The sequence below is a fragment of the Mesorhizobium sp. M4B.F.Ca.ET.214.01.1.1 genome, assembly GCF_004791545.1.
Lineage (GTDB): Bacteria > Pseudomonadota > Alphaproteobacteria > Rhizobiales > Rhizobiaceae > Mesorhizobium > Mesorhizobium abyssinicae.
In genome coordinates this window covers 1-56,750 of the sequence record NZ_SRUX01000022.1, presented here as the reverse complement: position 1 = coordinate 56,750, position 56,750 = coordinate 1, and the positions used below count along the sequence as shown (strand labels likewise).

51 protein-coding genes and 7 pseudogenes (1 of these 58 running past the window's edge) are annotated in these 56,750 nt (G+C 59.6%); 25 read left to right on the top strand and 33 right to left on the bottom strand.

The features are described 5' to 3' along the window. A pseudogene (locus EN857_RS31060) lies at nt 1-597 on the bottom strand (IS1 family transposase); its annotated part reaches 49 nt to the left of the window's first position; the annotation flags it as partial. A 333-nt stretch (nt 598-930) separates the two neighbouring features. Between EN857_RS31060 and EN857_RS31055 the strand changes: the two are divergent. Next, nucleotides 931-2,259, top strand: coding sequence for a (Fe-S)-binding protein (locus EN857_RS31055; protein WP_127394068.1), 1,329 nt, complete (start codon nt 931-933; stop codon nt 2,257-2,259). Between the two features lie 263 nt (nt 2,260-2,522). Here EN857_RS31055 and EN857_RS31050 read toward each other — a convergent pair whose 3' ends face one another. Continuing rightward, entirely contained in the window at nt 2,523-3,437 is a 915-nt protein-coding gene (locus EN857_RS31050) for an NAD(P)-binding domain-containing protein (protein ID WP_187331508.1), read from the bottom strand. A gap of 37 nt (nt 3,438-3,474) precedes the next feature. Between EN857_RS31050 and EN857_RS31045 the strand changes: the two are divergent. Beyond that, nucleotides 3,475-3,702: pseudogene (locus EN857_RS31045) on the top strand (NAD(P)-dependent oxidoreductase); the annotation flags it as partial. A gap of 287 nt (nt 3,703-3,989) precedes the next feature. Here the strand turns inward: EN857_RS31045 and EN857_RS31040 are convergent. Next, a complete protein-coding gene (locus tag EN857_RS31040; protein ID WP_127391441.1) occupies nt 3,990-4,898 on the bottom strand; it encodes a LysR family transcriptional regulator in 909 nt (302 codons plus the stop codon). 681 nt (nt 4,899-5,579) lie between these two features. On the opposite strand from EN857_RS31040, the gene EN857_RS31035 reads away from it, so the two are divergent. Both EN857_RS31035 and EN857_RS31030 read left to right on the top strand, forming a co-directional pair. Beyond that, nucleotides 5,580-5,822 carry a hypothetical protein gene (locus EN857_RS31035; RefSeq protein ID WP_127391442.1) on the top strand — a complete coding sequence of 81 codons (243 nt, stop codon included), beginning with the start codon at nt 5,580-5,582 and terminating at the stop codon, nt 5,820-5,822. 41 nt (nt 5,823-5,863) lie between these two features. After that, nucleotides 5,864-6,076 carry a hypothetical protein gene (locus EN857_RS31030; RefSeq protein WP_127391443.1) on the top strand — a complete coding sequence of 71 codons (213 nt, stop codon included), beginning with the start codon at nt 5,864-5,866 and terminating at the stop codon, nt 6,074-6,076. Between the two features lie 343 nt (nt 6,077-6,419). On the opposite strand, the pseudogene EN857_RS31025 reads toward EN857_RS31030, so the two are convergent. Further along, nucleotides 6,420-6,874 (bottom strand): annotated as a pseudogene (locus EN857_RS31025) (MucR family transcriptional regulator). Nucleotides 6,875-7,255: 381 nt separating this feature from the next. Next, nucleotides 7,256-9,001 carry an adenylate/guanylate cyclase domain-containing protein gene (locus EN857_RS31020; protein WP_127391444.1) on the bottom strand — a complete coding sequence of 582 codons (1,746 nt, stop codon included), beginning with the start codon at nt 8,999-9,001 and terminating at the stop codon, nt 7,256-7,258. 467 nt (nt 9,002-9,468) lie between these two features. Between EN857_RS31020 and EN857_RS36380 the strand changes: the two genes are divergently transcribed. The 3 genes from EN857_RS36380 to EN857_RS31010 are packed head-to-tail and all read left to right on the top strand — an operon-like array spanning nt 9,469 to nt 10,996. Continuing rightward, entirely contained in the window at nt 9,469-9,885 is a 417-nt protein-coding gene (locus EN857_RS36380; RefSeq protein ID WP_187331507.1) for a hypothetical protein, read from the top strand. Next, nucleotides 9,858-10,445, top strand: a complete 588-nt coding sequence (locus EN857_RS36375; protein ID WP_187331506.1) for a hypothetical protein — start codon at nt 9,858-9,860, stop codon at nt 10,443-10,445. The genes EN857_RS36380 and EN857_RS36375 overlap by 28 nt, the downstream gene beginning before the upstream one ends. Continuing rightward, nucleotides 10,385-10,996, top strand: a complete 612-nt coding sequence (locus EN857_RS31010; RefSeq protein WP_187331505.1) for a class I SAM-dependent methyltransferase — start codon at nt 10,385-10,387, stop codon at nt 10,994-10,996. The genes EN857_RS36375 and EN857_RS31010 overlap by 61 nt, the downstream gene beginning before the upstream one ends. Nucleotides 10,997-11,453: 457 nt before the next feature. Here the strand turns inward: EN857_RS31010 and EN857_RS31005 are convergent, their stop codons facing one another. The 3 genes from EN857_RS31005 to EN857_RS30995 all read right to left on the bottom strand — a co-directional run bounded on the left by EN857_RS31005 (nt 11,454) and on the right by EN857_RS30995 (nt 16,876). Next, nucleotides 11,454-14,849, bottom strand: coding sequence for an adenylate/guanylate cyclase domain-containing protein (locus EN857_RS31005; RefSeq protein WP_135859564.1), 3,396 nt, complete (start codon nt 14,847-14,849; stop codon nt 11,454-11,456). A 345-nt stretch (nt 14,850-15,194) separates the two neighbouring features. After that, nucleotides 15,195-15,491 carry a hypothetical protein gene (locus EN857_RS31000; protein ID WP_127391447.1) on the bottom strand — a complete coding sequence of 99 codons (297 nt, stop codon included), beginning with the start codon at nt 15,489-15,491 and terminating at the stop codon, nt 15,195-15,197. Nucleotides 15,492-15,565: 74 nt separating this feature from the next. Next, nucleotides 15,566-16,876 (bottom strand): hypothetical protein, encoded by a 1,311-nt coding sequence (locus tag EN857_RS30995; protein WP_187331504.1) that lies wholly within the window; start codon nt 16,874-16,876, stop codon nt 15,566-15,568. Nucleotides 16,877-16,984: 108 nt separating this feature from the next. On the opposite strand from EN857_RS30995, the pseudogene EN857_RS35915 reads away from it, so the two are divergent. Then, a pseudogene (locus EN857_RS35915) lies at nt 16,985-17,291 on the top strand (hypothetical protein); the annotation flags it as partial. A gap of 267 nt (nt 17,292-17,558) precedes the next feature. On the opposite strand, the gene EN857_RS34955 reads toward EN857_RS35915, so the two are convergent. Further along, nucleotides 17,559-17,711, bottom strand: a complete 153-nt coding sequence (locus EN857_RS34955; RefSeq protein WP_187331503.1) for a hypothetical protein — start codon at nt 17,709-17,711, stop codon at nt 17,559-17,561. Nucleotides 17,712-17,791: 80 nt separating this feature from the next. On the opposite strand from EN857_RS34955, the gene EN857_RS30985 reads away from it, so the two are divergent. From EN857_RS30985 to EN857_RS30955, 7 genes are all read left to right on the top strand, one after another. Next, on the top strand, nt 17,792-18,097 hold the full coding sequence (locus EN857_RS30985; protein ID WP_127391449.1) for a DUF982 domain-containing protein: 306 nt from the start codon (nt 17,792-17,794) through the stop codon (nt 18,095-18,097). A gap of 18 nt (nt 18,098-18,115) precedes the next feature. Next, on the top strand, nt 18,116-18,403 hold the full coding sequence (locus EN857_RS30980) for a DUF982 domain-containing protein (protein WP_245493252.1): 288 nt from the start codon (nt 18,116-18,118) through the stop codon (nt 18,401-18,403). Nucleotides 18,404-18,705: 302 nt separating this feature from the next. After that, nucleotides 18,706-19,182 carry an Hsp20 family protein gene (locus EN857_RS30975; RefSeq protein ID WP_127310912.1) on the top strand — a complete coding sequence of 159 codons (477 nt, stop codon included), beginning with the start codon at nt 18,706-18,708 and terminating at the stop codon, nt 19,180-19,182. 95 nt (nt 19,183-19,277) lie between these two features. Then, on the top strand, nt 19,278-19,784 hold the full coding sequence (locus EN857_RS30970; RefSeq protein ID WP_127391450.1) for an Hsp20/alpha crystallin family protein: 507 nt from the start codon (nt 19,278-19,280) through the stop codon (nt 19,782-19,784). Between the two features lie 437 nt (nt 19,785-20,221). After that, nucleotides 20,222-20,533: a DUF982 domain-containing protein gene (locus EN857_RS30965; protein ID WP_127391455.1), complete on the top strand. Its 312-nt coding sequence runs from the start codon at nt 20,222-20,224 to the stop codon at nt 20,531-20,533. Between the two features lie 335 nt (nt 20,534-20,868). Further along, nucleotides 20,869-21,048, top strand: a complete 180-nt coding sequence (locus tag EN857_RS30960; RefSeq protein ID WP_127391451.1) for a hypothetical protein — start codon at nt 20,869-20,871, stop codon at nt 21,046-21,048. An 85-nt stretch (nt 21,049-21,133) separates the two neighbouring features. Next, nucleotides 21,134-21,457, top strand: a complete 324-nt coding sequence (locus tag EN857_RS30955; protein WP_127391452.1) for a DUF982 domain-containing protein — start codon at nt 21,134-21,136, stop codon at nt 21,455-21,457. Here the strand turns inward: EN857_RS30955 and EN857_RS30950 are convergent. After that, nucleotides 21,441-21,719 (bottom strand): usg protein, encoded by a 279-nt coding sequence (locus EN857_RS30950; protein WP_127391453.1) that lies wholly within the window; start codon nt 21,717-21,719, stop codon nt 21,441-21,443. The two genes, EN857_RS30955 and EN857_RS30950, sit on opposite strands and share 17 nt — an antisense overlap. 23 nt (nt 21,720-21,742) lie before the next feature. Further along, the gene (locus tag EN857_RS30945; RefSeq protein ID WP_187331502.1) at nt 21,743-22,084 is read right to left on the bottom strand and encodes a hypothetical protein; all 342 of its coding nucleotides are present in this window, start codon (nt 22,082-22,084) and stop codon (nt 21,743-21,745) included. A 336-nt stretch (nt 22,085-22,420) separates the two neighbouring features. Between EN857_RS30945 and EN857_RS30940 the strand changes: the two genes are divergently transcribed. The 3 genes from EN857_RS30940 to EN857_RS30930 all read left to right on the top strand — a co-directional run bounded on the left by EN857_RS30940 (nt 22,421) and on the right by EN857_RS30930 (nt 24,700). Further along, nucleotides 22,421-22,735, top strand: coding sequence for a co-chaperone GroES (locus EN857_RS30940; RefSeq protein WP_127283145.1), 315 nt, complete (start codon nt 22,421-22,423; stop codon nt 22,733-22,735). 62 nt (nt 22,736-22,797) lie between these two features. After that, nucleotides 22,798-24,426 carry a chaperonin GroEL gene (groL, locus tag EN857_RS30935; protein WP_127283144.1) on the top strand — a complete coding sequence of 543 codons (1,629 nt, stop codon included), beginning with the start codon at nt 22,798-22,800 and terminating at the stop codon, nt 24,424-24,426. 58 nt (nt 24,427-24,484) lie between these two features. Next, nucleotides 24,485-24,700 carry a hypothetical protein gene (locus EN857_RS30930; protein WP_127391102.1) on the top strand — a complete coding sequence of 72 codons (216 nt, stop codon included), beginning with the start codon at nt 24,485-24,487 and terminating at the stop codon, nt 24,698-24,700. Between the two features lie 37 nt (nt 24,701-24,737). Here the strand turns inward: EN857_RS30930 and EN857_RS30925 are convergent, their stop codons facing one another. From EN857_RS30925 to EN857_RS30865, 13 genes and pseudogenes are all read right to left on the bottom strand, one after another. Next, complete coding sequence (locus tag EN857_RS30925; protein WP_127391101.1) at nt 24,738-25,679, bottom strand: DUF72 domain-containing protein; 942 nt, start codon at nt 25,677-25,679, stop codon at nt 24,738-24,740. 121 nt (nt 25,680-25,800) lie between these two features. After that, nucleotides 25,801-26,406, bottom strand: a complete 606-nt coding sequence (locus EN857_RS30920; protein ID WP_135859566.1) for a cupin — start codon at nt 26,404-26,406, stop codon at nt 25,801-25,803. Beyond that, entirely contained in the window at nt 26,406-27,959 is a 1,554-nt protein-coding gene (locus tag EN857_RS30915) for an FAD-dependent oxidoreductase (protein WP_127391100.1), read from the bottom strand. Before EN857_RS30915 ends, EN857_RS30920 begins: the two co-directional genes overlap by 1 nt. Nucleotides 27,960-27,982: 23 nt before the next feature. Next, a complete protein-coding gene (locus EN857_RS30910) occupies nt 27,983-28,489 on the bottom strand; it encodes a ferritin-like domain-containing protein (protein WP_127391099.1) in 507 nt (168 codons plus the stop codon). A 154-nt stretch (nt 28,490-28,643) separates the two neighbouring features. Further along, a pseudogene (locus tag EN857_RS30905) lies at nt 28,644-29,138 on the bottom strand (divalent metal cation transporter); the annotation flags it as partial. A 433-nt stretch (nt 29,139-29,571) separates the two neighbouring features. Beyond that, on the bottom strand, nt 29,572-29,877 hold the full coding sequence (locus tag EN857_RS30900; protein ID WP_127391097.1) for a hypothetical protein: 306 nt from the start codon (nt 29,875-29,877) through the stop codon (nt 29,572-29,574). A gap of 220 nt (nt 29,878-30,097) precedes the next feature. Next, entirely contained in the window at nt 30,098-30,952 is an 855-nt protein-coding gene (locus EN857_RS30895) for a PRC-barrel domain-containing protein (protein WP_127391096.1), read from the bottom strand. 235 nt (nt 30,953-31,187) lie between these two features. Beyond that, nucleotides 31,188-32,894, bottom strand: a complete 1,707-nt coding sequence (locus EN857_RS30890) for a DNA polymerase/3'-5' exonuclease PolX (RefSeq protein WP_135859563.1) — start codon at nt 32,892-32,894, stop codon at nt 31,188-31,190. Nucleotides 32,895-32,988: 94 nt separating this feature from the next. Further along, nucleotides 32,989-34,902: a DNA ligase D gene (gene ligD / locus EN857_RS30885; RefSeq protein ID WP_127391105.1), complete on the bottom strand. Its 1,914-nt coding sequence runs from the start codon at nt 34,900-34,902 to the stop codon at nt 32,989-32,991. Between the two features lie 525 nt (nt 34,903-35,427). Further along, entirely contained in the window at nt 35,428-35,751 is a 324-nt protein-coding gene (locus EN857_RS30880; RefSeq protein WP_135859562.1) for a YciI family protein, read from the bottom strand. An 89-nt stretch (nt 35,752-35,840) separates the two neighbouring features. Next, nucleotides 35,841-36,611, bottom strand: a complete 771-nt coding sequence (gene xth / locus EN857_RS30875) for an exodeoxyribonuclease III (protein ID WP_127391093.1) — start codon at nt 36,609-36,611, stop codon at nt 35,841-35,843. Between the two features lie 120 nt (nt 36,612-36,731). Next, the gene (locus EN857_RS30870) at nt 36,732-37,337 is read right to left on the bottom strand and encodes a general stress protein (protein ID WP_127391092.1); all 606 of its coding nucleotides are present in this window, start codon (nt 37,335-37,337) and stop codon (nt 36,732-36,734) included. 25 nt (nt 37,338-37,362) lie between these two features. After that, nucleotides 37,363-38,112 (bottom strand): DUF4142 domain-containing protein, encoded by a 750-nt coding sequence (locus EN857_RS30865; protein ID WP_127391091.1) that lies wholly within the window; start codon nt 38,110-38,112, stop codon nt 37,363-37,365. A 178-nt stretch (nt 38,113-38,290) separates the two neighbouring features. On the opposite strand from EN857_RS30865, the pseudogene EN857_RS30860 reads away from it, so the two are divergent. Continuing rightward, nucleotides 38,291-38,925: pseudogene (locus EN857_RS30860) on the top strand (hypothetical protein). 14 nt (nt 38,926-38,939) lie between these two features. On the opposite strand, the gene EN857_RS30855 reads toward EN857_RS30860, so the two are convergent. After that, nucleotides 38,940-40,442, bottom strand: a complete 1,503-nt coding sequence (locus EN857_RS30855; protein ID WP_127391090.1) for a PAS domain S-box protein — start codon at nt 40,440-40,442, stop codon at nt 38,940-38,942. 258 nt (nt 40,443-40,700) lie between these two features. Here EN857_RS30855 and EN857_RS30850 point away from each other — a divergent pair, with 258 nt between their 5' ends. Continuing rightward, nucleotides 40,701-40,922, top strand: a complete 222-nt coding sequence (locus EN857_RS30850) for a hypothetical protein (protein ID WP_127391089.1) — start codon at nt 40,701-40,703, stop codon at nt 40,920-40,922. A gap of 236 nt (nt 40,923-41,158) precedes the next feature. Here EN857_RS30850 and EN857_RS30845 read toward each other — a convergent pair whose 3' ends face one another. Further along, nucleotides 41,159-41,890 carry a LysR family transcriptional regulator gene (locus EN857_RS30845; RefSeq protein ID WP_189521670.1) on the bottom strand — a complete coding sequence of 244 codons (732 nt, stop codon included), beginning with the start codon at nt 41,888-41,890 and terminating at the stop codon, nt 41,159-41,161. A 139-nt stretch (nt 41,891-42,029) separates the two neighbouring features. Here EN857_RS30845 and EN857_RS30840 point away from each other — a divergent pair, with 139 nt between their 5' ends. Further along, nucleotides 42,030-43,355 carry an amidohydrolase gene (locus tag EN857_RS30840; RefSeq protein WP_245493250.1) on the top strand — a complete coding sequence of 442 codons (1,326 nt, stop codon included), beginning with the start codon at nt 42,030-42,032 and terminating at the stop codon, nt 43,353-43,355. Between the two features lie 261 nt (nt 43,356-43,616). On the opposite strand, the gene EN857_RS30835 is transcribed toward EN857_RS30840, so the two are convergent. The 3 genes from EN857_RS30835 to EN857_RS30825 all read right to left on the bottom strand — a co-directional run bounded on the left by EN857_RS30835 (nt 43,617) and on the right by EN857_RS30825 (nt 47,045). Beyond that, a complete protein-coding gene (locus tag EN857_RS30835) occupies nt 43,617-45,017 on the bottom strand; it encodes a hypothetical protein (RefSeq protein WP_127391086.1) in 1,401 nt (466 codons plus the stop codon). A gap of 1 nt (nt 45,018) precedes the next feature. Further along, a complete protein-coding gene (locus EN857_RS30830; protein WP_187331500.1) occupies nt 45,019-46,212 on the bottom strand; it encodes an MFS transporter in 1,194 nt (397 codons plus the stop codon). A gap of 107 nt (nt 46,213-46,319) precedes the next feature. Then, nucleotides 46,320-47,045: a helix-turn-helix transcriptional regulator gene (locus EN857_RS30825; RefSeq protein WP_245493254.1), complete on the bottom strand. Its 726-nt coding sequence runs from the start codon at nt 47,043-47,045 to the stop codon at nt 46,320-46,322. A gap of 431 nt (nt 47,046-47,476) precedes the next feature. Between EN857_RS30825 and EN857_RS30820 the strand changes: the two genes are divergently transcribed. Both EN857_RS30820 and EN857_RS30815 read left to right on the top strand, forming a co-directional pair. Further along, the gene (locus EN857_RS30820) at nt 47,477-48,463 is read left to right on the top strand and encodes a class I SAM-dependent methyltransferase (protein WP_128346003.1); all 987 of its coding nucleotides are present in this window, start codon (nt 47,477-47,479) and stop codon (nt 48,461-48,463) included. Nucleotides 48,464-48,592: 129 nt separating this feature from the next. Next, nucleotides 48,593-49,534, top strand: a complete 942-nt coding sequence (locus EN857_RS30815; protein WP_127391083.1) for a LysR family transcriptional regulator — start codon at nt 48,593-48,595, stop codon at nt 49,532-49,534. Between the two features lie 8 nt (nt 49,535-49,542). Here the strand turns inward: EN857_RS30815 and EN857_RS35270 are convergent, their stop codons facing one another. After that, the gene (locus EN857_RS35270; RefSeq protein WP_245521665.1) at nt 49,543-49,731 is read right to left on the bottom strand and encodes a hypothetical protein; all 189 of its coding nucleotides are present in this window, start codon (nt 49,729-49,731) and stop codon (nt 49,543-49,545) included. 586 nt (nt 49,732-50,317) lie between these two features. On the opposite strand from EN857_RS35270, the gene EN857_RS30800 reads away from it, so the two are divergent. Beyond that, a complete protein-coding gene (locus EN857_RS30800) occupies nt 50,318-51,703 on the top strand; it encodes a DUF6600 domain-containing protein (RefSeq protein WP_135859560.1) in 1,386 nt (461 codons plus the stop codon). 346 nt (nt 51,704-52,049) lie between these two features. Next, nucleotides 52,050-52,535: a cation:proton antiporter gene (locus EN857_RS30795; RefSeq protein WP_245493423.1), complete on the top strand. Its 486-nt coding sequence runs from the start codon at nt 52,050-52,052 to the stop codon at nt 52,533-52,535. A 195-nt stretch (nt 52,536-52,730) separates the two neighbouring features. Here the strand turns inward: EN857_RS30795 and EN857_RS30790 are convergent, their stop codons facing one another. The 3 genes and pseudogenes from EN857_RS30790 to EN857_RS30770 form a co-directional block, all read right to left on the bottom strand. After that, a complete protein-coding gene (locus EN857_RS30790; protein ID WP_127391079.1) occupies nt 52,731-52,934 on the bottom strand; it encodes a CsbD family protein in 204 nt (67 codons plus the stop codon). A gap of 2,607 nt (nt 52,935-55,541) precedes the next feature. Next, on the bottom strand, nt 55,542-55,907 hold the full coding sequence (locus EN857_RS30775) for a hypothetical protein (protein WP_245493424.1): 366 nt from the start codon (nt 55,905-55,907) through the stop codon (nt 55,542-55,544). 717 nt (nt 55,908-56,624) lie between these two features. After that, a pseudogene (locus tag EN857_RS30770) lies at nt 56,625-56,750 on the bottom strand (ATP-binding cassette domain-containing protein); the annotation flags it as partial.

The following is a 56,750-nucleotide window of genomic DNA, read 5'->3' as shown; positions in this document are numbered from 1 at the left end:
GGCTTCGGCGCAACTGCGTCCATCTTCTCGCAAAGGTCTTCCATCGACCAGAGCGTCTTGGACACGCCAGCGGCCATTGCCGGCGTCATTTTCAGCGTCTTGTGCATTTTGATTGTACCAGACGGTGTAGATCGCGACCATGTGGACGTGGTTTTCGAACTTCTTTGAGAAGGCATTGGTAAGTCGCGTGAAGCGGCGGTTCGCCATGCGCATGGTGAGATTGGCGCGCTCGATATGCGACGTGCTGACATGCTCCGGATCGGGATTGCCTTCGACGCGCGTCGTGACCGCGCCAGTGCAGACAGCCGGGCTATAGCGGCGCTCTGGCGACTTGTTGCTTTCCGGCTCGCCGTACTGCTTCACCAGCATGGCGTAATCGATGTCGGCCCCAAAGGCTTCCTCGATGGCGTTGAGATAGGCGCGGTGGCCATCGGTCGTAAGCTGGACGCGGTTGGCAAGACGGTCCTTCACGTCATCCATGAAGGCCAGCGCATATTCGCCGTCACGGCCGCCGACCAGCCACGACACGATAAGCTTGCTGTCGCTATCCAGCGCGGTCCAGGTCCACACGTCGCCAGCGCCTCGACCGGCTGCTTCATGGTCGAGGGCAGCTTCGTCAGAAGTTGGAATCCCAGTCAGCCTAGGGAACGCCCCCGATGCCAGAGTATTTTGTTGAACAAATGACGGGTGAGACGGTTACTACATGGCGAGTTGTGAGGGCCGAGACACCGGGAGAGGCAGCTCGCGAAGGTACTGGATGTGATGTCAAAGCGCGAACAGCCGAATTCACAGGCCGCGGATCTCGCTTCACGCAGTTTAGTCATCGCGGCGTACGAAAGCCTCGTCCTTCAAGATTGCCGATTTCTATGTTAATTTCCGAGCTGCCAATGCGCGCGTACGGCGCATTCTTAGGCAGGCTCGGAGTCCGCGATGCTCCCGGTGGACGAGACATCCTTCGAGACGGTTCTGGGCGAACGCGTCCAGGATATGCTTGATGCCTGCACGCGATGCGGCAAGTGCGTTGAGGTTTGCCCAAGCGTGGTGCCCGCCGGCATCCCGGAGGCGAAGTCCGAAGACCTCATCGGTGGTATCCTCGATCTTGTCCGCACCGGTAACGGTCCGGAGACGTCGCGCGAATGGGCAGCCTCCTGCATGCTCAGCGGAGAATGCATCAAGGCGTGCGACTACGGCGTCAATCCACGCTTTCTCCTTACCATGGCACGCCTTAGCGTCGCGAAGGCTGACAAGGAGCTTGCTGAACGACGCCGGCAAGGCGTGGAGAGATACCGTGAGGTCAGCCGCGGTGTAACGATGCTGTCGCGTTTGCAACTCGATACGGAGGTCCTGGAACGGCTGGGTCAAAAATCAGCGTCAGTATCCATGCCCACCGAGCCGGCGGACTTTGTGTTCTACACCGGCTGCAATGTGCTCAAGACGCCACACATTGCCTTGCTTGCCCTCGATATCATGGACGAACTCAGCATCAGTTACCAGGTTATGGGCGGTCCCAGCCATTGTTGCGGCATTTCGCAACTCAAGGCCGGCGACGCCGAGATGACCGGTCGCATGGGGTCCAGCTCGATGGAGAAGTTGTCGCACTCCAGGTTGGGACAGGTGATCACCTGGTGTCCGACTTGCTACGTCCAGTTCACAGAAAACATCCTGCCAACGGTGGAACGACAGCGCGGCTCCCGCCCATTCGAGATGAAGCCGTTTATGCGATTCCTCCGCGACCGGCTGGCGCAGTTGAGGCCGCACCTGCAGCACAGGGTCGACATTCGCGTCGCGCTTCACAAGCATCCTGGCGTAGCCGGCGTGGTGGAGGCTGCCACCGAAATCCTAAAGATGGTCCCCGGCATTGAGCTTGTGGAACTGCATCAGCCGGCGGTGGGTCTGCAGAGCGTGCATGTCGGTGTGCTTCCTAAGTTCAAGCGTGAGTTGCAGCTGAGAGAACTTGAAGCGGCGCGTGACGCGGGTGTTGATGCGCTGGTTGCGGTTTATCATTCCGATCATCGCGAACTGTGTGCTCACGAGCGCGATTGGCCATTCCGCATCATCAATATCCTTGAAGTGATTGGTGAAAGCATGGGGTTGCATCACCACGATCGCTACAAGCAGCTCAAGCTCATGCACGACGCCGATCAGATCGTCACCGAATGCAGCGACCTGATCGCAAGGCACTCCCTTGATCCCAATGATGCTCGTGACGTCGTGGTCAGGGTGCTGCTTGGAGACCAGCCGCTTCCACTGAGGGGGTGATAGCGAGCGAGGCGCGAGTGCCGTGGCGGAGCAGCAAATTCGGTCGCTTTTAGTTCCACTAGCGGAACCCCCTGGGGTTCATGGAAAGCTCTTCGAACTTTCTGGGTCGCTGCCTCAGCCGGAACTGCGAGTGCTTATGGATAAAGCGAGACAGCAGATTCGGGTTTAGGAGCATGTGGACGGCAGCTTGGCGCCTCAAACTACGAGACCACGCCCCAGATACCAGTTTGGTCCGACTCCCTGCTCAGGCTGTCGCTCATCATCTAAATCGGCGCCAAGCTCTCAATGTGATCGGCGATGTAAGCCGCGTCACGCCCGACAAAGGACAGGACGGCCGACCGGAACGTTTGCATCCAGTGAAGCCCAAGAAAATAGACTCCCTGACAAGCGGTGACGCCGCGCTGTTGGACAGGAGCGCCGTTAGCATCGATGATCTTCAGATTCACCCAGCCGTAGTTATAGCCGTATCCGCTCGCCCAGATGATCGTGCGGACGTTCTCCTGACTCAATTTCAAGGCGCGCATACTCTCGACCTGGAGAGTCAGGGGTGGCAGCGAGCGGTCCTGCTGGTCCAGTTCCGACTGCATCGCATCCGTAGCGGCCAGATGGTCTGCGGCCTCCAAAAAGCCGGCATAGCTTTTGTCGGCAGCCGCAAGCGTTTCCATAGCGTCATCGGCAAACATTGCTGTACCATCGGCAATCCCAACCAATCGCCCAAGCAAAGTAGCACCCTCAACGCCTAACCGACGCGGATCAAGATCATAGCCCCCGTCCATGCCGGTCAAGATTACCGACGGCGGATGCCTCCTATTGGGGAACGAGTCGATGGTCACGTCGAAGCGGCCCAACTTTTCGTACCACCAGATAAGATCTTGACCACGATAACGCCGAGGCACTCTGCTGTGTCGGCTGACAGCAAGAAACACTTGTCGGCCACTGCGCAACAGTTCATCTGCAATCTGGCAGCCCGAGTTGCCACTGCCTACCACAAGAACAGTCCCCGGCGGCAGCTGTTGAGGGTTTCGGTAGCAAGTCGCATCTATCTGACAGATCGAGGCTGGTACTGCGTGGCTGTATCCCGGAACAATCGGATGTTGAAACGGACCGGTCGCAATAACAACATTGCGCGCCCTGATTCGGGCCTGTGCGATTTTCAGATCTTCACGGTCAGCGAGCACGCGGTCGCTCTGATGCTGGCAGTCCGCTGGTGCGGCGCTCGACGTGTTCGACCAGGAGCCGCCGAAGACCGACGATCCGCTGTTTTCGCTACCCAACGTCTTGTGCACGCCGCATGTCGCGGCCTGGACGACTGAAGGAACTCAGGCCATCGGCTGGCATGCGGCCAAGAACCTCTGGGCGATGATGAGCGGCGAAGGACATGCCGATATCGTCAACCCGCAAGCCAAGCAGCGCAGGAGTGCGCCCTTGCTCAGCGACGTGTGATTCCAGGAGGCTGCGTGAATGCCCAACCCCCTCCTCTCTCGATTGTGGCCACCTGCTTCCATGTTTCGGCATCGGGCCACGTCTCGACGATACCACCTAACCTGAATGTCAGCTCTCGAGGATTCGCAGTCCGAACCCGCCGGTCTTCTCTCGGCCCCGAAGAGGACGTCGAAAGTAGGTGAAGCGTGGCCCGGACGGTGTCGCTGCGCACCTGACGGGTGCGCATACACCGGCAACGCTTACCCCGACAGCCTTAATCCAGTCATCAAGCTGAGTGGCAGGTGCCATCACGACACGTCATACTGCTGCGCCAGCGAGTCGGAAAGCTGGTCAGCAAAACGGGCAGCGGCCACCGGCAGGGTGCGGCCCTTGAGTTGGCCGACATAGAGCATGCCAGCGGGCACGTCGCGCGGGTCGAGCGGCCGGGAGATCATATCACCGGTCATCGTCTGGTGGGACAGGCCAATTGGGAAATGGAAGGTGATGATATCCTCCGAGATAGCGTGGTTGCGCAGGAATTCGAAGCTGTCCGATTGAATCACCGGCTCCAGCTGCAGCGATGACGATTGCGCCCCGATGTCGAGCAGGTAGCGCACGCCGTAACTTGATGTGGGAAGCGCGATTGGATAGTCGAGGCAAGCGCGCAAGCGCACCGTCTCGTGAGAAGCCAGCGGATGATCGGGCCGCATAACCGCATGCACCGGCTGGTGCACCCGCATCAGCGTCATGAAAGCAGCCAGCCGGGTTGGCTCGTAGACGATGGCGATGTCGGCCGTGTGATCGACCAAGGCACGCTCGGCCTCCTCCCGGTCGCGCAGGTGCACTCCGAAGGTCACATTCGGATGTTCCTTGCGGTAGAGTGAGATCTGCATCGGCAAATGGTAGGGCAATAGCGCTTGGCTGCAGGCGACCGCCACATGGCCACGCCGGGCGCCAGCAAGGTCTGCAATCTGCGATTTCACGTGCTCCATATCGGATAACTGGTTGCGCATGTGCTGCACTAGAAGTTCGCCGGCGCTGGACAATCGCACGCCGTGAGGCAGTCGCTCGAAAATCGCAACGCCGAGTTCGGCCTCCATCGCCAATATACGCCGGTTGAGCGCCGTCGAGGTTATGGCGAGCAATTCTGCGGCGGCGCGGATCGAACCGGTCTTGGCCACCACATCGATATAGTGAGCGGAGTTCAGGTAACGCATCGGCAGCCTCCGGCACCACCGCTGCAATTCTTGCAGCAGGCTGAACGAAACATAGCACAAGACAGCAGCACCGTCATCGACATAATTAAACCTGTCGACATATGAGTGAAGAAATACCTTCAAGCGACATCGATCATTCAGAATCAATGAAAGGTTGGGCAATAGATTTGTTCCATCTCTTCCAGTAACTTATCAAATAAAAAGGAACAACCATGCGTTACATATAAATTGTAAGCTTAGCCTCTCTCGGTATTGTTGCCCTGCAAATGTATCGGCGATAGCCTCCGAACAATGCGGCGACGTGACCGTGTGATCGGGATACCCAGGTTATACTAGCCAATGTAGTGTGACCTCCAAGGTTAGCATCGATGAAAGTTGTCTAGCCGATGTCGGCGAGCATAAAAGCTGCGGCTCTTTGGTGCGGCAATAAAGATTCGCTAGTAAAGAAAAACCCGACATTTGAAATCTCTTGTTCGGAATTCCTGTTGGGCGTTAGTGCGCGGGTCGCGCGTATGCGCGCCGAGAGTACCATCACTTTTTCGCCCGCCGACCGCTGCCGCCTTCTAGCTGTGGTCATATGGCATAAGGTCCTTGAACAGAGCTTGGTTACGCCAAATGTCATGTTTCGATTTCTGGAGCAACCGAAACGTAGATGCCACTTCAACCTGAAGGAACGACTAGATGACGTCGACCACCTCTTCCAGACTTACCTTCCTTGTATTTACCGCCGGATGCATCGCATTGGCGTTACTCTTCCACTACGCACCGGCTGGGGATTTTCCCTCGAAATATGCCAGGACCGCCCCGGCGGCGCTGGCCGCGCAACCGACGCGCATAGACGTCGACAACGAGGCGCACGCGATCCGCTTCTACATCGACGGCAACCAGGTCGCCATGCTCGACGCGACTGGTTTCAAGCCATGAGGCCACAGAGCCAGGAGAGCAAAACCGTCAGGAAATTCGTTATGTCAGGGCTGTTCGTCGTGCTTGCCCTGTCGCAGACGGCGGAGGCCCAGACGAAAGTCCCGGTGACGCAGGAAGTTGCCGCCAAGGCCGAGCAGGCCAAGCCGCCGCTGGACAACATGGCCACAGGCGGGGTCAAGCCCGCGGCGCAGGCAAGTGTGCCGGCCACCGACGGGTCGCAGTACCCGCCGGCACTGTATTTCAATTTCCAGTAGGTCGTTGCTTGCCGGGGGAAGTGATCCTCCTGATCATCAAGGACATTGCGCCGCATCGGCTCGTGAGGCGAGCGGCGTTATGCCGCCGCTGCGACAGCGGCGAACGTCTATAGCAGCTACGAAGGCGCGTGCCTGATCTTCCGCCAGACGATTGCTCAGCGCGCCTTGCGCGCCACTATGGCGGAAGCATTGTTCTGCTATCGGCGACGCTCTGTCGAGAACGCAAATGTCGAAGGACGCCCTAGGATAAGGTAGTGCGCGTCCCGGCACGTGCCGGTCAATCGTTTCGGGCGAAAAACAAAAAAGGAGCGTCCGAGATGGGACGCTCCAGAAGCTCGCCGCATTAACCCTTAGGTTTGCGCTGGGCAGGAGCTTTCTTGGCTAGGGTGGGCTGCGGTTTGCGTCCGAGCCCCGCCGCCTTTGCGAGCGTCGATCTTTGAGCCGCGTAGTTCGGCGCAACCATCGGGTAATCCGGCTTCAATCCCCATTTCTCGCGATATTCGTCCGGAGTGAGCCCGTAGTGTACAGCGAGATGCCGTTTCAGCGATTTGAACTTCTTCCCGTCTTCCAGGCAGACGATGTAGTCGGCGTTACCGACCTTCTGGGATTTGTGGCTGGCTCCTGACTCGGCAACTCAGTCACGCTCGGCTGGCCAAGGCCTGTCAGTGACGAATGAATCGACGCGATGAGATCTGGCAACCCAGCAACGGGTAGTGGATTTTGGCTGACATAGGCAGAAACAATGTCTGCAGTCAGCCCGACGAGATCGGCCGTTTGGGCTTCGTTCTGATCGCTCAAGTATTCGCTCCTAAAATAGGGATAAAGCACGCCTCACGCATCTGTCCTAGTACCGCAATTTTGAGCGATGCCGAGATAAATCCCACCAGCGAAGCTGTGAGATGGATTTCGCTGAGGCGAAACTCGCCAGAGTGCGTCTAATTCGCTGGGGTTCCTGGAAGCTTTTCGAACTTTCTGCGTCGCGCATCAGGCTGAATTGCGGGTGCTTATGGACAAAGTGGGACATTCGGTATTTGGGCGTTCTGGATGGCAGCTTCGCGCCTCATGTCGGCCGTTGAAGTCAGCTTCGCCAATGCCTCAAAGCGGACATAACCGGCGACCTCGCTAGACGTCGTGGTTCGCCGAGAGCCGCCGTTGGCGTATTTACGACCGGCACACTTGTCAGTCAGGCAGCCCGGCCTTGCGCATCCCCTCGACGAAGTATTGGACCACGACCAAATGGCGCGCCGGCTGGGAGGCAGCCCACCGTCCTAGGGAAAACTGGGGGTTATTGGCTATAAAGATGTTCGCCTCTCGACGAGCTTCGCGGTCGCGATCCACCAGTGCAAGCGCGGCTGCAAGCACCTTCCTTGATCCCGAGCGATAGGTCGCCTCATTGCGCAGGGTGTCGATTGCCGCATCATATCGGCCGGCAGCGTAGTGGACCATTCCCAAGATCCAGAAATACCAGCCGGCTGGGTGCGGATTAAGCCGAAAAGCCCTGAGGATCATGTCCCTGGCCTCAACGATACGGCCGTCCCACATCAGCATTTCGGCACTCATAACAAGGGTATCCGCGTGGTTGGGATCGAGCGCCAGAGCGGCGGCGAAAGCGGCTTCCGACTCTGCCCAACGACGCTCATAGGCCTGCAGGTAGCCAACCACCCAGTGATTGCCAGCGTCGTTCGGATCGAGTTCTACGGAACGAAGCGCAAACTCGATCGACTCTAGCCTCTTAGTTTCCGGCGAGCCTATGCTGTGAGCCCAATACGACCAAAGCGTGAAGGCCAGCCAGCGCATGGCTTCAGCATAATCCGGCTCGATCGTGACCGCTTCTCTCAGCAGGATCTCGCACTCGCGGATTGCTTCGGCGGATCCGGCAAGGTGGGCGATGAGTGGACGCGCTCGCAAGCAGAGCTCATAGGCCTCGAGATTTTTCGGGCGGCTGCGCGCAGGCAACGTGGTAAGTCGGCCGACAAGGGCCTCGACAATTTTGCCCGTTACCTCGTCCTGCACCGAGAATATGTCTTCGACGCTGCGGTCGAACCGCTCAGCCCAGAGGTGATCGCCGCCGGTCGCGTCGATAAGCTGGACGTTAATCCGAACACGTCCGTCGAGGCGGCGCGCACTGCCTTCCAACACATAACGGACGCCAAGCTCGCGGGCGATCTGGCGGACGTCTATCGCCTTGGCTTTGTAAGCAAACGTGGAGTGTCGCGCGATGACGAACAACCCCTCATTTCTAGACAGGTCGGTGATTAGGTCTTCAGTCAGCCCATCCGCGAAGACGTCCTGCTCGCGATCGCCGCTCATGTTGGTGAACGGAAGAACCGCCAAAGAAGGCTTGGCGGGAAGCCTCGGCGGGGTCGCTTCGATGACACTTTCGATATGACCGCCCGGCAGCGGCCGCAGACGATACACGCGCACGGGCTCGGCAATATTCTTTAGTGCTTGCTCTCCCAAATCGTCAAAGGCGGCGTCGAGCTTGCGCTTTACCTGGTCGAACACGCTCGCGGAAATGCACACTTCGCCAGGCTCCGCGACGGTTTCGAGCCGCACCGCAACATTGACACCGTCGCCATAGATATCGCTCCCCTCGACGATAACGTCACCGAGGTTGACCCCAATGCGCAAGGTGATGCGCTTGGGCTCAGGCAGTGGCCCATTGGCCTTCGCTGTTTCGTGCTGCAGATCAAGCGCGCATTGAGAGGCGTTCACCGCGCTTGCGAACTCCACCAGCACCCCATCGCCCATCACCTTTACGAGACGCCCATGGTATTTGGCGATGAGAGGTGCCAGGACTTCGCTGCGCCGCTGCTTCAGCGCTTTGAGAGTCCCCACTTCGTCGAGCCCCATCAGGCGCGAATACCCTACGACGTCCGCGCTCATTATCGCGGCGAGGCGTCGCGGCGCGCTATGTTTGGCCATCCGTCACCAGAACGATCGTGACTGCTGCATCAGGATAGTCACGGCGTGCAGACAAGTCCATAAGTGTCGCTGTTCCTCCGGTGAGCCTGGACGATCAACCAACCGATGCTTTCCCGCCACGACAGGATCAGAAGCGCTCCAGTCTGCCGAACGTCGGCCTTGCGCTTCAGATCAGCCATTGGCACCGCACCCGTGAAGTGACCGGTTTCAGCCGTTGGCAGACGATATTCGTAATCAGAAGAGACTGACAGTCGATACAGTCGACGGTGGTTCGGGGGCTTGGATTCGGGGTGGCTTTCGTCCTTTGGAATTCCCGGAAACAGCAGTTTGCAGTATGCTGCTGCCTTTGCAGGGTGAGCCTGGTGTCGTTCGCCCTCACACGCAGTCGTTATCGGCGGCACGATTTTGGCGGGGGCACATGAGGGGGATTCTTGATGCGGTCGTCATAGGCGCTGGCTCGGCCGGCCTTGGCGTCAGCTATTTCCTGCCAGGCCCGGCCAGCATGGTGGTCAGACCTGCCGACCATAGTTCGCCAGGTCGATTCCTCTGCCTACCGCAACCCGGCCGAGCTTGTTGAGGGCGCCGTGCTAGTCGTCGAGAGTGGTCAATCGGGTGGCCAGATTGCCGAGGATCTGGTGCAAGCCGGACGTCGGGTGTTTCTGGCGACGAGCCGCACTGGCCGCCTAATGCGCCGCTACCGGGGTGGCGACTCGTTCAACTGGCTCACCATCTCCGGCTTTGCCGACGTGCCGCGCCGTGAGCTCATACTGGAAAACGGCGGCAGGCCGCCGCCGCGCCCGCTGCTCGGCGCGACCCACACAATCAGCTTGCAGTCCTTAGCGCCCAAGGGGTCGTATTGCTCGGCCGTTTCAATGGCATCGTGAATGGCAGCCTGGCCTTCGGTGACGACGTCGACGACCACATGCGGTTCGCAGACGAAGCCTCGGCCTACGCGAAGCGGGTGATCGACGAGTACATCGAGCGCGCCGGCATCGATGCGCCGCCGGCTGAGGATGATCCTGCTGAAACGGTTGCGTCGAGCGTGCCGAGCCCGCCGATCCGATCGACCGACTTGGCCGCAAGCGGCATCTCTTCGATCATCTGGTGCACCGGATTCTCGGGCGACTTTTCATGGGTGAAGATTCCCGGGGTCCTCGATGAGGCCGGCCAGCCGAAGCACGAGGACGGTATGGGCACCATTCCCGGGCTCTATTTCGCCGGCCTCGACTTTGCGGTAACGCGCAAATCAGGCACCATTCCGGCCGTTGCAGAGGAGTCGGACCATCTGGTGAGCCACATCGCAACAAAAGTGACTCGACCTCAGGAGGAAGCAGACGAACGGGCCGCTGGCCTGGCCGCGGGCGCCGGTCAAGGGAACGAGCAGTGCAACGTTGCGGCACCGGCAGTTTTGCGAGGCAACTTGCTGCTGAGGGCGCATATGTAACCGCTATCGATCCGGGAGTGGACGCTATACGGGCTGCCACCGCCGCTGTTCCGCAGGTCAGCTTCCTCAAAGGTGTTGCCGAGGCGCTTCCTTTTGACGAGGCGACATTCGACATTGCCGTGATGATCCGTGCTCCACCACGTTCCCGAAATGGCGATGCGGCAGCGCTTCGCGAAGCTGGCCGTGTTGTTAGGCCAGACGGCGTTGTGATCATCATCGAGCCGTTGCCCACCGGCAACTTCTTCTCCGTCCTTCTCTTGATCGAAGACGAGACCGTTGTCCGGCAAGCGGCGCAACGCGCAATCGAAACAGCCATACTCTCTGGAATGCTCATCCGGATGACCACGCTGAACTATGTTCGTCGAGAAGTCTTTCGAACAGTGGAAGACTTTTTGGATCGCGTCGTAGCTGTCGATCTATCGCGACGCGACATTGTGGAGAAAGACAAATCGGCCCTAATAGCGGAGGTACTTGCAGCGGCGCACCTCAATAGTGAGGGTTCGCTCGTCTTCGACCAACCCATCAAGGTCGATATCCTCGGACGCTGCTGATTTGAAGTCCCCATTCCGGAATCTTCATTAGATAGCGGCAACCAAAGGACCGTTTTCGGCACCAGTTTCCAACTGTTGCCTGGGGTCAACTCAACGTCCGGGGTGGTCAGGCGAAGGCACCAGTCCTTCTGACAGTTGCGTCCGCTATCGTTCTTCCGACGCCAAAAGCCGCCAGTCCGCTTATCGCCCCCAAGCGGCGAATGCCCTGCACCTTTGTACTTCGGCCAATCCCAGCCGAGGAGAACTCACATGGGCCATTCTCAATTCGATGATGCTAGATAGGCGCGAGCGCGTAGCTTGGAACGTGGGAAAGAAGGTACGGCACCAAGCGACCGCTTCACGCAGAAGCAAATCTGGGCAATTCGTTTTCTCTCGATTGTGAAAGACTGGAATGACTGCAATTGGCGCGACAGCGCCCTTTGAACGCGCTGCCCCTTCCACCAACAAACGGCCACGGCTATTCACGCCGAGCCGAGGGCGAGCCAAATAGCGTAGCACGCTCCAGCTCGCTGAGCAGTGCCTCGGCCTCTCTGACGTCGGCAGTTTCAAAACCCTCGGTGAACCAGTCGCGAACGTTTGTCAGAAAATCGTGGGCTTTCTCCCGGGCGCCTCGCTCCGCCCACAGCCGTGCGAGTCGCGTCGAAGTTCGTAACTCCCACCATTTGGCGGCCTGCGCCCCGGCAGTTTCTACCGATTTGCCGAAAGATTCTGCCGCCAAGTCGCCGTCGCGACCAGGCTCGCGCAAAGCAAACTCCCCTTTCGGTCGGTACAGCTCGGCATCAAACCAACGCTCGCCGGTCGAAGTCGCACGCTCGAACGCGTCGTCGAGCACGCGTCGCGCATCTTCGACGTTGCCACTACTAAGGTAAGCCTCAGCCAGAATAGACCCGTAGTACGGCATCATCACCAGGTAATCGGCGTTCACGTCGTGCTCGTAGCAGGATTTGAGGGTCTCGAGGCCTTCGGTTCCATTTCCTTCAGCGATGAGTGCGGCAGCTCGAAAGCCCCGTCCCTTATTCAACATTGCAGGCATGGACTTTTCGGACGCGAGAGCAATCAGGCGCTCGCTGTCGCGCCGAAGGGCGAGCCAGTCTTTGCACAACTGGTAGTAGACGCACGTGTTGGCGAGAGCCAACGCGATCGCGAAGGGCTGGCGCGTATTCTCCGCAGTTTCCAGACCCTGCCGACACCGCCGGTACCCCTGCTCGGGGTAGCCCAGAATGAGTAGCGTCCGGGCAAGGTATAGGTTCGGTCCGGCGTCGGCGATGTCCGCACCGAGCAGAGGGTCCAGGTCAGGTGCTCTTGTCGAGACCCGCTGTTCCAGGAAAGAGCGTGCGGTGGCAAAATCGCCCATCCAAAGGGCAACGAATCCGGCGGCGTCCGCTCCGATTGGGCCACCCTCGCCGTATGCGCGCGCCGCCGCGCGCATCAGCTGGTTTTCGACTTCGCGCGCGCGATCGAGCTCCGCGCGATTGTAGTAACAGAGAAACTCGCCATAGCAGGCCCGGAGGTTCTCGTGCTCCGCTCCCGTTTGCCCTGCCAAGAATCGGGCGCGAGCATAAGCGGTGCCCGTTTCGACTGCCGCCGTGCCTCTAGCCGCCCGGAGCGCATCGCCGAGCGCAAGGCGGAGCCCGAGTTCAAGTTGGTTGCGCTCCAAGCCTTCCGGCAGCGTTTCGAGAAGCGAGAGACCGTTATTGAGCTGACCCAACGCTTCTCTTGTCGCCGAGCGCATGATCGCCGTGCGTGCCGCAGCCTGATAATATGGCACTGCCTGTTCGACGAGCCCGGCCCTGCCGTAGTGGCCGGCGACGAGTTCGGGATGAGCTGTGGCCGTGTCCTTGAATCTGTTGACCAGCGCGTCGGCAATCGCGCCGTGCAGTTCCCGGCGGCGCCTTTTGAGGAGCGATTCGTAGGCGGCGTCCTGAATGAGAGCGTGCTTGAAGATATTTGCCGGGCTGGCCGGGGTGCCGCCGCTCAAGATTAGCTCGGCTCCGATCAGTTCCGAGAGCGCCGTCTCCAATTCACCGGCAGGCATGTCGCTCACGCTCGCCAGCAGCGTACGATCGAACTCCCGCCCAATCACGGCACCGACTTGCGCGGCATGCCTTGCGGAGGGCGGCAGGCTGTCGAGCCGAGCCATCAGCGCGTCCTGAAGTGTCACGGGAACCGTGACTGCAGGCAGAGATCCCAAAAGGTCGAAATGATCTCCTGCGTCGACAAGGACGTTGAGATCGCGCATCGCCTTGGTCAATTCCTCGATGAACAGCGGAACGCCGTCGGTGTGCGCGACGATCTCGTTCAAGACTTCCTGCGGAAGACGCTTGCCCGCAACGGCCTCGGCTACTGCGGCTGCCTCAATCGGATCGAGCCGTTCGAGCACGATCCAGTCAACGTGTGCGCCGCTCCAGGTCGGCTTGAACTCCGGCCGAAAAGTGACGAGCAGCAGCACGGGCAATTGGGCGATCCGATCGTTGATCCGATCGACCAATTCCAGCGTTGTCGGGTCGAGCCATTGTGCGTCCTCGATGACCATGAGCAGCGGATGCCGCGTCGCGAGCCCCTCAACCCAGTTCAGCAGCGCTGCAAACGTTATGGCCTTCCTCTGCTGAGGGGTCAGATCACGTAACGAATGCTGCTCGCCGGTTCGAACGCCGAGCAGATCGGCGATGACAGGGATGGCGCCGGTGGTATCGGCCAAAGCCCTTCCCAGAAGAAGCTCGAGCTTCCTGAACTGTGTTTCGTCCGGGTCAATGTTTGCAAACTCCGCAGAGCGCCGGATTTCCGAGATGACGGGCCGTAGCGCCGAGTTCGCGTAGTATGGCGAGGCGTCGAAATGGATTGCCTGGAGCCGGTCCCCTCTCACTCGATCCCCGAAGAAGCGCACCAGTCTCGATTTTCCGATCCCGGGTTCCCCAGTTAGGAGGACAACCTGGCCCATCGTTCGCCTGACCCGCCCCCAGCGCTCGAGCAGCAGATCAATCTCGCGGCCTCGGCCGACGAACGGCGTGAGTATCGTGCCGTGAAGTCCCTCGAACCGACTTTCACTGCGCCCGATGCCGTGGACCCGCCAGAGGGCTACCGAGGGGCCGATCCCCTTGATCGGCTGCCTTCCCAGGTCCTCCAGGTCGAAAATCCCCCCGACGAGGTGCCGGGTGGTTTCGGAAATCACAACCCGGTCCGGCCCTGCCGCCTGCTGCAGCCGTGCCGCGAGGTTCGGCGTCTCCCCGACGATCTCGTCCGGGTGCTCTGCTTCCCCTTCCCCTAGGCTTCCGATGACCACCAACCCTGTGGCAATACCGACGCGTGCACGAAGGTGAGGAACCTCTTGCGTCTTGATTCCACCGGCTGCTGCCACAATGCGAAGGGCAGCCTTGACCGCCCGTTCAGCCGCGTCCTCCTGTGCCTTCGGCCAGCCGAAATATGCAAGAATGCCATCGCCCAAGAACTTGGCGACGTGCCCTCCGAAACGGTCAACTTCATCGGTTACCGCGCTTCGGTAACGCCGCATCACCGCCCGCAGTTCTTCGGGGTCGAGCTGTCGGCTTAGCTCGGTCGACCCGACGAGGTCGACGAACATCACCGTGAGCTGCCGCCGCTCTGCCTCTGTCGGGGCAGATAAAGGCAGCGCCGTCTTCAGCGATGCGGATGCGCCAATGGGCGCCGACCTCGAAACCAGGGCCAATGAGGCAATCGCATCGAGCAGCTTGCGCCGGTGACCGACGGAGGTCACGCCGAGTCCCGTCAGATCCTCGGCCCTCAGGTGGGCAAGAACCTCTCCACTAATATCGTTGTCGCGAAAGGCCTTCTCGTATTGTCCCAGGCCGATATCGCGAAGCCAGGTGGCGACGTCCACGTCCCCCTCCTGTATGAAAACACAATAATACACCAAAAGCCCATCATGGATGCGTGAAAACGGGTCCGAGAAGAGTCGATTCGGCCTCGGCTGAAGGTCCCCTTAATAGGACCAGAAATGTCTGGAAGTGGCGGGGCAAGAATGTCCTTCCGGAACCGGAACTGATGACCCAAGTCGGCCATCCGCTGCGCAGCGGAAACGTCGCGCGAGGATCAAAAGCCGCCATCGACTAAGCAGATCGCTCTTGCCGGAATCGCGTCGACTGCAGAAGGGCCGCTATTGAAGCAATGACAGTCGAGACCTGACGGTCCGGTTTCGGCCAATTGTTGCCCTGCACTCGGCAGCCTACGGAAAGAGCTCGAAGTGCTCGACTTGAGCAGACTCGATCAACTCGGCTTCATCGCCATGATAAATCGCGTTATTCCAGTCTGGCCCGATAGCAGCCTTCACCGACTCCAGGCCATCCCAGACCATCACCATGCAGAACGTCCTGCCCGTACTCTCCGCAGGTGGCTTACCGGGGTAAAAGGCGATGAGGCCCGCCTGCTTCCTCAGCCAGGGAATAGAAAGTGACTCAACACGCTCCTGCCAGAGACGCTGCTTTCCAGCAAAGACCGTGCCGCGATAAATGCGGATAATCATGGCGATACCTCCTTACGGTGCCTTCGTGCGAACAGAATGCGCCCCACTCGATCATGCAGTCTGTCGCTTGCCGTCTACGGCGACTTGCATCCGAGCAACCGGACCGGTTGCTCAAGTTTGGCGAGGTCCTCAGATTTGGCACAGCGTGGAAAGCCGGCGAGGCTCATCGTTTCGATCAGCCGGTTCCGCTGTACCTCGGTGAAGGGGAGGTTGGCGATTATTCCCTCTATGCTCAAGTCCGGATACTTCTGGAGGGTGAACGCGACAAGCGTCCGCGCCTCATCCGTCCGGCCCAGAGCCGCAAGCGCGGCAGCTCGAAACGTCCCCACCCAGCGATCGTAATTGTCAGGGCCGAGCCGGTCCGTCATGCGCAGGGCGTCCTCGTAACGGCCGGCCCAGAAGTAGGTGACGTTGAGCGGACGGGTGCTCCACATCGGGAAGTTCGGGTTCAGGCTGATCGCCCTGTCGGCCAATTCGGCTCCGCGTTCGGGCTCGCCGAACATGGCCGCCCAGGTAACGTAGAAGGTCAGGATCTCGAACTCGTTCGGCGCCATGCTGAGGGCCGTGTCGAACTCCGCCTTCGCCTTCGCCAGATCGGCGCTCTCGGCCAGGGTAATCGCGCGGACCACATGCGCCTCTGCGTCACCCGGGTCGAGCGTGACCGCGCGCATCGCAGCATCGGCAGCCTGCTTTCGGTTCCGCAGGGGCTCCACCCCGAAGCCGGCAAGGACCTTGTGGGCGTGCGAAAGCTCGATCCAAGCCCGGGCGAGAGAGGGATCAACCTCCAGCGACCGTGTGAGAAGCCGGATCGCCTCTTCCAGATCGTCGCGATTGATCCGCTCGAGCCGCTCGGTGCCGAGAAGATAGAGCTCGGAGGCGTTGAGGTTCGCTGGCGGCTTGCGATGCGCCTCCCGGCGGCCCGCCTCTTGAATCAGGCCTGCGCCACCGCCGAGCCGGTTCGAGACCTGCTCCGCGATCTCGGTCTGAATCGCGAAAAAGTCGTTTTCGGGCCGATCCCACCGGTCCGACCAGATGTGCTTGCCGGTCGCAGTTTCAACAAGTTGCGCCGTGATGCGCACGCGATCGTCCTGGCGCTGGATCGAGCCCTCGACATTGAAGGCAGCATTGAGGGCCGCCCCCACTTCTTTCGTGTTAGACGTCTTCTCCTTGTAGGCTGTGGTCGTATTGCTAGCTATCACCCGAAATTCTGGAAATCGGGCAAGGTCAGTGATGATGTCCTCGGTCAGGCCGTCAGCCAGCCGCTGCTGGTCCGCATCACCACCGATCATCCCAAATGGCAGCACCGCAACGGAGGGCAGAGCTGCCCCGGCGCCACTCCCATCGACGCGATGATTAAAGCCCCAGAGGAGTCCTGCCGCAAACAAGGCAATGGCCAGAGCTATGATGGCCGCCGACCGGCTCCGGCCTGTCGGTTCGATAGGCCATTCCGCGGCGTCAATTGCGAGTCTGTACCCGTTGATTCGGGCGGAAGCGCGGGCGCGCATGATGCGGTACGCGGCTGGCCTTATCCGCCAGCTTGATGCAAGGGAGATGACCTGGGAGGCGATTGCGAGCGCATCCCGGGCGCATCGGTGAAGACTGGACCGAGTGGCTTTTCCGTTACACTACTTCCTGGCGACCACCACCTAGTGACCCGACAGCATTTGTTTCAGATTCCGTATAGGGAGGCGCTGCCGTCCGGTGACCACAATTTTTCATATCTGCCTGCATCCAAGTGAGGAGTATATGAACTGCTTCTTCGCACCGCCCAATGCGATGAGACGGCGAGTTCCGGAGTGAGAGTAGTCTTGCAAGTATCCGAACGTCCGCCGGGGCCCAAAGCGATCGGCGCTACGATGGCGGTGTGAAAAGGTTGGCTTTCTAGCCCAATCATCCCGAAAGCGGACGTTCCGATCTCGGCCCCATTCCAGCCATTACTATTGATCAACGGAACTGACGGAATGGGCAGGCCAATGTTGGCCTTTTGTGATTCGAAAGTCGCGGTGTGGAACGCGGGCTGGAGGCCAGGCATTTGTTCTTGGCTCTTTCGTTAATGGAATGGACTACCTACCGGCAGATGCGCTTGGCGAGTCGTCGGCGCTCATCGGCACGCTCGACGAAGACCCCCGCGAACTCGCTTGCGCCATTATCGAGAGCTAGGTTCCCAGAAATTTTTGCGACGGTGATCATCCGGTCTTGACGCTGGAAATCGACCTTCACATATTTTTCGCAGGTCGCCGCCGTTCGTTGGGGCGACCATCGTCAACAACCCGAAATCGTTCAAAGAATTGGAGGTTTCTATGAGCGAGAGAACATTCGAAAGCCCTTTGTTCGTGAGGGCCGCGGAAGGTCTCATTCAGGAAATAGCCTGCCTTGAGGATGCCTTCGATTTCCTCGATGAATGGCCTTTGCACCGGCGCGGCGTGATCTATGAGACTGCGAAGCGGGCATGCTGCCGCGCCTTCGACGGCAGCGTGCCCTTGAAAGTCGCCCGCGACGCGTTCGCCGGCTTTGCCCGGTCGGTGAAAATCCTCGAGGATGTTACAACGGCGATGCCCTGGATGGCCGGCGCGAAGATGGGCCAGACCGGCGGCATTGCCGCCTGACTGTTTCGGAGGGAGGAAATGATGCTTTCCCAGCCTTTCGAAAAGCCCGTTCGCGTTTGGGTCGGGCTTGGTTTTCCGCGGCAATTGAACTCCGTTGTCGATGCGTACCAGTTCGTCACGGATTGGTGTGGCAACAGTCCGGAGCAAAAGGCGGCGATCCGCGCCTGCAAAGCCGCGCTGGCCGGCGACATCGACGCAGAGACCGCGCGCGGCATTCTCGTGCGGTTCGCTAGGAAGAAGGACATCCTGGTGGAAGACGGAACGATGACGCCAGTCAAAAACACGGCGAAACCGTTGCACGTCTGATCAGCAATCGACCTCGGGGCGACGGCCATTCGGCCGTCGCCCCGAGGTCACCAGCCGCAATGCGCCGCAAACTGTGGCGCTGCATAGTCTTGAAGATCGATACCTCTCCGCCTTGGCATTCCAGCCAGGACCTTCCCGACCGGACTAAGCTGGCAGACTGCCTTTTCAGGCCTTGAATGGCGAAATCGCCTAACTAAATCGTAAAATGCCGGAGGCCCATTTCGGGACCGGCCTGTCGGACGGATGCAAGAAAGCGTCCGACAGCAAGCTTGTACCCATGTTGCTCAAAGGAGGATGTGGCTATGAGAAACACTTTCGACTTCACCCCCCTGTTCCGGTCGGGCATCGGCTTCGACCGAATGTTGAACGCGCTCGAAGCCGCGAGCCGTGTGGAGACAGTCGACAACTGGCCTCCCTACGATATCGCCAAAAAAGGGGAGGACGACTACCGCATCACCATGGCGGTGGCCGGCTTCTCGCAGGATGAGCTGGACATCACCCAGGAGCACAACATGCTCATGGTGTCCGGCCAGAAGCCCGCGGAAGACAATGCCGAATACCTGCACCACGGCATTGCCGAAAGGGCCTTCCGTAGACGGTTCGAACTGGCTGACCATGTCAAGGTCGTGAACGCCAGCCTCGTGAACGGTCTGCTGACGATCGATCTCAAGCGCGAGATTCCTGAAGAGATGAAGCCGCGCCGCATCGAAATCGGTAGCGTCAAGGCAAAGCCGAAAGCCGAGGCGAGGCAGATCGAGGCCGACACCCAGGCTGCCTGACGCTGTCCGGTTGACCGACTGGACAAGGCGCCGGACGATGGGCCCGGCGCGCCGGAAAGTCTTGTAATCCATGACCGAACAGAAGGAGACGACATATGAGTGTCCGTGATCTTATTCCGTGGAGCCGTGGCAATGGCGACCAGCTTCCGAGCGTCTTTCGAGACAATGATCGCGATCCATTCCTGTCCTTGCATCGCGAAGTGAATCGATTGTTCGACGACGTGTTCCGTGGCTTTGATTCCAGCCTGCCGGCCTTTAGGGCTTCTTCCTTCGGCGGCGGCTGGCCGAGCGTCGAGATTTCCGACGGCGAGAAGGCGGTCAAGGTGACCGCCGAAGTACCCGGTCTGGAGGAGAAGGACATCGAGGTCCTGCTCGACGATGGCGTGCTGACGCTGAAGGGCGAGAAGCGCTCGGAGATGGAAGATAAGGACAGGCAGTTCTCGGAGCGCTACTACGGCCGCTTCGAGCGCCGTATCCGCCTCGGTTACGAGGTCGAGCAGGACAAGATAGACGCCCGCTTCAAGAACGGTGTGCTGACGGTCACGCTGCCGAAGACCGCGAAAGCGCAGTCCCAGGCCAAGCGCATCGAAATCAAGCACTGAGGCAGTTGGGGGCGGCGGCGGATTGAGCTGCCGCCGTCCTTCGCCAATCGGGGAGGGATTGCAGAACGCCACGCAGATCGCATCGGAACTGTCACGCGGCAAGGGCATGGTCGTTGTCTTCGTGACAGGAAGCCCAGACCAGATCCTCCCACCCTCGGTTCAGGGTGGCAAGCTGCGAGCCAAAGGAAAATGAATTGGGGGCGCGGCTAGCCGGCACTGCGGATTTCTTCGGACGGAGGGTCATTGAATCGGAAGCCAGTCAAACCGCCGCGGAAGGGTGGAAACCCGGTGTGCCAATCTCTTGAACTCACAAGAGGCACTTCCAATATTTTTTCTGTGACCCCATCGCGTCACTGTGGAAATTGTGCGTGTCCCTTGCACGGCTATTCCCGCTGAATGGGGTCTCGTATGCGCTCCACGGCCAGAAGGAGGTTGCTATGGAAAGTGGAACGTTCAAGCAGCCGATTTTTGTGAGGGACGACGGCTTCGTTCTCCGAAGGATCGACTGTGTTATGGATGCCATAGAGTTCCTTGAGGAATGGCCGGTCGAAAGACGTGGCCTTCTTCACGCGGCGGCATCTGAAACGTGCTGTTCCGCTTACGACGGCGGGAAGTCTCTCGAGGCGGCACACAAAACCTTTACGACTTGGGCTCGCAGGGTCGGGGTTATCGAGGATGTCCCCGTGGCGCCGTCATGGATGACAGGGCCGAAGATCGGCGCGGACCACTCTGTGGAAACTGATGCCTGAAATTCGCAGCGGCGGTCTCCGTACCGCCGCAGCATCCGGTCGATCGCGAAAAGGATCAGTACAAGCGGAGAGCGACATGGCCTCTGATCTCTCTGATCATCTAAAACCACGACGAACCGCCAGTCCTTGGAGCGTTGGCTGGGGATGCGAGTTGGCAAGGAAGAAATTGACCCCGCCAGATAGGCTTCCTGCCGATGCGGATCGGGACCGGGCGACCAGCCCATGGATGCGATGCCCTGTAGCTGCTAGCCCTACGCCCTTGACCCGGATGGCGTCGAGGTTGTCATCGAGAAGCCCGTGGTGGCGTCCGTTTCCGGACATGGACGGAGGAAACGATGATAATGACACGTGAGGACCTTGTCTCGGTCCTTGGGCCGATGGACGAAACGCTCATCGCCGATATCCTGTCCACCGGCGTTCAACGCGACGAGGCGCTGATGGGCGAAGGACGGCCGCTGCCGGGCACGCGCGTTGCCCAACTGATCGACCTCCTTGATGCCGACGAGGACGATTGAGCGCTCCGGTGCGGCAAGAGCTCCTCTTGGCGCCCCGAGCAGGACGATTACTTGCTGGCAAAAGACGTGAAAAACGGAGGAAGTGATGAATGACGTTCGTTTTCCCGAACCTGTTACCCTGGGATTTTCCCTCTCCTCGCGCAGGGTCGCCAGCAGTTTAGAGGCACTAGAATGCCTGGACCAGCAGTGGCCCCATTGGGCGCGCGGAGGGAGTTGGCGTGCTGCCGCGCGCGCCTGCCGCGACGCGCTGGACGGATGGCGCAGCGCCCGCGATGCGCACAAGGCCTTCCTCAGGGCGGCAAGGCGGGCTGGGTTGGTTCTGCCGGCAGCGCGCGCTCCTCGCAAGTCAAGCCAACCACGGATGATCGGCGCCCTGCGGCCCGAGATGAGCTTCATTGGATGGCAATGACCCCGTCGACGGCGCGCCATCCCGACGGCTTGATCAGCCGGTGGTGGGCAACGCGCACGGAGTGCAGCGCGCCGTCCAGCTCGCTTTCCCAATAGTCGAGAAAGCCTTTCAGCTCCGGGAAGTTCGGCGCAAGATCGTATTCCTGCCAGACATAGAGCTGAAGCAGGCTCGGGTGGTCAGGAAAATGGTAGTGGATTTCGGCCGTGGTCAGGCCGTAGCCTTCCATCTGCAGGAGGAATTCCCTGCTGACCGCAGTGACCATATGCGTCTCCTTGACTTACGACATCAGGCGTCCAGGCGGTCAGACATGTGCCTGTGGCCACTCTCAGCCGGGATCGGGCGGTTTGCGTCGTCCAACCGGCATAGGGCATCCATGATCTGATCGAAGGTGATCGTCTGCTCGGCTCCCGGCGGTCGGCGCAGCGTCGGAACGGATTCCACCGCGCAGGCATCCGAGCCCCAGGACGAGAGGATCGCCCGCTTCTCCTGAATGTCGAGCGTATCCTCCTTAAGGACGTCGTCTGGATGGGTGAAATGGCGCGCCGGCGACAACAAACGGTCGAGCGCGAGGTCGGATGTTTCGGGAACAAGAGAAGGAATGATCGGCTTGGGATTGTGTCGGTCCATCGTGATCCTCCGTCTTTCCAAAAGCTCCTTTGTCAGACTCCTGTTTTGAGGCCATCGCCGGCGGCGAAGGCTCGGACTATCTTGTTCCTTCGTCGGGAAAATTCAAGCGGGAATGCACGGCTGTAATCCAAATTAGCCACATGTTTTCATGGCACTAGCACTCGATTGGTGCGAGTGAAAAAAAATTCTGCCGAACCTCTTGAAACCGAAAAGTCGCAGAACTAGCTCGATATGCGCGCGATGCCCGCGAGGGGTCGCCGCACCCCGCACCGATCCGATATTGCCGGTCCGGTGTGGAAGAACCTCAAAAATCTGTTTGTCCAGAAGGAGAACGATATGGCGTTCCGTCCATTGCATGACCGTATCCTGGTCCGCCGCATCGAGGCCGATGAGAAAACGGCCGGTGGCATCATCATCCCCGACACCGCCAAGGAGAAGCCGCAGGAGGGCGAGGTCATCGCCATCGGACCTGGTTCGCGAGATGAGAGCGGCAAGCTCACGCCTCTCGACGTCAAGGCGGGCGATCGCATTCTGTTCGGCAAGTGGTCCGGCACTGAAATCAAGCTCAACGGCGAGGACCTGCTCATCATGAAGGAAAGCGACGTGATGGGCGTGATCGAGAATGCTGCGGCGGTCAAGAAGGCCGCCTGACCGGGGCTTCGATAGAACCCTCAATCAAGTCAATGAAAACTGCCCAGACAAGGAGTGATCCAATGGCTGCCAAGGAAGTCAAATTTCATTCCGATGCCCGCGAGCGCTTGCTGCGCGGCGTCAACATCCTCGCGGACGCGGTGAAGGTGACCCTCGGCCCCAAGGGCCGCAACGTCGTCATCGACAAGTCGTTCGGCGCCCCGCGCATCACTAAGGACGGCGTCACCGTCGCCAAGGAAATCGAGCTTGAGGACAAGTTCGAGAACATGGGCGCGCAGATGGTCCGCGAGGTTGCCTCGAAAACCAACGACATCGCCGGCGACGGCACCACCACCGCGACCGTGCTTGCCCAGGCGATCGTTCGCGAAGGCGCCAAGGCGGTTGCATCGGGCATGAACCCGATGGACCTGAAGCGCGGCATCGACAAGGCCGTCGAAGCCATCGTGGTTGAGCTGAAGACCAATGCCCGCAAGATCACCAAAAATGACGAGATCGCCCAGGTTGGTACGATATCGGCTAATGGCGACGCCGAGATCGGCCGCTTCCTTGCGGAAGCCATGCAAAAGGTCGGCAATGAGGGCGTCATCACGGTCGAGGAAGCCAAGACCGCCGAGACCGAACTCGAAGTCGTCGAAGGCATGCAGTTCGACCGTGGCTATCTCAGCCCGTATTTTATCACCAACCAGGACAAGATGCGTGTCGAGTTGGAAGAGCCCTATGTGCTTATCCACGAAAAGAAGCTGTCTAATCTGCAGGCACTGCTCCCGGTGCTGGAGGCTGTCGTTCAGTCATCCAAGCCGCTGCTGATCATTGCCGAGGATGTGGAGGGCGAAGCGTTGGCGACACTGGTCGTCAACAAGCTGCGCGGTGGCCTGAAGGTCGCTGCCGTCAAGGCGCCCGGCTTTGGGGATCGTCGCAAGGCGATGCTGGAGGATATTGCCATCCTCACCGGCGGGACCGCGATCTCGGAAGATCTTGGCATCAAGCTTGAGAATGTCACGCTGGCGATGCTCGGCCGCGCCAAGAAGGTGGTGATCGAAAAGGAGAACACCACCATCGTCGACGGGGCCGGCTCGAAGAGCGAAATCCAGAGCCGCGCTAGCCAGATCAAGGCGCAGATTGAGGAGACGACCTCCAATTACGATAAGGAAAAGCTGCAGGAGCGGCTAGCCAAGCTCGCCGGCGGTGTCGCCGTCATCCGGGTCGGCGGCTCGACCGAGGTCGAGGTCAAGGAGCGCAAGGACCGCGTAGACGATGCCATGCATGCGACGCGCGCTGCGGTCGAGGAAGGCGTATTACCGGGTGGCGGCGTAGCGCTTCTGCGTGCGGCCAAGGCACTGGACAGGGTTCAGGCCGAGAATGAGGACCAGAAGCACGGTATCGAGATCGTGCGCCGGGCGATCGAAGCGCCCGTGCGACAGATCGCCGAGAATGCCGGCGCGGAAGGATCGATCATCGTAGGCAAGCTACGCGAGAGGCCGGAATTCGGCTGGGGCTGGAACGCACAGACCAACGCGTTTGGCGACCTCTACAACGAGGGCGTCATCGATCCGGTGAAAGTAGTGCGGACCGCACTTCAGGATGCGGCATCGGTTGCCGGCCTGTTGGTGACGACGGAAGCGATGGTTGCCGAGAAGCCGAAGAAGGAACCCGCGGTGCCGGCTATGCCGAGTGGCGGCATGGATTTCTGACGAGAAACGGCGGTGTCCGCGCCCATGAGGCGCGGGCACCTGACAAATGGATAAAGCCATGAACGTGACGAACTTCAACGTGATTCCGCCGCCGTCACACGCGGCCACCGATCTGAACTACGAAGCGGAACTGAAGGTCGCGCTCGACCCGGTTCTAGACGATTTGCTCGACAGAACCGCCGCTGCGGGGTGGGACCGGCGAAAAGCCGCGTACACGATAATGTTTCTGGCCGCTCGCAAACTTTCGGACACCATGCCGAGCCCCAGAAGCTAGCGCTTTGTTGGCGGATTCATCGGACGCGGATTTCATACTATGATGAGGGAGCCGCCACGGGAACATCCACTTCGGACGGAGCTTGATCGAAGCCTGTTTGATCGAGCAGCCGGCGCATGGTCAAAGCGTTGCAGGGCGCAAAGCTTTCATAGTCGTTGTTGAAATAAACCCAGGCTCTCCGCGCGCCGCTGTTCTTGATCCTCTCGGCCCATTCGGCTAACTCGCCTTCGGAATAGTCGTGCCTGTACCAGCGCTCCGGACCGTGCATTCGGAGGTAAATATCGTTGGCTGTGCGAACCAGAACGTCCGGAAGCCGTGGACCGCTGCAGGAACAGAATATCGTGCCGCTCTCGCGGAAGGCGGAATAGGCGGTCTCGTTCCACCAGCTGGCATGACGAAATTCCACAACGTTGCGTCGCGTGTGGTCGAGCTGGCTCAGAATGGCGCGGAGCCTCTCCTCGGTGAAGCGATAGCTTGGCGGAAACTGGAAGAGAAAGCAGCCCATCCGCTTGCCAAGGATATCGCCTATCAGTCCAAAATCTTTTACCAGGGTTTCGGTATCCTCGAATCTCTTGACGTGCGTGATCAGCTCACAGACTTTTATGGTGTAAACGAACGCGCGCGTTCCGGGCTGACGAAGCCAGGTTTTCACATTCGCGACGGTCGGCCAGGAATAGAAGGATGCGTTTATTTCGACGGTGTCGAACTGCTGCGCATAATGAGTGAACCATTCGGAGGTTGGCATCTCAGCCGGATAGAACTTTCCGCGCCATTTCCAGTAGAACCATCCGGAGCAGCCGACATAGGCGGAGTTTGCCAACTCGGTCGAATGGCGGCCGGGCCCTTTGCCCGCCAGCCGTGCGAGGTGCATTTTTTCCGCGCGCCCCACGTTCTCTGCGCGCTGCTTTTCGCGGCGCAGCCTGCGGCGCTTACGTCGCTCGTCAAGGCCTGTGTCTTTCCTGGGAACGTTGATGTCCATAATCTCTGTCCGTCTTAACGGCGATCAGAGCCAGTTGCTCCTTAGGCGAAGTGCATTGGCGCGGTCCTTTGTCCGCCCGCCATCGAGGCATCCAGAGGAAATGGGCGGAAGCGCTCAGCGCTTACCGAAATGCTTTCCAAATGTCGAAAAGCGCACCGCTGCCACCGTAGACGGGATCCTGTCGTGGTTTAGCGACCTTGAAAATGGTCTTGACGGCGTGGGCATGGTCCTCGCTCCTAGAACATTCATCGTATGTGCCGTTGGGCGGGTAGGCGCCAACCACGAGAAAGTCTTTGCTCGCCGCGAGGCACTGGTGACCAGTGCCTGCTGGCAAAATAGCGACGTCTGCCGCCTTGATGGTGAGCGTGCGGCCATGCTTGCCTCCGAACTGCACCTTTGCCGATCCGCGAGCGACGCCAAGAACCTCATGTATGCGGGAATGGTAATGCGCATAATCGTAGATGCCGTTTCGCCAGGACCCCTTCCAGTTGTTGCGCTCGAAGAGCTCCTCGAAGATTGCGGCCGGATCGAATTCGGCAGGCAGTTTCACGACGCCGCGATAGACGACCAACGGCCAGTGGGGATGATTGGGGATGATGCCGTCGTCCTCGAAGCGGAATGCATTGGCCTTGCGCTGGCGCACCAGCCGACCGAGCTCGTCGCTTGAGGGTCGTTGCCAGCCGGTGATCTTCTCGACGAGTGTTTTGCCGCGCTCAAGTATGGGCATCATGTTCCTCCCGCCGGTGCGTCCACGGGGTTGAGACGACCAACGGCCGGCCCGTTGAGCACGATGCCGTCGGGAGCAAAATGGGAGCCATGACAGCAGCAGTCCCAGCACTGCTCGGTGGAATTCCAGGCCACTTCGCATCCAGAATGCGTGCAGACGGCGGAATTCAGATAGAGCTTTCCAGCCATATCGCGGCAGGCTGCGATCTTGCGCAGTCCGTCCCGCAGGACGCCGCCTTGGCCAGGCGCAAGCTCGGCCAGTGACTTCAAGTCACCCGGAAGCAAATAGCCGGCGAGATTTTTGACCGCGGACAGGTTTTCACGAACATAGTTGATCACGCCGGAGGGCGTGTTGCGCGACGGGTCGTAGACCTCGGCCCACGGGTTCTCCTTGCCCGAAATCATATCCTTCACCAGCAAGCCGGACAGCGCGCCATGCGTTATTCCTTGGCCGGAATCGCCGGTGACGACATAGACCGACTTGCTGCCGGGATTGAGGCCGATGAAGGCGCAATAGTCGATGGTGTCCAGAACCTGCCCCGACCAGCGCGTGACCTCTTTGCCCAAGCTTGGCACGAGCGCTCTTATCCAGGCCTCGATTGCCTCGAAACGAATGTCGCCGTCGTCGGATTCGCCGGATTTGTGGTCGGCTCCGCCTGCGATCAGATAGTCAACCGAGCCGGGACCGGGATTCATTCGGACGTAGTGGTAAGGATCGCCCGTGTCCCAGAACAACGCATCGGGGAGCGCACCCTTCGGCAATGTGAAAGCAATCGCGTAGGTCCGGTAGGGCGACATCTTGGTGTGCAGCTGAAAGCGATCGTTGATCGGCGAGTTCGTGGCGACGACGGCCGATCCCGCTTCAATCACGCCGCCGTTCTCGGTGGAGACGCGCACGCCGTCCTCGGGCAGTTCCTCGACGGAGGTCGCGGCGCTGTCGGCGAAAATGAGGGAGCCGCTTTCGCGGATCGATCCCGCAAGCCCACGCAGATATCTCAACGGATGGAAAGTCGCCTGGTTGGGGTAGCACAGGACCGGCGCCTCCTCGAAGCCCTTGAGCGGCAAGCCAGTTACCAGTTCGACAGCGGCCCCGACCTTTCGTGCCGCATCGAATTCTTGCTGGCGTCGATCGCGGGCGTCCTTGGGGTCGATACCCATCGCCGGAAACAGAAACGCGTCCAACCTGCGAAAATTGCAGTCGATCCGTAACTCCGAGACGTTTTCCTCGATGCGGGCGACCGCGGCCTCCTGACTTTGCTGGAACAGCCTTGCAACGTCTTCACCCCGCAGGTTGATCAACGCGCTGAGCCCATCGTCACAGATCGGCGCCAGATGCGCCGTGGTTCGCGATGTCATACCGCCGGCGATCGTTCCGCGATCGATGACGATGACCTTCTGGCCGATGTTGGCCAGTTCGTGAGCGATCGACAGTCCGGCGATCCCGGCCCCTATGATGACTGTGTCACAGCTCTTCTTGCCCGAGAATTTCGGCGCATCGGGATAGACGGCGACCTTCATCCAGAGGGATCGGGTGAGTTCAGCGCGCGCGTTCATGCAAGCGTCCCCGAGCGCATCGATCAACTCGACGCCTTCTCGTTGACTTTCCGTTCGGCGATGGTAGTGAGTTTCTTGTCAGCCGCCTTTTCCTCGTTGAGGGTCGCAGTGAGAAGGCGGACGACGGCTTCGTTGCCGCTCTGCTGCGCCCACGCAATCAGAGTTCCGTAGCGGGTAATCTCATAATGCTCGACGGCCTGCGCGGCGGCAATCAAGGCGGCGTCGAGCACTTTCTTCTCGGCAACCTCGCCTGCGATCCCGTTGGCTTCCTTGATGATGCCATCGATCGCCGGGCAGGTCGTTCCCTTCGGGTTTTCACCGATAAGCTCGAAGGCTTGCTCGAGCCGTTGGACGTGCTTTTGCGTCTCGGCGAGGTGGGCTTTGAAAGCCGCCGTCAAATCCCGGTTGGTGGCCTTTTCAACCATATCGGGGAGCGCCTTCAGGATCTGTTTTTCGGCATAGTAGATGTCCTGCAAAACGTGCAGGAACAGATCGTCCATCGTCCTGATGTCCTTCGTAAACAGGCCCATAGCGCCCAATCTCCATTGCCGAAAGATCTTTGGAGAACGCGTGGCGTCACCGCCAGTTCCGGTCGCCAGCCGCGGCCAACCGCGCAGGTATGAATTTCGCCTCGGGACTCTGGTGTGGCGAAGTCGCCGGAACGAAAGCCGTCTCCTGCCGTTGCGTGGTCCATTTAAGGATTTTCACGTAGCGGCTGTATTTGAGGAACACGATTGCCGCCACGCTGACCAGCGCAAACCCCAGGACATAGACCGAGCTAGGCCCTCCGATCAGAAGGTTGAGCGCATCAGCCATCGCGCTTAAGTCGGCACCAATGTTGATCACATTGGCGGAAAATAGCAGGACGACCACAAGATAAAGCAGGGGGGCAGGGTAATAGCGAGAAAGGTTGCCCGAGATGCCTTTGCCCGTGGTGCGACCTATCCGAGCCGCAATCTCCTGGATCGCCGCCATAAGAGGAAAGGTAAAGAGCATGGTCCAGCCGATGTTGAACCCGAGTTGGGCTCCGGCCTGGCTATACGTGCCTATCCCTGAGGGGTCGTCATCCGAGGCGCCGGTGATGAAGCCGGGGCCAATAATGCGCAGGAAACGTTGAAATGGCCCTTTGGCAACCGTGTTGCTTTGCTCTCGCTCAACTTCCGAGCTGACATCGGTCATTGCTTGGGCCGTGCAATGCAAAGAGCGGCAGCCACGGCATTTGTTGCAGCCAGCATCGATCCGATCCCTATCGGTTGGAAATTTGGTTCAAAAAACTCAAGCCGCACGCTTATGAATGTCGAGCTGTTGGTCACGTGCCACTATCGCTTTGAAGTTATGGAGCCTTTGGTTCAACGATGAGGAGACGCGGCGGTTCCAAATGGAGTGGGTCTTGACGACAACCCTGGTGTGGCGGTTAACGCTTGCCATGATCGTGGGAGACGACCGTGTCGGTGGAGGCGCCGGTCGTCATTGATACAATGGCAGTGCGATCTGGATGATGCCGATCATGCGTCTTGCCGATGACATTGAGCGTCGGCGCCAGGTGCGACCAGGCCTCTCGCCTCGCAACCTGAATGCCGTCTTGTTCCGGAGTGGCCAGCGAGCCTGAGCTTCAAACGAGTGTTATCGTCCAATAGCGGACCACAATATTTTCCTGCCGAAAGAGGTGCTCCAGGTCGCCCTGCCGGCGCCGCCAATCTGAAACATCCATGCTTGGCGTCATCACCTCGAAGACGACGATATCGTCACTGTCTGTTTTTCCGCGGTCGTTCCAAAGACCCTCCGCAGGTGCCTGGAGATAGGCCGTGACGCCATCGAAGCGAGCCGCCAGTTCCTCTTTCAGACGGTCGAAATCTCTTCGGGGGTACGGCTGACCCTGGTTGTCTGATAGTGGCAACAGGATTTGGATGAGATACATCTTAGTCACCGCTATGCTGCGGATATCAGGAGAGACTGATCTGCGAGGTCAGGCCAGCCCCTCTGACCGCGTCTCTTTCGACACGCGAGGGACATCAGACAGGACGAGGTCGCTGATCGCTGCAGAGCTATGACGAACCTCGTCGGCTAATTTCAAGGCCCGCTTCTGTCACCGGATGACCAAAGCGCCCGCCGTGGACGACGAGCGCTTCGGTAGTTCTTTACTTGTTGATGATTATCCGTTGCTTATCGCGGTTTTGGGCGTAAGTGGCCTTGTCGTAGGCAGTTTGCGCCTCCAGCTGGTCCTTGGTGAAGTTCGTATAGAGGTAGCGATTGCCGTTCTTGTCGGTCAAGAACTTGAGGTTCTCCATGCCGACGGCGACCTTCTTTTCGCCAATGCCCAGGAAGCCGCCTACATCAACAATTATCGAGTCGACCTTCTTGTCGCCTGTCAGGATCACGTCGCCGATCTCGCCGACCTTCGCATCGTCTGCGCCATAGACGTTGGTTCCGATCAGATTTGCCGCGCTGATTTTGTCTGACGGCATTTCGGTCAAGCTCGACTTGTCGATCGAGGCCGTCGCAGTCGTATCGGTTTTGGCAGTTGTCGCTTGAGTGTCCGCCGTGCTTTTGCTCGGCTGGGTCATCGAGGCTGCCGCAGGATCGTAGGCCGTCGTATCGAAATTGGGCTGAGCATTAAGCTCATCTTTGGTCGTCTTTGCGACCAGCCAGCGATCGCCGTTCTTGTTGATCCATTCAAGCTTGTTGAAATCGTAGGCGACATTCTTTTCGCCCACGCCGAGGAAACCCCCGACGCCAATGACGACGAGTTTGGCGTTCCCGTTCTTGTCGAGGACGATGTCATTAACATCGCCGATCTTCGTCGCGTCATCTGCGGTGCTGTCGTAGACCGCGGCTCCCATGATCTTGGAAACGAGCCTGCCATCCGTGACCGGAGCAACGACCTCCGTCTGGGCACCGGGTTTGGCGGTATTTGCGGCGTAAGCACCGGCGGTGCACAGCACCGTCGACATGAGAGCAGCCGTGGCCACCGTAGCCAGTATCTTGCGGACCATGTGAAATTCCTCCTGTTGCCTTGGTTGATTGACCGTCGGATCTGCCAACGTCATTTCTACCAACGAAAACAAAGGCCCTGCGTTCCGGGAGTGGGTCCATGTCCTACCGGCTTAGACTGAAGGCTCATGCAGAACCTGATGCTACGTCGGGGGTGAGGGTCGCGGATCTGTTTCCGGCAAGGAGCCCGGCCGCGGATCGCGTTCCAGGCAGCGACTCGTGCTAGACCGCCGCTCGTTACGCGGCTCTAGGGCTCTTCGCAGGCGAGTGACGGTTGCCGCCGTTGCGGGCGGACTTGCGCTTTGAAAGATGCGCAAGCAGAGCCGTCAAACCCATCGCATTGAGAACCCGGTCTCTGGGGACACCTCCCTTGCGGGCCATTTCGACGCCCCAATGCATGTGGTCGAGTTCGCGGATTGAATGGGCGTCCGGATTGATGCTGAAGATGCAGCCGTAGTCGAGGGCCTTCTGATGCCAGCGCCAGTCGAGATCGAGACGCCAGGGATGCGCGTTGATTTCGACAGCGACACCATATTTCGCGCACGCTCTGACGACCTTGTCGACGTCGAGCTCGTAGCCGGGACGACGCAACAATTGGCGACCGGTCATGTGCCCGATGATTGTCGTCAGGGGGTTCGCGATTGCCTCAATGATACGGTCCGTCTGCTCTTTCTTCGGCAACTTGAAGCGGCTGTGCACGCTCGCGACAACGAAATCGAACTGCTTCAAGACGTGGTCCGGATAATCCAATGAGCCGTCGGCGAGGATGTCTGCCTCGATGCCCTTTAGGACACGGAATTTTCCGCCATACCTCTTGTTCAGCCGATCCGCTTCACGGTGCTGCTCGGCAATCTCCTGCAGTGTGAGGCCGCCCGCGTAGTGGGCAGACTGCGAATGGTCGGTGACACCAAAGTAGTCGAACCCGCGCTTGCGCGTCGCTTCAGCCATTGCCTCTAGCGTTTCGGTGCCATCGGATGCGGTCGTGTGAGAATGCAGGATACCATGCAGATCTTCATCCCGGACGAGGGTAGGGAGTTGCCGCCGCGCTGCCCGCTCAATCTCGTCCCTGCCTTCGCGCAGTTCAGGTTCGATGAACTGCAGGTCCAACGCTCCGTAGATTTCCTCCTCTGTCGCTGATGCGATCAGCCTTCTCCCGCGGTAGAGCCCGTCGGGTTTGAGGGCAAATCCTCTCGCGACCGCGTATGTCTTCAACTGCTCAAGATGGGCCGCCGAACCCGTAGCTTCGAGGAGGCTCGCGCCAAAGTGCTTCTTGTCCGTGACGACAAGCCTGAGCGTGGATTGCTCGATTGCGGTCCGCTTCTTGCCCAGCGCGACCAGCGCGAGGTCGGCAACAAGTTCGCGACCGCGCCGGAAATCACCAGCGATTTCCACACGCGAAAATTCGGGATGCTCTTGCTTCACCGATAGGATTGCATGCTCAAGGAGTGCGGCGGCCTTGTGCAGGTGAAGCTGTGTTTCGCCGCTTCGAGCGATAGCCAGGTTTTGCAGGATTTTTGTCTGAAGCGAAGCACCAAGGCCTTTGACAGGCCGGATGCGATCTGCCTTTGCCGCGGCTTCGAGCTCGGCCAACGAGTTCACACCGAGCGCCTGATGGAGCTTCAGGATCTTGTCAGGCCGCAGGCCAGGTATTGTAAAAAGCTCCATCACACCTGCCGGCACCTCCTCGCGCAGCGTCTCAAGGCGTGGATGTGTACCCATTTCATAGAGCTTGCGCACAATGTCCGCGATCGCGTCCCCGATTCCCGGGATTCTGGTGAGGGCGCCCGCGGCGATGATCCGATCAAGCGGCTGCGACAACGCAGCCAGACTATCGGCCGCGCGCAAGTAAGCCTTGGTGCGATAGGGATTGTCTCCGCGCAGCGACGTGCGATGTGCGTATTCCCTAAGCAGACTGGCGACTGTCCGCGGATCGGTTTTGGCCATTCAAGGCAAACGGGGCCAATCTCCGCAGGTTCCAATCACGCCAAAGGCAGTGAGGCCCCCTAGTCCAGCCTTGCTGCCTTTTCGCGGAGTGGGGCTACAGATCCGGCAATGATTGGTCGGCTCGACCCCATCCCGCCAGAGATTTGCTAGCTGCGCGTTTCTTCAGTTCAGGAGCATCGCCGACGTGGAAATGCGAGGGCGCATCAATCGTCTTCATCTCCGCCCAGGTGATCGGCGCCGCGACCGGAGCGCCAGGTCGGGACCTCGCGCTATAAGGCATGATCGCGGTCGCCCCACGCTGGTTGCGCAAATAGTCGACAAAGATGCGACCCTTGCGGCGGGCCTTCGACAACGCGGCCGTGAAGTGAGAGGGATCGCTTTGAGCGACCGCTTGAGCGAGGCGATGCGCAAAGTCTTTCACTTGCGGCCATTCGGCCTGTGGGGTGAGCGGCGCGATCACATGCACTCCTTTGCCTCCCGTCAGCATCGGGAACGTCGTAAGGCCCAGCGATTTCAAAATATCACGAAACTGGAAAGCGGCGGCGCGGACGGCTTCGAAATCGAGACCCTCATCCGGGTCGAGATCGAAGACGAGGCGGTCGGCCTTTTCGACATCCTCTATCCGTGCTCCCCACCCATGCAGCTCGATCGTTCCCATCTGGACGCAGGTCATCAGCCCATCGGCGTCGTCGACATAAAGGTATGGCTCCTCGTGACCGTCCTTTTCCATGATGCCGACATGGTGGACTTTGTCGCCAAAGCTCCCGGCATCATGCTTCTGGAAAAAGCACTTCTTGGCCCGGCCCTGGGGACACCGAACAAGGCTGATCGGCCGACTGCCGACCCAAGGCAACATGATCTCCGCGACGGCCGCATAGTGGTCGGCAAGCTGGCCTTTGGTAATATTGGACTCCGGATAGATCACGCGGTCACGGTTGCTGATAGCGATGGTGTTCGCCGGCGCCGCGGTCAGCTTGGCTGTGCGACGTTCCGTCTCCAGCACGACCGCGGCCGCCTTCTTGTCTTCGCGCAGACCAAGGTAGCTCGGATGTCTCAACGTTCCTTCGTTGGTCATCTCTGTGAAGGCAATCTCCGCCACCAACTTGGGTCGAAGCCAGTGTGCTCCGCGAACTTCGGCTCGCGGCGCCTCGACGGTCGCGGCCTTCTGCTCGAGTGGTGCCATGATCTTCATGAGGCGGAAAAGCTCAGCTGTGTCGAAGCCAGTGCCGACTTTCCCCGCATAACGCAGCTTGCCGCCGTCATGCACTCCAAGGATCAATGACCGGAACGCGCGGACCTTGTCGGACGGCGTCCAGCCGACAATCACAAACTCCTGCCGCTTGATGCACTTGATCTTGAGCCAGTTTCCACCGCGGGCCGCCACATAAGGAGAATCGGCGAGCTTCGAAACCACCCCCTCGAGACCAGCTGCGCAAAAGCGCTCGAGCAACTCTTCTCCGCGACCCAGGATATGATCGGAATAACGAAGCACAGGGTTCTTCGCGGGCAAAATGGCCTGGAGCTTTTCCTTGCGATCAAGGAGAGGACGCCTGGTGAGATCTTCGCCGTCGAGTTGAAGGAGGTCGAAGGCATAAAAGTCGATGGTCGACGGCGCACCCTTCAATGCGTTTTGAAGGGCCTGGAAGTTTGATCGTCCGTTTGCATCGACAACGACGGCCTCGCCATCAATCAGGGCGGACCCGACCTTGAGCTTGCTGGTTTCCAAAAGAATGGAAGGAAAACGGTGAGACCAGTCCAGGCCAGATCGCGTGTAAGCACGCGCTTGCCCGCTGCCGACGGCGACTAGAATGCGATAGCCGTCATATTTCATTTCGTGGAGCCAGCGGTCGCCGGCAGGGACGACGTCCACGAGCGTTGCGAGCTGGACAGGCCGAAAAGTGGGCAGTTCTGAATTGGCTGGGTCACTCGTAGGCGACTTCGCTTGACGAGCGGTTGACCCCTGATTTGCTTTACGCGACGTTGGCTTGACCACACTCACCCGCCCCATCCCAAGAAGAAATGGCTTAATCGCGTCCAACGCACGACTGCTTCTTTAGTTTCGCTGCCAGTGGAGCTTGTCTCCGTCATTGCCGAGTCGCTTGCAGCGACTCGGCCGGCTCTCAGTTGGATCCGTACTGGCTGCCTCCCTCCACCATCTTCTCGATTTCCCCGCCCATTGTCGCTGGGACGCGCAAGAACCTGGCTACTGACGTTGAAGCCGCTCAAACACGCCTCTCCAAGTTCACACTTCGCACTCGAAAGGTGGTCCCGGCGCGCCTCGCAATCGGCACGGGCGTCGTCCATGGCGACGGGCGCAGGGGTTTTCGCGCCCATGACAGGGCCGTTCACCTCCGATTGTCGTACCTCCGCAGCTACACCTGTGGGGCGCGAAGAGTTGGCTACACCTTATTATGCGAAACCTTCTCGAGCCCCCGCTTGATGCCCGCATGGGCCTCCTCATTGCGGTGAACCATCAGCGCCGTGGCCGCCTCGGACGCCTAGCGGAGCATTCAGGCAAGACTGCACTGGATTTTCAGCCCAGAGGCCACACCTCGACGACGCCATGCGCGACTGCACAGGGGACCTGCGAGATTTTGTCGATTGCCTCGGTGAGGTCAGCAGCTTCGATCACTGCAAATCCGGCGATCGGCAGTTCTGACGACATGAACGCACCATCGCGAGTTTCCACCCCCGACGAAGCCGGGTTGCGCACCTGTACCGGCATCCCCGCCCTGCCTATCAGGGCGCCTTCGGAGCGTAACCTCGCGTCCTGTTCATGAGCGGCATCCCTGACGGGTTGGGGCGTGCGGTCATATCCGGCCCGATCGCCATATTGGATCGTAACGAACTTTGGCATTTCAGAGGTCTCCTTTCAGGGGTTTCGACGTGAAGCGTGGGCGACGGCTGCCGGGCAGACTTTCTGCAACTGCAATTGCGCAAAGGGTCTTAACCGACGTTGATCCAGGCGGGTGCGTGATCGCTCGGCTTTTCCCATCCTCGGGTCTCGACATCGACTCCCGCGGCCAGAATGCTCTTCGCAAGGGACGGGCTTACGAGCAGGTGGTCCATCCGCAGCCCTGAGCTTCGGTCGTAGCCGCCGCGATAGGAAAAGTTCCAGTAGGTGTATATGCCCTTGTCTGGATGGATACGACGCACCGCATCCACCCAACCCAAGGTTAGCATGTGGGCATAGGCTTTCCGGCTTTCGGGGAAGAAGACGGCATCGCCCAGCCAGCGCGCCGGAACAGCGGCGTCTATTTCGGTGGGCACGACGTTGTAATCACCACAAAGCACCGCGCGCTCGCCCAACAGCGACTGGCTGTAGGTGACGAGACGCTCGAACCAACGGAGCTTGTAATCGAACTTTGGCCCTGGCGCGGGATTGCCATTGGGCAGATAGATGCAGCCGACGATGAGACCGTCGATTTCCGCCTCGAGATAGCGGCTATGCGTATCATCGGGGTCGCCCGGCAAGCCGCGGCGGCGCTCGACCGGATCCCTCCCTCGGGCCAGGATTGCCACGCCGTTATAGGATTTCTGGCCGTGCCAGATTGCGCTAAAGCCGAGGTCCCGAATCGCCTCGATCGGAAATTTGACGTCCGATGTTTTCAGTTCCTGAAGGCAGACCACGTCGTAGTCAGTCTCGCCAAGCCACTTCAGCAGCACCGGCAGGCGCCCATTGACACCATTGACGTTGAAGGTGGCGATCCGGGTCATCCCCTCTATTCCTGCGTGGGGTTGCCTTAGATGTACCTGATGAGCAGACAATCAAAAATTCGGATGCCTCGTGCGCCCGGCAAGATAAAGCCCCGTCGTGAGTTCGACGGGGCCTCATTTTTAGAGTGGTGTGGTTCGGCGAACGCGATCGCGTTCGGCCTCGATGTCATCATAAGGCTCTGCGGTCGCGTCGAATCCCGTCCACCCGCTGGCCTCATAAGCGCTTCGCCGCTCGTCCAGGTTGGCGGAACGCTCGCCTCGCAGGATGCGTTCAGCCTCGCCGGTGAGCCGATCGTCGACTTTGGCAGTCACGAGACTGCCGCCGCGGCGAACGCCCTCGGCATAGACATGAGCATCGCGTTCAGGAACGCCGGATTCCGTCAGCGCGCCCACAATTCCGCCGGCAGCTCCGCCAACCACCGCGCCGCCCACCGCGCCGACTGCCGTAGCAGCTAGCCAGCCGGCCGCCACCACAGGCCCGACACCGGGTATGGCCATGATTCCGAGCCCGGTAAGGAGGCCGCCCGCGCCGCCCACGAGCGCTCCCAGACTCGCGCCGGCCGCGGCATCGTCGCCGGCTTCCGAGGTCTCGTCCCGCCGATACCAATTGTCGGAATTGTTCGCCACGATGCTGATGTCGTCTCGCGGCACGCCAATCGCTTCCAGCTCGCTTACTGCGTCGGACGCGTCCTGATAGTCATCGAAAAGTCCGGTGACAGTCGTCATGTTTCACTCCATCGTATGAGTTCGGTTATTGAGCGCCGGCAACCACGTTGCCTTTGAAATCGAGCGCTACGGCTACCTGCTTTCCGTCTTTCTCGGCGGTGCCGCGCCAGATGCCCTGGTCGTCCTTCGTCAATGAGCTGACATTGGCGAAGCCGGCATCCTGGATCCGTGATTTCGCCTGGGCTTCCGTAAAGCTGTTCGCTCCAGGCACCGGAGCAGATACGTTCTGGTCTGTGTCTGTCGCCGCGGGTGCGGTGCTGGTCGTTGCCGTATTGTCGGTTTTGCCGGAGGCAATCTTTTCGATCATCTCCTGATGCATCTTGAGTGTCGGCAACGTCTGCTGTGCGAATGCCTTGAGATCCGCGTTGTCGCCGTCGGCCGCATAGTCCTGGAACAGCTTGACCGCGTCGGCGTGCGCGTCTTGCTGCATCTTCACGTAAGACTGGTCGGGTGCCCCGTTCGTGGATCTTAACGCCTCGAGGTCACTCTTGTGATTGGCGTCCGTGTCAGCCGGAACCTGCAATTTCTGCTCGCCGGCGATCGACTGCAGTTTGGCGTTGGCGGCGCCGTGATCGGTAATCATTTTCAGGGCAAAGTCGTTGATGGCCTGATCTTTCGCCCTGCCCTGGACGATCTTGCTGGACTCGACTTCGAAGATCCCACCTTGCGCGGCCTTGTTGATGAAATCCTGCGCCTTTTCGGCACTGAGCGCCGGATGGGCAAAACCCAGTCCGACCGCCGTGCAGAGCGCAGCCGATAGCAAATGAAGTTTCATGGATATCCTCCAACGCACAGAATTGTGCCTGGAAGACAAACAGAGGGGCGCAGCGTTTGTTCCAACAATCGGTGCCACCCCCGCACTGAGAAATTGGCGTTCCGAGTTTCGCGTCTGTGCAAAAAAGTGCACGGGGCGTCGGGTAGTGTTTGCAGGCGGGACACCTTATCTTTCCGGCATGCCCGCGCGCCCAAAAATCGACCCGACCTCAAAATTGATCGCCGAGTGGCCGCTGTCGCCGGCGGCGACACTGGGATCGTCCATGCGGACGAGGGGCATTTTCCTAGAGATCCGCTCGCGTCTGCCGTCTGCGCTCAGAAACTTGCTTCACATCGAATCCCGGGTGCTGTCCTTGCGACTGCCGGAGGCCTCTGAGGCAGATGTCGATGCGGCAACGGCGATCGTGTCCAAAGCCATGCAGGACATCGAAGACCTGCCGGTGATCCCGCGCGAAGTCGAGGACATCCTGACGATCTCGCCCGGCGAGCGCCACCGCTGGCTAAAAACCGGACGTTTGCAGAGCGCCGGGACCAGGACGGTCAAGCTTCGCGGCCGCGCCAGGAAGATCACGTTCCACGTGTTCGACCCGCGCCATATCGAGGATGTGCTCGACCGCGACCTGGTCACAGTCTGGCGTAACGAGGATGCGGCGACAGCCGCGGAGAACCGCCGACGGGCCGCCGCCAAGGCGGCAATCAAGCGTGCGCAGAAGAGGCTGCGTGAGGCTCCCCGTTCAGCCAGGAATGACCGAGACGAAAGCACGAAGGCCAAACTGCGCGGGAAGACTTTGAGGGCGATGGGCTGCTGCGCTGACAAGCGGCTCGGCATCAGGCCGAGAATCTTTCAATATCGATCGTGATCTCAAGGACAATTCCGGCGGGGTCCCAATCTCGGACGACTCCGCCAAGCTCACTCGCGGCGGCGCGTACCAAGCGGCTCCCGAAACCTTCGTCTTCGGTTTCGACTGGAGATGGTCCTCCTACCTCCCTCCACTGGACAGTCACCTTACCGTCGCTATTGGAGCAAGCGATCTCTATTGAGCCGGCGGCCGCCGAGAGGCTGCCATGTTTGGCAGCGTTGGTGGCGAATTCGTGTAGCAAGAGAGAAAGCGGCGTGATCATCGCTGAAGGGACCGGCATATCGATGCCACTGATCGCGAAGCGGGGATGCTCGTCAGCTCCATGGCGGTATGGCGCGAGGATTGCGGCGATCAATGCATGTAGGCTCGTCGCGACCTGAACAGAGGGGCCAGTCGAGGGGAACATCGTCAGCGCATGCGCCCGCGCGAGGGCGCCGAGCCGGTCAGAAACGGTGGAGGCCAGCGCGGCCGGCGTTTCAGCGGCTGACGCGCTCAAATTGACGATGGAGCTTGCGATGGCAAAGAGATTCTTCACGCGGTGGTCCATCTCGCGAAGCAGCAGCTCCCGCTGCTCTTGCGCGCGCAGCCGCTCGGAAATGTCACGGGCGATCTTGGAGACACCGACAATTGCGCCAGACGCGTCCGCGATTGGGGAAACGGTCAAAGAGATGGGAATGCTGCTGCCATCCTTGCGCAGGCGAACGGTCTCGAAATGGTCGACATGTTCTCCATTGCGAATGCGCGCCAGAATCTCCCGCTCCTCATTCTGGCGATCGGGCGGTATCAGCAACATGAGCGGGCGTCCGATCATTTCCTTGCGGCCGTAGCTGTAGAGACGCTCGGCGCCGCTGTTCCAGTCCGTGACGATGCCATCCGTATCGGTCGCGATGATTGCATCATCCGAGGATTCGACGAGCGCGCTCAGTCGCGCTGCCGTTGTTTCCGCCCGCTTCCGTTCAATCGCAAACCCGAGCTGACGGGCAATGGTCAACGCAAGTTCGCGTTCACGATCGGCAAAGCGATGGGGTGCTGGATAGTAGACCATGAACTTGCCGATGAGCTCGTGGGAGCTGGCAAGCGGGATAAAGGCCAGCGCTTCGATTCCCTCGCCAAGGACCGTGTCGATGAGTTGCCGAGATTCACCGCTGAGACGAATATCCTCAACAAAGATTGGCTCGGCATTGTGTTCACCGCGTGTCCACGGCGTGTGGCCGTTAACTGCCTCGCGGTATTCTTCAGAGAGTGAGCGCCACGCGACGAAGCTCATGACTCCGTGGCTGTCAAATCTCAGGATCGAGGCGCGCGACGAACCGAGGGCATCGCATATGGCATTCAGCGCTGCATCATATATCTCCCCAAGGCCGTTGGCTCGGTAAAGTCGGTCGGTGAGGCGAAAGAGGACGGCTTGCTCGCGGACGATATCGCCCTCGGCTGGCTCACGCTGGGCTCGCCCCATGGCCGCATTACTCATGGCCCTTTACCCCGGACGGCTCTATTAGTTCGACCAAATCCTCGACCAAACCACCTAACTTAGCACCGCGTCCACGGCCCATGTCCTTGGACTGTCGATTACGACCCCGACTATGCCAAACAATATGCGCCTTGCGCAGTTTCGCAATAGGGACTTCGGGTGTGACATTGATTAGGGCCGTCAGTCGTTATCGCTTGCCTGGGGTCCCTGGGGGCCGACTCGACATACGAGGCTCTGAGGCAACACGGCTTAAGCCTGGTGATCGATACAGGAACAAATTTGATTGGACCGGGTTCAAGAATAATGCCCGGCGATCGACGCGAGAAGCTGGCCGAATTGCTGCGCCGCCAATTTGCGAGCGAGGCGGTGCGGTGGCATCTGCGTGGGCTGCCGATCTTTCGCGTTGAAAAGTGGTTGCCCAATCGGCTTAAGACCTTGCTGGACCGACTCGCCAAGAAAGAAGACGGAAGGACGCGGTGATAGGCGGAGCCGGGTATTGTCTACTCGCCCGGAAGGGACCCTTGGCGGATCGGGACTCACGGTCCGGTCAGACTGAGGCTTTCCAGTGTCGCGCCGATGATATGCGCGAGGTCGCGCGTTGCTGGATTGAGTGCTTTGACGTCTCGCGCCGCAACGGACAGCAGCTCGACCATGCGCGCTCCGGCCAGCGGCCTGAAACCGAGGCTTCCGGCACGAACCTCGCTGAAGACGTCGATTCAGGTGAGTATGCTGATTCCCATTCCCTGGGCCACCATGGTCTTCAGCATTGTCACCGAGTTCGTCGTCACCGTCCTGATCGGCGGCCTTCGCGAGCGCTCCAGCATATCGTCCACGACCGGACCGATCGTGAGTGAATTGTCGGCTATGATGAGAGGGTGATCGAACAGGTCGTCGACGTGTACCTCCGCCTGGTCGGCGAGGGGATGATCCGGCCGCATGACGACACCCATTTCAAAGCGCGTCTCATGCACAATCTTGAGGCCGGCGTCGCGAGGCGCATTGAAGGTGATTGCGAGATCGATTTCGTCGGCCGTCAGCTGACGCGCGATTTCGGCTGTGCCCCCGACCGTCGCGTGCAGCGAGGCACCAGGATGTTCAAGCCGTAAACCGCTGAAGGCTTGCGGCAGGAACTCCGCCGCCAGGCATTCCATCAAGCCGACCCTGATGTGCCCGCCCGGGTGCCCCTTCAAGTTTCCAACAGAGGCCAGAACGCGTTGGTTCTCCAACTGCCACACTCTGATCCGCTCGACCACGACCTTTCCGGCTTCGGTCATGCGCATGCCGCGCGGCAGCCGCTCGAAAAGCGGAGTGCCGAATTCGGCCTCGAGGTTCAAGATGTGCCGGTTGATGGCCGACGGAGCCGAGTTAACCCGTTCCGCGGCGCGCCGGATCGAGCCATAGCGCGCAACCATTTCCAACACCCGGGCTGCCTGCGTGATCAAGGGCATGCGGCCATCCATTCGTCAAGCATTCGTCCTATTTTTGCGAACACTATGCCCGAATCTATGCGCTTGTCATCAACGGTCGCCGGTGTAGCGTCAGGCCATGACAAAAGACATTCTGATCTCTGCCGACACCGTCATCACCATGGACAGCGAAGATCGGGTCATTGCCGATGGCGCTGTGCTTGTTCGCGGCAACAGGATCGCCGCGATTGGCGACAGGGGGTCGCTCGAAACGGCAAATCCCGGCGCCGAGCTTCGCCGGCTGAAGAACCGGCTGCTGATGCCCGGGCTAGTCAACGCGCATTGCCACTCGGGCATTCTGCGCGGGACAGCGGAGGGCCTTCCCGTCTGGGACTGGCTAAGGATGTTCATCGACCCGATGCACAGGGTGCTGAACCCGCGCGAGGCCGAAGTTGCTTCCTGGCTGTGCTATGCGGAGGCGGTGCTGTCGGGCACCACGACGATTGTCGATATGTGGCGCTACATGGATGGCAGCGCGCGCGCGGCGGCGACGATCGGCAACCGTTCGGTGCTCGTGCCTTACGTGGGCGAGCATCCCGACTACAACTATTTCGAGACGCTGGAGACGAATGAGCGGCTGCTGGAGGAATGGCACCGCAAATGCGACGACCGCATCCATGTCTGGGTCGGCCTGGAGCACGCCTTCTACGCGACCGAAGACAAGTATGCCGGCGTGATCGATCTCGCCAGGAAGTTCGATACCGGCTTCCATACCCACAGCAATGAAGCTGAGATCGAACTGCGCGAAATGAAACGCCGCTACGGGCTGAGGCCTGTCGACGCACTTCGGCATCTTGGGCTATTCGAACCGAGGAAGGTGCTGCTCGCCCACTGCGTCTGGCTAGACGACAGCGAAATTGAAATCATCGCCGAGCACGGGGTGGGGGTCGTCCACAATCCCGTCAGCAACATGAAGCTTGCGAGCGGCACGGCGCCCGTCGAGAAGCTCCTGGCTGCCGGCGTGGCGGTCGGCATCGGCACCGACGGTGAAAAAGAGAACAACAATCTCGACATGTTTGACGACATGAAGTGCGCGTCGCTGCTGGCCAAGCTCAACACGTTGAACGCGGGGGCGCTCGACGCTTGGGATGTGCTCCGCATGGGCACGATCACGGGAGCGCGCAGCATCGGCCTCGAACATGAGCTCGGCTCGTTGGAGGTTGGCAAGAAAGCGGACATCATCGCAGTTCGCACGAACACGCCGCGCATGACGCCGTTGATGAGCGGGCGCTATTTCAACCTGCACCACAACCTCGTCCACGCTGTCCGCGGTAGCGACGTCGATATGACAATGGTCGATGGAAAGATCCTGGTCGAGAACGGCAACCTCCTGACTGCGGACGTGCAGGAATTGATTGCCGAGGTCCACGCGGTGGTGCCGGGCCTGTTCGCACGCCGGGCGCAGTATCTCGCTGTTCACACTGACGGCGCAGTGAGTCCTGTCTGAGAAAGCGATAAGCTGCGGTCGCACTGCTCCGACTTCATCTGCCATAGCCGGGAAGCCGTGCTGCGGTCTGCGGGAACAGTCCTTGTTCCAACCTCAGGAGATTCGCGGACCGTCCGAGGTCGCGCAGGTAGTTGCGCTGCGTCTCCTGACTGAACCGTTCGCAGGGGCATGTCATCGATAAGCCGTTAGCGCAGCGGACTGATCGATATCTCCAGAACAGATCGCTCGACTGAGCGTGATGTCCTGCGCCTACTGCTCTGCTCAGGAAAAGGCCCATTCCGCATCAGTGGGGGAGATCGCCTGCTCGCCCAACTGTCTGCTAAGCTCTTGCCACGACGCGTCCGAAGTAAAACTGGTCATACTTCCACAGGCTTTTGCGAAGGGAATTTTTCCGAGCCGGTCCATGATATCGCTGGACACGGCCATGTCTCCGTTTCGAAAAACGTCCAAGAGATCGTCATCGCACTCAATTACTCGGTGTCCCCAAGCGCCAGGTAGATCATCGGCCACGAGAGCCTCCCGCAGATCGGCATCCACATCTCCAGCCTCGAGTGCGCGGCAGACCACATAGCGCATGAGGGGGTAGTAGACCGGCTGATGACTGCCTCCGAGCGCGCGGACGCCCGGCAGGACCGACACGACCAGAAACATGAGGAGGAGATTCGGAATTAGACTGCGGTCGGCCAACCGCTCGATGATTTCGGAAGCCTCGAAGCGAACCATCTTCAACCCTGTTGCCGGATTGACGAGTTCGCCAGCGACCAGCCGCAGTGGCAGGCGCCTTCCGTTTTGATAGAACCAGAAGAAGTCGGTACCGCGCGCGAGCCAGCCACTCCAGGGGCCGTCTGCAAGCCTGTCGATCTCTGCAAGCATATTCAACGCGAGCCTTGGGTCTTCCAGCAGCCTCGTACGCAGCCAGGAGTTCTTTTCCGACAGATGGTCCGCCACCAGGTCGGCAATATCCTCGTCGTCGATCTGCAAGAAGGTAAAGCGGCTTCCAAACAGCTTCGGCCACAGGCTGCAATTGGCTTCCTTTATGGCATGTGCTGGCCGTTCGAATTGGCCCTTCGGCAGAAGATTGTGAAGCACCGCAAGCGCGTCTGGCTCAGCGCCTTGTTCCGCAGGCACCAGTTCGAACCGATAGGCTCCAGGCCCAGTCAGAAGGCTGTACCCGATCATGCGGCTTCGGGTGAGGCCGAAGACGTTGATCGGCGTCTGATCAATTGTGAGCCAGCCCGGGCCCTTGCGAGCCCTTTCAACGAGGCTCACCGTGGAAACGGCATAGGACAGGTAGGTAGAGCAGCCATGCGCCGAGAGGCCCACGAGGCTAAGGATGTGAGTGTAGTAAGCCTCCGGGTCTATCAGGAGCAGCAGGTGAGGACCCGTCTGCAAAACGCGACGCTCTTCAAATTCCCTGCAGATTTCTGCGACCGCGTCGATCGGCAATCCATTTCGCTTCCCGGCGTTTTTGATCGCGTCGAGCAGCTTGGCCAGAGCGTATTGCCGACTTTCAGGCATGGCTGTCGAAACTGGTGCCTCGTACAGCCTGGCCGCGTAGTCGCGGATCGGACGGGAATAGTAGTGTTGCATCCACGGGTAGAGTGTCGCCAGCGATCTGAGTACGGCCTGTTTCGCTCCTGCGGCTCCTGCTAGCTCATGCACGTCATGGATCCCCCTCTTGCCGAGCCACGTTGATGCTCAAGGCAGAAACGCCGAACAGAAGCACCACAGCGAAACCGAGGAAGATCGTCGACGGAAAGGCCTGGTCTCCCAAAACGCTTGCGATACTGAAAATGACAAACCCAAGCCCGACTGCGAGGCTGTGCATGGCACCTTTGGCTCTGCCCAAGGCCTTATCGGGTACACGCGACTGCAGTGTGACCTCGACGCTGACCCGGCCCAGATTGTAGAGAAACCCAAGCGCGGCAAACATGGTCAATGTCCAGGGCGCGCGCAAAGGTACCAGCGCCATCAGCGCGAGCGCCGTTAAACCTAAAACCATGAGGTGCAATGTATGAGGACTTATCGTTCCTGTCAGCCGACTGAGCAGTGCCGCTCCGATCAGAGAACCCGCCGACCAGGCTGCCTCGACGCGAGCGAAGTCCGCGGCAGTGCCCTTCTGTTCTACGAAAACGAAGCTAGATCCCATCACGCTGAGCAAAACCGCGCCTCCATATAGGAGCGCGTAGACGGCGAAGAGACGAACCAGGCGCCCGTCAATATTGAGAGCAAGCCCGTTGACTTTGCGTTCGCCAGACGCCGAGCCGCCACGAATGCAGGACAAGCTTCCCGCCGAAACAAGAAAACATACGGCAAGGAGGACGAACACCAGGGTAGCGGAATGGTCGTTTGGTAACGCACCCACGAGCAGCGCTGCCGCAAGACATCCGAACTGCGTGACGAAGAAGACAATGGAATATGAAGCTGTCAGATCGCCTCCCGCAACGAGAGGGATCATTGACTGCGAACTCGTAAGTGCAACTCGGTCACATAGCGCAAAGGGAATCGCTGAACACCAGATCGCTGGAAACAAGTCCAGATAGGGAAGCGCGCAGGCTATGGCGAGCATGACGGCAAAGCGACTAACGTCCGCTGCGATATTCAGCAGTCGTCTGTCAAACCGATCCGCCATTGCGCCAGCCAGGGGGCTCGCGACAAATTCGACAACGCTGACGATCGCGAGCAACGTCGCGACACTCGCGCTTCCATACCCTGCTTCGACGAGGGTCCATGAGCATGCGATGTAGTAGCCGTTTCGTCCGACAGACGCGGACAACGCACTGGCAAGGAAGCCAATGAAAGCGCGGGGCTCACGGAGCGTTCCTTTGGCATAATGAAACCGAACTTCGCGTGACATCGGCGGCCCACCCATCCATTGACCGCATGTCATGCCCACTCCGGCGATGTCGGATTTAACGGGATGCCGAGCCTTTCAATTCCTTGCTGAATAAAAGGGGCTCCGGGCTAGATCCTGGATTTGCGCCGAAACTCTATGGGGTTCGTGCCAAAGGCGCGTTTGAACGCGGTCGTGAGGTGGCTTGAGCTTGCGAAGCCGCATTCCATCGCGATTTTTGTCGCCGACAAATCCGTCGACCGCAACATGTCCGCGGACTGTACCAATCGACGCTGCGCGATGAAGGCATGCGGCGTCATTCCAGTCGACTGCTTGAACGCCCTGCCGAAATGAAAACGGCTGATACCTAGCTCTTTTGCTAGATCGGTCAGCGTGGGTTTGGCGTCTGGGGATGGCTCCATCATTCCCACGACGCGCTTGAGATCGAAAGTCGAGAGACCGCCTTTTGCCAGCTTGCGGCCGGTTCGGTTCAACCTGACCATTTGCACGAACAATTGCGTGACCTGGCTCTCCACCATCGTCGTGCTTATTGGATCAGGAAACCTGAGCTCGGCGGCTATTCTCTGCAACGCCACTTCTATGGTGTTGTCACGGAATCCGATCCACGGGGGCAGTCCCGCCCGGCGGTAGGATGCAAATCCTTCGAAGGTCTCATCTGCGAACTCCTGCGCGATGGACACGAGCAGGTATGAGGCGATTGCGTCACCCTCATCCCAACCAGTCCATTCGCTGTCGGCGGGGATGTAGATAATCGAACCGGGCCGCCTAGCCGAAAAAGAAAACCGGCGACCGTCGACGAAGTCTTCTCCGCGCCGGGCGGCACCCTTCAAGTTCATCAAGAACATATGCCGGGGGTAGGCAATTCTCGTTTCTTGCCGCTCTAAACCCGTTCTCTTAATTACGTCTGCGCGTATGTTCCCCCAGCTCTCATATTGGTGAACAAGGGTTTGGTGCCGCGAACGGCGGAATGTGGTCGGGTCGAGGCAAAAAATATCCGCCAATCGAAGCGACTCCTTCGGTGACTACTCATCCTCCTGTTTGTGCCTAACCATAGGTTGTTGGACAACTCACAAATAATTCAGAGTTGTCGGTTGATGTGGCGCGAGCGAAAAAATCGCAATTCGATGGAAGCCGCTTCTACAAGGCCATTCTATTCCTCGCCTCCGCTAATACTCGACCACCAAGAATATTACTCGGCGCTAATCTTGGTGCACTTGTCGAGTTGAGGCATCTCACCGATCACACGGGTAGTGGGAGGCACAATTCGATGCGAGGACTCGACGACTTTCTGGCTGAATGCGACCGCGCCCCGCGGATCAACGAACTGTCAGGCTTTTTCGCGACGACGGCAGCCGGCGAAAGCGGAATGCCTACACGCAAGCCCGAGGTCGATTCCAGGCTTCTTCCGAACGATAACCTCATTCGCGACTTGATCGGCTTGCATGCGGCACGACAAGGCTTCTTCGATCAGCACTATCACAGCAGCATTCCCTACCGGTTGGAGGAGGAGTGCCGGATGGCTTACGGCGTGCTGAGATATGCACGAATTCGCGGTGCCCAGCTGTCGTTATATAGCCTTGGCACAGCGGAGGGCACCATGGCGAGAACACTGTCGGAATTGTCCCGCGGGCAAATCCACAGCCTCTCCTGCAGTCCTAACGCGGAAAATTACAAGTGCTTCATGGCATATGGCGAACCGCCAGACGCCGAGTTCTTTGTCGGCCCGTTCCATCGACTGACCAAGGCCGTCCTCAATTCAAACGCCCGGTTGGGCAAATTCGCTTCCGGATTCGACATAATCCTCGAAGATACCACCTTTCAAATGTACTCGCCGAACAGACCCAAACAGATTGAGTTCGTGGCGCAGCATCTCAAGGAAGGAGGCATCTTCGTATTCCTCGAGAAATTTCGGGCGGTTGACGACAGCGACTATCTGCGCCGCGAGTACCAGAAGGATTTCGGCTTCAAGGCTCGCTACTTCCAGCAAGAGCAGATCGAGGCTAAGAAGACCGCGGTGCTGACCACGATGTTCAACAACGAGGTAACGCTTGAGGAGATGTCGCGCGCTGTAGGGACGCATTTCAAACACTGCGTCATGACCTGGAACAGCGGAAATTTCTGCAGCCTTGCGGCGAGCAACAGCCGGGAAAATCTTAACCTGTACGTCTCGCAGATGGCGGACCCGGCCATTCCACATGAGTATGTCTACGAAGGGGGCTTGTATCGAAGCCTGACGGATCATGCCGACCCGTGAAATGTGCCTCGGCGAACTTCTTCAGCCGCGCGCACGGAGGGAACCTATTGACTGCCTCCTGCACCAACGAAGAATGGGAACGCCTTGCGCCGAAACTGACACCATCCCCGTCGGCAAAGCGCCCGAGGCATGACGCCGAACGGCAACGCGTTGCGGCTACTGGCGTACGCCCTTGCAGCGGTCGATCATGGCAGCCTGAGGCGGGCGGCAAGGGCGATGAGGGTTCGAGAATCCTCCGTGAGCCGAAACATCGTCAAGCTCGAACAACACTTGGAAGTCCAATTGTTCGAACGCGATGTCCGCGGCGTTCGTTTGACGGAGCCGGGTCGAGCCTGGATCGATGTTGTGCGAGCTCACTACGAAGGATTGCTGGACGCTTTCGATGACCGTGTCGGAGACAAGGACGCAAAGACGCTCCGGATTGGATTGTGTTGTGTGAGGGGAGGAGAATTCCTAAGAGGCATCATCGCTCGCTTCGGCAGCCTCTACCCGGACGTGAGCTTTAGCATCGAGGATGTTCCCGCGGGGCGGTGGCTGTCAGCCATACGCCGCCGGCACCTCGACCTCGTGTTCACTCACGACTTTGGCGCCGTCCCTTCCTGTTGCAGCGAAGTGTTTTGGCACGAGCGCCTCTTCGTCCTCTTGCCGGCGTCTCACTCGCTCGTCGACAGGCCCGTGGTCGCATGGTCCGATCTTGCAGAAATGTGCTTGCTCGTTCCAGTCGGGCCAGAGGGGCCGCTATTCGACCTGCGACTGTTGGAGCGCATCGCAGCAACCGGCGGCCCGGCAGTGCAGACGTGCCGAGCGAACCAAGCGACGGTCGCTCTCAAGGTGCAACTTGGGGAGGGCTTTACTTTGGCCGAGGAAAGCTGTGCCAGGACGACCGCCATCGAATCCACGATGTGGAAACCGCTGGCAGGGCAAAACAGTGTCAGCTCAATCAGGGCTGTCTGGCTCGACTCGAATCCAAAGCGTTCTGTGCTCCGGTTGGTTGCTGTTGCCAGGAATAGGGCAGGGGATACGCCCAGCAATTCGGGAACAAATGCTGCTCGACCCGGGCGAAGCACATGAGCGGTGGTTCAGCCTCTGGCGAGGACGGCGGGCTGATGCGCGGCCTCAACCAAATCGGCCGCCGCCTGTTCAACCTGATCGGCTGCTTGGTCCACCTGTTCGAGCTTCTTGGCTAGCCGCTCGCGCAGCATCGAAAGCCGTGCTGCGTGGTAGATGGCGCTTCGCTTTCGGCCATCCATGTTGAGAGGTTCAAACAACATCGCGACTGCTCTCCTCAGTCTGCACTTGTCGGCGGGACGGCCTTCGGCAGTCGCCCTCTGGCTACGAGCCGTTGGCGGCTCCGCATACGAGCGCAAAGGGCGAGGCTAACCGCGAGCCCGCAGCTCTCGCCGACTATTGCCTTTGCCTGGTGGGGAGATTTTTCTGCTCGCTTCATGCGTCGCCTGGCGACCGCCTGTTCCAAAACCACAAGTTCAACCATACTGCCGCATCCTCATGCCAGCGACCCCTTCCAAAAGAGAACCGCTGGGTACCCCGTTGGTTCCGGGCGCTGCAATGTGCGCTGATGCGGATGTCCTCGCCGGATTAGCGACAAGCTCATCATACAACTTGAGAGCCGACACCGCTCCAAGGTTTGAACCATGATTTGCTCTCGCGCTGCCCTTTCGAAGGTCAGATAGGGCTACCCGGGTTTGCAGCCTTCCCTCCCTCGCAGCAGCAAGGAGGCTGGCTAGGCCCGTTTCGGATGCAAGCCGTTGCACGAGCGGATACGGGCAAAGTGGAACAATCCGACAGCCGGCGGGTTTCAAAGATGAAGGGCGATCTGTTTCGGAGGAAACTGGGATGAAACGCGTCCTTGCTCAAAATGCGGTACGACTGATGCTGGGCGGCGTAGCCGCCTGTCTGCTCACCATCGTCGAGATTCCCAACCCGATTACGCCATTGTCGCTCGTGTCCGAGGCACGGGCTGCCACAAACGTTTCGATCAGCACATTCTACCAGGACCTTTCTTCTCATGGTGACTGGGTTTCGTACCACGGAGCGGCCGTTTTCGTGCCGGCTGATGTACCTGACGATTGGCGTCCATATACCCTTGGACACTGGGTCTATACTGAGCAGTATGGCTGGCTCTGGGTATCCGACGAGCCATTCGGCTGGGCGACGTACCATTACGGCCGGTGGGGCTATGCCGACGACATCGGCTGGTACTGGGTCCCGGGCACTCGTTGGGCGCCAGCCTGGGTGAGTTGGCGTCGTGACAGGCAGCACCTGATTTGGGCTCCGCTGCCGCCGCGTCGTGATCCGGATTTGACTTCAATCGAGGTGACCTTCGACGCGACGCCGGATTTTTACTGGGTCGTTGTCCCCACACGCGAATTCCTTGCGGCAGACATTTCTGTCGTCGTTATCCGTGATGAGCCGGAATTTGTGCGCATTGTCGAGGCAGCCGAGCCGGTTGGCGATGTGACGATCCATAACAACGTGGTGATCAACAAAGTCATAGATGTTGATGTGATCGAGAAGGAGACGAACCAGGAGGTGACTGTCGTCAAGGTCAGCAAGACCGACGCGCCCGAGCAGTCTGGCAAAATCGAAAACAATACGGTCAAGGTCTTTGAAGGCGAGGTGAAAGCCGATGCCGATGCCAAACCAGCTGAGATCAAAGATATCGGGGAGGTGAAGAAGGTTCAAGCTGGCCGGAAATCGAAGCCGACCGAAGGCGCTGCCTCGACCGAACAGGCCGAACCCGAGCAGGCGGCCAAGCCGCAGAAAAAGACGCAGGAACAGCCTGCGGCCGAGCAGCAGCAGGTCGAGCCCGAGCAGGCGGCAAAGCCGAAGAAAAAGGCCAAGGAGCAGCCCGCCGCCGAGCAGCAGCAGGGCGAGCCCGAGCAGGCGGCCAAGCCGCGAAAAAAGGCCAAGGAGCAGCCTGCGGCCGAGCAGCAGGTCGAGCCCGAGCAGGCGGCAAAGCCGAAGAAAAAGGCCAAGGAGCAGCCCGCCGCCGAGCAGCAGCAGGGCGAGCCCGAGCAGGCGGCAAAGCCGCAGAAGAAGGCCAAGGAGCAGCCCGCCGCCGAGCAGCAGCAGGGCGAGCCCGAGCAGGCGGCCAAGCCGCAGAAAAAGGCCAAGGAGCAACCCGCCGCCGAGCAGCAGCAGGGTGGGCAGGCGGTAAAACCCAAGCCACAGAAGCAAGAAAAAAAGGCGTGTGATCCGCAGACTGAGGCGAACTGCTAGGTTTGTGGCGGTTAGACTAACCGCTCTTCGCGGTGCCCGCTGTTGGCACTGCGGGCACAGCTGCAATCCTGGCTTCTATCCTTCGCGGCCACCTGTGGCGGCTGGGCGGTGTGCATTCGTCATTGATCCGAAATGGCGATATGCGCCGAAAACCAGGAACTTATGATCTAGAAGCCGAGGAGGGTGAACAGAAAAGAGGAGGGTGAACAGAAAATAGGCTCGCGCGTTGACTGGCGGTCGAGCGTTTTGGTGAAGACTAGGCTGCTCGCACCACCAGCCAGCAGCGAAGCATGCGAGCGGAGTTACGTGGCGGATATTCCACGAGAAGTCATGGAGCATCGCGGCCGTGGCGCTACGGTCCGTCGAGCGGCAGCAAGAGTATCATGAGAGCTTGCATGACTTCGCGGAGCAGATTGAGCGTTTGCTGATGATGGTCCTGCTGGTCTGCCTTGGAGCAGCCATCGCAGAAGGGTCGATTTTTGGCGCCTTGAGCTGGCAGGTGATCGTCACTACCGCCCTGGTATTGTTCGTGGTGCGACCCCTGGCGGGGTGGATTGGGTTAATCGGATTTCCAGCGTCATCACGCGAAAAGCCCGTGATTGCTTTTTTTGGAATCCGCGTCCTTGGCTCGTTCTATTACCTCGCATTTGCGCTCGGGCAGGCTGAATTTGAGGGTGTGACAATTCTTTGGGTGACTGTGTGCTTCGCCGTGTTGACTTCAATTGTTATGCATGGCGTGATGGTAACTCCGGTGATGCGACAAATGGATCGCAGCCGTTCACCACGCTCACGCTCATGGTTGAGGCCTCGTGCTCGCTCCAGAGAGGATTGATGCCTGTCGGTGTAGCTGATCCGGAGCGGTGAGCTCCAAACGTGCATGAGATAGAAGCCGGGGCGTCCTGGAGTCCGGTCTAGCTCGCCGCTCTTCCGCGGGGGCGCGTCAGTCGCGCACCTCAAAACGAAAGGCGCTGCACGCGCCAGCGCCTCCCCATCGATGGCCCAACGGCAATTCTACCAACACGGAATTCTACCAACCTTGTCGGGCATACCAGTCGTCGATATCCCGACGCACACGATCCTTTTCAATCCCGTAAAGTTCCTGGATCTTGCCTTCGAGTTGGTCCCGTCTGCCGGCGATGCGGTCCAGGTCATCGTCAGTGAGTTTGCCCCACTGCTCCTTGACCTTGCCTTTGACCTGCTTCCAGTTTCCCTCAACGCGGTTCCAGTCCATGGCGATAGCCTCCTTGGGTTTACACAAATCAAAACGGTTGTTCGCGCTCTATTGTTCCAGAGGAGGCGGGTCGGGACTGGCACTCCCTTCACGCCATGAACCTTAGAGGTTGTTGAGCGCTTTCGTGCGCAAACAGATTAATGGCGCATGGCGGAAGGTTGGACGCTAAACCCCGTGCCGCCGAAACAGGATGCTGCAGATCATCCTGCGTCATCAGTGCTAAGCGCATTGTGGCGATATCAGCGGATCGACGATGAGGCAGGCGTTATGCCGACCCTATGATCGCTCCAATTCGAGGGCTGATAGCTGCTTGAGCTTATTGCGCCTGCCACTGCGACTCTCTTGTGAGAACGTCGCCCACTTGGGGATGCTTTCCGAGTGTTGCCGTAAAGTGGGGGATCGAAAAGGAAATTGGACCGCACCCTGAAGTTCCTCCGCAAGGGCGATACGCCGCAGGTGATCACGAAGATTGATAGCCCGCGACGCGTGCAAGACGCATTCTGAGCGACCTTGTCGATGGCCTGCACCGACGTAGTGTGAGTCTGAGGCTCTTATAATTCGGCAAGGAGACTCGGCTGGCGGTTCCGCTGCTCCTTTGGATACCCATGGCGCCGGTGCGAAGCCCAGTTATCCCGGCCAGCGCATGCCGGCGCGGGAGGGCAGTTGCGGGACGACGCTGTGCGGCCGTGAAGGGCTGCACATTGACCAGGCCCGCCGGGACGTGTCGTGCGTCACCGCCTTGCTCGATTCAGGTGCGGCGACCGCATTGCAATGCGGGTAAGCCGAGCAATTGAAGAGAGAGCCGGGGTCGAGGGACGCGACAGGTTAACCCGCGAATAGTCAATTGGAATCCTCTTCCCTCTCAAGCGTTCCGACTCGGAAGTTCATCTTTCGTTGAGCCTTTGGGTCCGATGTCGAGCTTGGCGGGGCCGTGCCTTGGATCATGGGCGTGGTGGTGCCGCAAGGCCCTGTCCTCGTTGCCATTCGGCGTCCTGACGACCGCGTAGACGTGCCCGCGCGTTGCGTGACGTCGCCTATCAGTTCGATTGGCTGGCCCTTCTTCGCCGTCGACGTCTTGTCTACGATGGGGTGCGCGAAGCCGTAGGAGAGGATCGAGACGCTCACCCGTCCTTCCGTCACCCGGCGCCGTACTGTCGCGGTGATAGCTACCTCTCGCCGATCTTGATGCCCTTCGCCATGCGAATGAGTCTGGTGCGGCCGCTGGCTTCGTTAAGCAGTCGCTAATATTTCCATCTAGGGCATGGAACGGACGAAGCTGATGCTCTGTGGCGCGACTGGAAGGCCTGATGCGCGCGGGAACCTTTCATCCGCCATCGGCTTTGTTTCTGCATGTCGCGAGCCGTCGAACCACCGATATTGCCAAGGGGTAGCCCAGATCGGGACGTCAACTGTGAAGTCGCATTAGAGGCCGCCATCGCAGCGCTGATGACTACGTCCGAGGCACAAGGATGGACGCCACGCGAAACCACTGCGGCCCTGCTGAAAATCGCTACGGAGCGTGCGCAGCAATTTGGGCTTCTGCCGGCTGAGCCGCCAAGGTGGCGAATGCTAAGAGCAATATTGATCGCGTGTGCTGCGCTCTTGTTTTTGCTGTGGGCGGTCACCGCTTGGTGGGTGCTTAGGTAAGCGACTCAATCGGGCAGCTGGCGGACATGCCGACGATGTCGCGCTGCCGTTAGCGCCAGAAAACTGCGGTGATGGCCTAAGCCAAGCGGCGCTTAGAAAGTGCCTGCAACAGTTCCCCTTCGTCCGTGATCCCGTTCCGGTAAACGCTGACGAGTTCCGCGGCGAGGTCTTCCCTCTGTTCCTTGCTTTTTTGGGCTAAGCGGCGTTCGATGCACACTTGGTCAAACACCCGCTGGAGCACCAAGTCAGCGGGTTCGAATACTCCGCTGTAACGCGATAACGGCAGCCCTCAATTTGTCGTCCCTTACCCTATTATTCTGTCACCAAACACGACCATCCTCAAGGCGTCCAGCAGCAGCCCGACGGTCGGGGATGGGCGCTTGTTGACCGCCGGGTCTAGCCGGCAAGGCTACCGGCTGGCGAGGTTATAGGCCCGTCAATCTTCGCTGCTACTTGGCAAAAAAGCGGTGGGTGTTGGGTTCCTCTATCCTCAAATCGGATGAGCCCAGAGTCGCGACCCAAAGTAGCCTGCTTGTTCTGACGAGCGCGAAATAAACTCATCTTGGCAAAGCGGGGCAGTTGACGCCAAGCTGTCCCAATTGCCGACACGATGAGCGGTGGCGTTCATCGCCGCGCGGTCCGGCTATGTTTCAATTTTACGACCCGCGGGGCAGTCATTGGCCGATCGGAATTTGTTCCACGGAGCGCCTATGTGTGTGGATTCGATTCGCGGGTTGGGCCTAATCGCGGTGTGGCACGTAGGCCATGCGCGGCCCTCACGCTGGAACTCGCCAAAAAGATAAGTTGTGGAACCGTTACCTGAGTCCCCAATATTCTGAAACTCCGGGTCCGTTGGTGGAGTGTGGCCCGGCCTGCTATCCTGAGTCCCCGTAGAAGCAGGCCGGGCCATCGCTTAGCCAAAAGACTGCCCTTCTTTTTAAGGATCCCGCGCTGGTCCGGCTAGGAACGGGTGAAGTGGCCCGCGCTACGGAGCTTCGCGAGCAAGATTATGGCCGTGCCGTGATAGTCAACGTGCGCTTGCTCGTGAAGTGGTGACGCGTACCAGGCGGTAAGCTCCTCAACCAGAAAGCGCGTGTCGCCATTCACTGACGCGCACCTAAGTTCCCCGCTCTTTTGCATCACAATTATCGCCGTGCCGGTTGCACCGTATCCGATCGCCGCCATCCGCTGAACCTCTACGTCACCATCAACGCGAACATCGAACAGAACCGACCCTCCGGTTTTCTCTGCCGCGTCACCTACCCGATCAGGAAACGGCCGATGCAAACCGTTTGGATTGATGAACGTCTGCTCAAACAGCGCCAATTCAACATGCCCCGCGACCATGGCTGCGAATATGGGCGAGACGGCGTAATCAGCAATCCTACCGCAACCCTTTCACGCAAGTTTCCACATGAACTTGCAACGCGCGCGGCACGATCGCATAGCCATCCCGATGATGGTCGCGAGTCACACGACCCCGGCGGCCAAGGGCAGGGGCTCGGGGTTTGACCGCCGGGCCTAAACTGGAAAAAGGGGGGCTAAGGTTTTGCCGACCTATAAAAATGCCTCGGAACAAAAACTCGCCCCTTTCGTTGGAAATTGCCGGCCGGATTGTTCCCAACCCCGCTAGCCTTCCGGCCGTTGTAATGTGGCCCGCTGCCGTCTGGCGGCGGGCTTCACATTTTAGCTAAAGCTGAAACAAGAGCCGGGTCGGCCCGTTGTTTTTTTGCCAGAGACCCTGGCAAGTCCAACCTTCTCCCGCCGGCTTCGGTCGGCGGGCCTTTTAGCAACGAAACAAAAGCTAACTTTCGCGGTGCCCGGCAATCGACAATGGGGATGAGCGCAAAGCCCGTCTAAAGCTGCTGGCAGAGCGGCTGACGAGGGAGACTGGCATCAGGAGGAAGAGGCCAGGCGTCTGATCGACTTGATTGGAACCGATTGGAATTCGCTGCTTCGCGAGAAAGGTTCCTGAAAGGTCGACACTAGAGGGTTGCCGGCCGGGCACTAGCGGATCCGCTGGATGCTGCCCTTTTCGAGACGCTCCTTGACGATCGCACGCCCGATGGCCACGCGCTGGCGCTGCCCGCCGGAGAGCTGCGACGGCCGTCGGTGAAGCAGCGCTTCGATCTCCAGGATACGCGCAGCCTCGGCGATCCGCTGGCGGAT

Excerpts from the sequence above, each read along its gene's own strand:
- EN857_RS31055 (WP_127394068.1), top strand. The coding sequence starts at position 931 with ATGCTCCCGGTGGACGAGACATCCTTCGAGACGGTTCTGGGCGAACGC.
- EN857_RS31040 (WP_127391441.1), bottom strand. The coding sequence starts at position 4,898 with ATGCGTTACCTGAACTCCGCTCACTATATCGATGTGGTGGCCAAGACC.
- EN857_RS31035 (WP_127391442.1), top strand. The coding sequence starts at position 5,580 with ATGACGTCGACCACCTCTTCCAGACTTACCTTCCTTGTATTTACCGCC.
- EN857_RS31030 (WP_127391443.1), top strand. The coding sequence starts at position 5,864 with ATGTCAGGGCTGTTCGTCGTGCTTGCCCTGTCGCAGACGGCGGAGGCC.
- EN857_RS31020 (WP_127391444.1), bottom strand. The coding sequence starts at position 9,001 with ATGGCCAAACATAGCGCGCCGCGACGCCTCGCCGCGATAATGAGCGCG.
- EN857_RS31000 (WP_127391447.1), bottom strand. The coding sequence starts at position 15,491 with ATGATTATCCGCATTTATCGCGGCACGGTCTTTGCTGGAAAGCAGCGT.
- EN857_RS30985 (WP_127391449.1), top strand. The coding sequence starts at position 17,792 with ATGAGCGAGAGAACATTCGAAAGCCCTTTGTTCGTGAGGGCCGCGGAA.
- EN857_RS30980 (WP_245493252.1), top strand. The coding sequence starts at position 18,116 with ATGATGCTTTCCCAGCCTTTCGAAAAGCCCGTTCGCGTTTGGGTCGGG.
- EN857_RS30975 (WP_127310912.1), top strand. The coding sequence starts at position 18,706 with ATGAGAAACACTTTCGACTTCACCCCCCTGTTCCGGTCGGGCATCGGC.
- EN857_RS30970 (WP_127391450.1), top strand. The coding sequence starts at position 19,278 with ATGAGTGTCCGTGATCTTATTCCGTGGAGCCGTGGCAATGGCGACCAG.
- EN857_RS30965 (WP_127391455.1), top strand. The coding sequence starts at position 20,222 with ATGGAAAGTGGAACGTTCAAGCAGCCGATTTTTGTGAGGGACGACGGC.
- EN857_RS30960 (WP_127391451.1), top strand. The coding sequence starts at position 20,869 with ATGATAATGACACGTGAGGACCTTGTCTCGGTCCTTGGGCCGATGGAC.
- EN857_RS30955 (WP_127391452.1), top strand. The coding sequence starts at position 21,134 with ATGAATGACGTTCGTTTTCCCGAACCTGTTACCCTGGGATTTTCCCTC.
- EN857_RS30950 (WP_127391453.1), bottom strand. The coding sequence starts at position 21,719 with ATGGTCACTGCGGTCAGCAGGGAATTCCTCCTGCAGATGGAAGGCTAC.
- EN857_RS30945 (WP_187331502.1), bottom strand. The coding sequence starts at position 22,084 with ATGGACCGACACAATCCCAAGCCGATCATTCCTTCTCTTGTTCCCGAA.
- EN857_RS30940 (WP_127283145.1), top strand. The coding sequence starts at position 22,421 with ATGGCGTTCCGTCCATTGCATGACCGTATCCTGGTCCGCCGCATCGAG.
- groL (WP_127283144.1), top strand. The coding sequence starts at position 22,798 with ATGGCTGCCAAGGAAGTCAAATTTCATTCCGATGCCCGCGAGCGCTTG.
- EN857_RS30930 (WP_127391102.1), top strand. The coding sequence starts at position 24,485 with ATGAACGTGACGAACTTCAACGTGATTCCGCCGCCGTCACACGCGGCC.
- EN857_RS30925 (WP_127391101.1), bottom strand. The coding sequence starts at position 25,679 with ATGGACATCAACGTTCCCAGGAAAGACACAGGCCTTGACGAGCGACGT.
- EN857_RS30920 (WP_135859566.1), bottom strand. The coding sequence starts at position 26,406 with ATGCCCATACTTGAGCGCGGCAAAACACTCGTCGAGAAGATCACCGGC.
- EN857_RS30915 (WP_127391100.1), bottom strand. The coding sequence starts at position 27,959 with ATGAACGCGCGCGCTGAACTCACCCGATCCCTCTGGATGAAGGTCGCC.
- EN857_RS30910 (WP_127391099.1), bottom strand. The coding sequence starts at position 28,489 with ATGGGCCTGTTTACGAAGGACATCAGGACGATGGACGATCTGTTCCTG.
- EN857_RS30900 (WP_127391097.1), bottom strand. The coding sequence starts at position 29,877 with ATGTATCTCATCCAAATCCTGTTGCCACTATCAGACAACCAGGGTCAG.
- EN857_RS30895 (WP_127391096.1), bottom strand. The coding sequence starts at position 30,952 with ATGGTCCGCAAGATACTGGCTACGGTGGCCACGGCTGCTCTCATGTCG.
- EN857_RS30890 (WP_135859563.1), bottom strand. The coding sequence starts at position 32,894 with ATGGCCAAAACCGATCCGCGGACAGTCGCCAGTCTGCTTAGGGAATAC.
- ligD (WP_127391105.1), bottom strand. The coding sequence starts at position 34,902 with ATGGGGCGGGTGAGTGTGGTCAAGCCAACGTCGCGTAAAGCAAATCAG.
- EN857_RS30880 (WP_135859562.1), bottom strand. The coding sequence starts at position 35,751 with ATGCCAAAGTTCGTTACGATCCAATATGGCGATCGGGCCGGATATGAC.
- xth (WP_127391093.1), bottom strand. The coding sequence starts at position 36,611 with ATGACCCGGATCGCCACCTTCAACGTCAATGGTGTCAATGGGCGCCTG.
- EN857_RS30870 (WP_127391092.1), bottom strand. The coding sequence starts at position 37,337 with ATGACGACTGTCACCGGACTTTTCGATGACTATCAGGACGCGTCCGAC.
- EN857_RS30865 (WP_127391091.1), bottom strand. The coding sequence starts at position 38,112 with ATGAAACTTCATTTGCTATCGGCTGCGCTCTGCACGGCGGTCGGACTG.
- EN857_RS30855 (WP_127391090.1), bottom strand. The coding sequence starts at position 40,442 with ATGAGTAATGCGGCCATGGGGCGAGCCCAGCGTGAGCCAGCCGAGGGC.
- EN857_RS30845 (WP_189521670.1), bottom strand. The coding sequence starts at position 41,890 with ATGCCCTTGATCACGCAGGCAGCCCGGGTGTTGGAAATGGTTGCGCGC.
- EN857_RS30840 (WP_245493250.1), top strand. The coding sequence starts at position 42,030 with ATGGACAGCGAAGATCGGGTCATTGCCGATGGCGCTGTGCTTGTTCGC.
- EN857_RS30830 (WP_187331500.1), bottom strand. The coding sequence starts at position 46,212 with ATGTCACGCGAAGTTCGGTTTCATTATGCCAAAGGAACGCTCCGTGAG.
- EN857_RS30825 (WP_245493254.1), bottom strand. The coding sequence starts at position 47,045 with ATGAACTTGAAGGGTGCCGCCCGGCGCGGAGAAGACTTCGTCGACGGT.
- EN857_RS30820 (WP_128346003.1), top strand. The coding sequence starts at position 47,477 with ATGCGAGGACTCGACGACTTTCTGGCTGAATGCGACCGCGCCCCGCGG.
- EN857_RS30815 (WP_127391083.1), top strand. The coding sequence starts at position 48,593 with ATGACGCCGAACGGCAACGCGTTGCGGCTACTGGCGTACGCCCTTGCA.
- EN857_RS30800 (WP_135859560.1), top strand. The coding sequence starts at position 50,318 with ATGAAACGCGTCCTTGCTCAAAATGCGGTACGACTGATGCTGGGCGGC.
- EN857_RS30790 (WP_127391079.1), bottom strand. The coding sequence starts at position 52,934 with ATGGACTGGAACCGCGTTGAGGGAAACTGGAAGCAGGTCAAAGGCAAG.